The sequence below is a fragment of the Kitasatospora sp. NPDC056184 genome, assembly GCF_042268405.1.
Classification (GTDB): domain Bacteria; phylum Actinomycetota; class Actinomycetes; order Streptomycetales; family Streptomycetaceae; genus Kitasatospora.
In genome coordinates, this window is record NZ_JBHJUI010000009.1 from 47032 (window position 1) to 101759 (window position 54728).

Annotated in this window: 57 protein-coding genes (1 of these 57 running past the window's edge); 31 read left to right on the plus strand and 26 right to left on the minus strand. The window is 75.6% G+C overall.

Going from position 1 to position 54728, the window contains the following annotated elements:
* Window positions 1–118 precede the first annotated feature (118 nt).
* Entirely contained in the window at window positions 119–2206 is a 2088-nt protein-coding gene (locus tag ACFC0B_RS19215) for a serine/threonine protein kinase (protein WP_376087011.1), read from the minus strand.
* Window positions 2207–2458: 252 nt separating this feature from the next.
* Between ACFC0B_RS19215 and ACFC0B_RS19220 the strand changes: the two genes are divergently transcribed.
* The 4 genes from ACFC0B_RS19220 (at window position 2459) to ACFC0B_RS19235 (ending at window position 9754) form a co-directional block, all read left to right on the plus strand.
* Window positions 2459–3568 (plus strand): basic secretory protein-like protein, encoded by a 1110-nt coding sequence (locus ACFC0B_RS19220; protein WP_376087012.1) that lies wholly within the window; start codon window positions 2459–2461, stop codon window positions 3566–3568.
* A gap of 229 nt (window positions 3569–3797) precedes the next feature.
* Window positions 3798–4487, plus strand: a complete 690-nt coding sequence (locus tag ACFC0B_RS19225) for a hypothetical protein (RefSeq protein WP_376087013.1) — start codon at window positions 3798–3800, stop codon at window positions 4485–4487.
* A 1-nt stretch (window position 4488) separates the two neighbouring features.
* A complete protein-coding gene (locus ACFC0B_RS19230) occupies window positions 4489–6441 on the plus strand; it encodes a hypothetical protein (protein ID WP_376087014.1) in 1953 nt (650 codons plus the stop codon).
* Between the two features lie 58 nt (window positions 6442–6499).
* Window positions 6500–9754 carry an error-prone DNA polymerase gene (locus ACFC0B_RS19235; RefSeq protein ID WP_376087015.1) on the plus strand — a complete coding sequence of 1085 codons (3255 nt, stop codon included), beginning with the start codon at window positions 6500–6502 and terminating at the stop codon, window positions 9752–9754.
* A 99-nt stretch (window positions 9755–9853) separates the two neighbouring features.
* Here ACFC0B_RS19235 and ACFC0B_RS19240 read toward each other — a convergent pair whose 3' ends face one another.
* Window positions 9854–10342: a hypothetical protein gene (locus ACFC0B_RS19240; RefSeq protein ID WP_376087016.1), complete on the minus strand. Its 489-nt coding sequence runs from the start codon at window positions 10340–10342 to the stop codon at window positions 9854–9856.
* 89 nt (window positions 10343–10431) lie between these two features.
* Window positions 10432–11262, minus strand: a complete 831-nt coding sequence (locus ACFC0B_RS19245) for a TIGR03084 family metal-binding protein (RefSeq protein WP_376087017.1) — start codon at window positions 11260–11262, stop codon at window positions 10432–10434.
* Window positions 11263–11478: 216 nt separating this feature from the next.
* Here ACFC0B_RS19245 and ACFC0B_RS19250 point away from each other — a divergent pair, with 216 nt between their 5' ends.
* On the plus strand, window positions 11479–12270 hold the full coding sequence (locus ACFC0B_RS19250; RefSeq protein ID WP_376087018.1) for a LuxR C-terminal-related transcriptional regulator: 792 nt from the start codon (window positions 11479–11481) through the stop codon (window positions 12268–12270).
* Between the two features lie 18 nt (window positions 12271–12288).
* Here ACFC0B_RS19250 and ACFC0B_RS19255 read toward each other — a convergent pair whose 3' ends face one another.
* The 3 genes from ACFC0B_RS19255 to ACFC0B_RS19265 form a co-directional block, all read right to left on the minus strand.
* Window positions 12289–13821: an AMP-binding protein gene (locus ACFC0B_RS19255; RefSeq protein ID WP_376087019.1), complete on the minus strand. Its 1533-nt coding sequence runs from the start codon at window positions 13819–13821 to the stop codon at window positions 12289–12291.
* A gap of 77 nt (window positions 13822–13898) precedes the next feature.
* Entirely contained in the window at window positions 13899–14261 is a 363-nt protein-coding gene (locus ACFC0B_RS19260) for a MerR family transcriptional regulator (RefSeq protein ID WP_376087020.1), read from the minus strand.
* A gap of 33 nt (window positions 14262–14294) precedes the next feature.
* Window positions 14295–15062 carry an SDR family NAD(P)-dependent oxidoreductase gene (locus ACFC0B_RS19265; protein WP_376087021.1) on the minus strand — a complete coding sequence of 256 codons (768 nt, stop codon included), beginning with the start codon at window positions 15060–15062 and terminating at the stop codon, window positions 14295–14297.
* Between the two features lie 171 nt (window positions 15063–15233).
* Between ACFC0B_RS19265 and ACFC0B_RS19270 the strand changes: the two genes are divergently transcribed.
* Genes ACFC0B_RS19270 through ACFC0B_RS19280 form a run of 3 tightly spaced genes read left to right on the plus strand, consistent with a single transcriptional unit; the run spans window position 15234 to window position 16658 of the window.
* Window positions 15234–15692, plus strand: coding sequence for a group II truncated hemoglobin (locus ACFC0B_RS19270; protein WP_376087022.1), 459 nt, complete (start codon window positions 15234–15236; stop codon window positions 15690–15692).
* On the plus strand, window positions 15689–16225 hold the full coding sequence (locus ACFC0B_RS19275; protein ID WP_376087023.1) for a GNAT family N-acetyltransferase: 537 nt from the start codon (window positions 15689–15691) through the stop codon (window positions 16223–16225). Before ACFC0B_RS19270 ends, ACFC0B_RS19275 begins: the two co-directional genes overlap by 4 nt.
* 40 nt (window positions 16226–16265) lie before the next feature.
* Window positions 16266–16658, plus strand: a complete 393-nt coding sequence (locus tag ACFC0B_RS19280; protein WP_376087024.1) for a VOC family protein — start codon at window positions 16266–16268, stop codon at window positions 16656–16658.
* Between the two features lie 9 nt (window positions 16659–16667).
* Here ACFC0B_RS19280 and ACFC0B_RS19285 read toward each other — a convergent pair whose 3' ends face one another.
* Window positions 16668–17258, minus strand: coding sequence for a maleylpyruvate isomerase N-terminal domain-containing protein (locus ACFC0B_RS19285; protein WP_376087025.1), 591 nt, complete (start codon window positions 17256–17258; stop codon window positions 16668–16670).
* Window positions 17259–17385: 127 nt separating this feature from the next.
* Here ACFC0B_RS19285 and ACFC0B_RS19290 point away from each other — a divergent pair, with 127 nt between their 5' ends.
* The gene (locus ACFC0B_RS19290; RefSeq protein ID WP_376087026.1) at window positions 17386–18045 is read left to right on the plus strand and encodes an NAD(P)-dependent oxidoreductase; all 660 of its coding nucleotides are present in this window, start codon (window positions 17386–17388) and stop codon (window positions 18043–18045) included.
* Window positions 18046–18078: 33 nt separating this feature from the next.
* Here the strand turns inward: ACFC0B_RS19290 and ACFC0B_RS19295 are convergent, their stop codons facing one another.
* Window positions 18079–18861: a dioxygenase gene (locus ACFC0B_RS19295; RefSeq protein ID WP_376087027.1), complete on the minus strand. Its 783-nt coding sequence runs from the start codon at window positions 18859–18861 to the stop codon at window positions 18079–18081.
* Window positions 18862–19030: 169 nt separating this feature from the next.
* Between ACFC0B_RS19295 and ACFC0B_RS19300 the strand changes: the two genes are divergently transcribed.
* A complete protein-coding gene (locus tag ACFC0B_RS19300; protein WP_376087435.1) occupies window positions 19031–19498 on the plus strand; it encodes a MarR family winged helix-turn-helix transcriptional regulator in 468 nt (155 codons plus the stop codon).
* Window positions 19499–19534: 36 nt separating this feature from the next.
* Here the strand turns inward: ACFC0B_RS19300 and ACFC0B_RS19305 are convergent, their stop codons facing one another.
* Both ACFC0B_RS19305 and ACFC0B_RS19310 read right to left on the minus strand, forming a co-directional pair.
* Window positions 19535–20815: an RNA polymerase sigma factor gene (locus tag ACFC0B_RS19305; RefSeq protein ID WP_376087437.1), complete on the minus strand. Its 1281-nt coding sequence runs from the start codon at window positions 20813–20815 to the stop codon at window positions 19535–19537.
* 128 nt (window positions 20816–20943) lie between these two features.
* Entirely contained in the window at window positions 20944–21318 is a 375-nt protein-coding gene (locus ACFC0B_RS19310; RefSeq protein WP_376087028.1) for a YciI family protein, read from the minus strand.
* Window positions 21319–21476: 158 nt separating this feature from the next.
* On the opposite strand from ACFC0B_RS19310, the gene ACFC0B_RS19315 reads away from it, so the two are divergent.
* Together ACFC0B_RS19315 and ACFC0B_RS19320 are read left to right on the plus strand one after the other, a co-directional pair.
* Window positions 21477–21938, plus strand: a complete 462-nt coding sequence (locus ACFC0B_RS19315; RefSeq protein ID WP_376087029.1) for a hypothetical protein — start codon at window positions 21477–21479, stop codon at window positions 21936–21938.
* Window positions 21939–21955: 17 nt separating this feature from the next.
* On the plus strand, window positions 21956–22321 hold the full coding sequence (locus ACFC0B_RS19320; protein WP_376087030.1) for a nuclear transport factor 2 family protein: 366 nt from the start codon (window positions 21956–21958) through the stop codon (window positions 22319–22321).
* Between the two features lie 42 nt (window positions 22322–22363).
* Here the strand turns inward: ACFC0B_RS19320 and ACFC0B_RS19325 are convergent, their stop codons facing one another.
* Window positions 22364–23017 (minus strand): TetR/AcrR family transcriptional regulator, encoded by a 654-nt coding sequence (locus ACFC0B_RS19325; protein WP_376087031.1) that lies wholly within the window; start codon window positions 23015–23017, stop codon window positions 22364–22366.
* Window positions 23018–23064: 47 nt separating this feature from the next.
* Between ACFC0B_RS19325 and ACFC0B_RS19330 the strand changes: the two genes are divergently transcribed.
* Window positions 23065–23391, plus strand: coding sequence for a rhodanese-like domain-containing protein (locus tag ACFC0B_RS19330; protein ID WP_376087032.1), 327 nt, complete (start codon window positions 23065–23067; stop codon window positions 23389–23391).
* 54 nt (window positions 23392–23445) lie between these two features.
* On the opposite strand, the gene ACFC0B_RS19335 is transcribed toward ACFC0B_RS19330, so the two are convergent.
* Entirely contained in the window at window positions 23446–24573 is a 1128-nt protein-coding gene (locus tag ACFC0B_RS19335; protein WP_376087033.1) for a hypothetical protein, read from the minus strand.
* Between the two features lie 88 nt (window positions 24574–24661).
* Here ACFC0B_RS19335 and ACFC0B_RS19340 point away from each other — a divergent pair, with 88 nt between their 5' ends.
* Entirely contained in the window at window positions 24662–25174 is a 513-nt protein-coding gene (locus tag ACFC0B_RS19340; RefSeq protein ID WP_376087034.1) for a GNAT family N-acetyltransferase, read from the plus strand.
* A gap of 24 nt (window positions 25175–25198) precedes the next feature.
* Here ACFC0B_RS19340 and ACFC0B_RS19345 read toward each other — a convergent pair whose 3' ends face one another.
* The gene (locus ACFC0B_RS19345) at window positions 25199–26257 is read right to left on the minus strand and encodes a fatty acid desaturase family protein (protein WP_376087035.1); all 1059 of its coding nucleotides are present in this window, start codon (window positions 26255–26257) and stop codon (window positions 25199–25201) included.
* Between the two features lie 178 nt (window positions 26258–26435).
* On the opposite strand from ACFC0B_RS19345, the gene ACFC0B_RS19350 reads away from it, so the two are divergent.
* The 4 genes from ACFC0B_RS19350 to ACFC0B_RS19365 all read left to right on the plus strand — a co-directional run bounded on the left by ACFC0B_RS19350 (window position 26436) and on the right by ACFC0B_RS19365 (window position 30434).
* On the plus strand, window positions 26436–27911 hold the full coding sequence (locus ACFC0B_RS19350) for a DUF2079 domain-containing protein (protein WP_376087036.1): 1476 nt from the start codon (window positions 26436–26438) through the stop codon (window positions 27909–27911).
* A gap of 78 nt (window positions 27912–27989) precedes the next feature.
* Window positions 27990–28445, plus strand: coding sequence for a GntR family transcriptional regulator (locus ACFC0B_RS19355; protein ID WP_376087037.1), 456 nt, complete (start codon window positions 27990–27992; stop codon window positions 28443–28445).
* Window positions 28446–28461: 16 nt separating this feature from the next.
* Window positions 28462–29394: an ABC transporter ATP-binding protein gene (locus ACFC0B_RS19360; protein ID WP_376087038.1), complete on the plus strand. Its 933-nt coding sequence runs from the start codon at window positions 28462–28464 to the stop codon at window positions 29392–29394.
* Window positions 29391–30434 (plus strand): ABC transporter permease, encoded by a 1044-nt coding sequence (locus tag ACFC0B_RS19365; protein WP_376087039.1) that lies wholly within the window; start codon window positions 29391–29393, stop codon window positions 30432–30434. Before ACFC0B_RS19360 ends, ACFC0B_RS19365 begins: the two co-directional genes overlap by 4 nt.
* A gap of 149 nt (window positions 30435–30583) precedes the next feature.
* On the opposite strand, the gene ACFC0B_RS19370 is transcribed toward ACFC0B_RS19365, so the two are convergent.
* Window positions 30584–31612, minus strand: a complete 1029-nt coding sequence (locus tag ACFC0B_RS19370) for a LacI family DNA-binding transcriptional regulator (RefSeq protein ID WP_376087040.1) — start codon at window positions 31610–31612, stop codon at window positions 30584–30586.
* 99 nt (window positions 31613–31711) lie between these two features.
* Complete coding sequence (locus tag ACFC0B_RS19375) at window positions 31712–32488, minus strand: GNAT family N-acetyltransferase (protein ID WP_376087041.1); 777 nt, start codon at window positions 32486–32488, stop codon at window positions 31712–31714.
* Window positions 32489–32635: 147 nt separating this feature from the next.
* Between ACFC0B_RS19375 and ACFC0B_RS19380 the strand changes: the two genes are divergently transcribed.
* Both ACFC0B_RS19380 and ACFC0B_RS19385 read left to right on the plus strand, forming a co-directional pair.
* Window positions 32636–33796, plus strand: coding sequence for an epoxide hydrolase family protein (locus ACFC0B_RS19380; RefSeq protein ID WP_376087042.1), 1161 nt, complete (start codon window positions 32636–32638; stop codon window positions 33794–33796).
* 53 nt (window positions 33797–33849) lie between these two features.
* Complete coding sequence (locus tag ACFC0B_RS19385; RefSeq protein WP_376087043.1) at window positions 33850–34302, plus strand: hypothetical protein; 453 nt, start codon at window positions 33850–33852, stop codon at window positions 34300–34302.
* A gap of 39 nt (window positions 34303–34341) precedes the next feature.
* On the opposite strand, the gene ACFC0B_RS19390 is transcribed toward ACFC0B_RS19385, so the two are convergent.
* The 3 genes from ACFC0B_RS19390 to ACFC0B_RS19400 form a co-directional block, all read right to left on the minus strand.
* The gene (locus ACFC0B_RS19390; RefSeq protein WP_376087044.1) at window positions 34342–35466 is read right to left on the minus strand and encodes a WD40/YVTN/BNR-like repeat-containing protein; all 1125 of its coding nucleotides are present in this window, start codon (window positions 35464–35466) and stop codon (window positions 34342–34344) included.
* A gap of 128 nt (window positions 35467–35594) precedes the next feature.
* Entirely contained in the window at window positions 35595–37055 is a 1461-nt protein-coding gene (locus ACFC0B_RS19395) for a dihydrolipoyl dehydrogenase family protein (RefSeq protein WP_376087045.1), read from the minus strand.
* A 160-nt stretch (window positions 37056–37215) separates the two neighbouring features.
* A complete protein-coding gene (locus ACFC0B_RS19400) occupies window positions 37216–37959 on the minus strand; it encodes an alpha/beta fold hydrolase (RefSeq protein WP_376087046.1) in 744 nt (247 codons plus the stop codon).
* 199 nt (window positions 37960–38158) lie between these two features.
* Between ACFC0B_RS19400 and ACFC0B_RS19405 the strand changes: the two genes are divergently transcribed.
* The gene (locus ACFC0B_RS19405) at window positions 38159–39115 is read left to right on the plus strand and encodes a helix-turn-helix transcriptional regulator (protein WP_376087047.1); all 957 of its coding nucleotides are present in this window, start codon (window positions 38159–38161) and stop codon (window positions 39113–39115) included.
* A gap of 114 nt (window positions 39116–39229) precedes the next feature.
* Here ACFC0B_RS19405 and ACFC0B_RS19410 read toward each other — a convergent pair whose 3' ends face one another.
* The gene (locus ACFC0B_RS19410) at window positions 39230–39622 is read right to left on the minus strand and encodes a thioredoxin family protein (RefSeq protein ID WP_376087048.1); all 393 of its coding nucleotides are present in this window, start codon (window positions 39620–39622) and stop codon (window positions 39230–39232) included.
* 180 nt (window positions 39623–39802) lie between these two features.
* Between ACFC0B_RS19410 and ACFC0B_RS19415 the strand changes: the two genes are divergently transcribed.
* From ACFC0B_RS19415 to ACFC0B_RS19425, 3 genes are all read left to right on the plus strand, one after another.
* Window positions 39803–40408 (plus strand): hypothetical protein, encoded by a 606-nt coding sequence (locus tag ACFC0B_RS19415; protein ID WP_376087049.1) that lies wholly within the window; start codon window positions 39803–39805, stop codon window positions 40406–40408.
* Between the two features lie 130 nt (window positions 40409–40538).
* Window positions 40539–41027: a sigma-70 family RNA polymerase sigma factor gene (locus ACFC0B_RS19420; protein ID WP_376087439.1), complete on the plus strand. Its 489-nt coding sequence runs from the start codon at window positions 40539–40541 to the stop codon at window positions 41025–41027.
* Entirely contained in the window at window positions 41024–41731 is a 708-nt protein-coding gene (locus tag ACFC0B_RS19425) for an anti-sigma factor family protein (protein ID WP_376087050.1), read from the plus strand. Before ACFC0B_RS19420 ends, ACFC0B_RS19425 begins: the two co-directional genes overlap by 4 nt.
* Before the next feature lie 126 nt (window positions 41732–41857).
* Here ACFC0B_RS19425 and ACFC0B_RS19430 read toward each other — a convergent pair whose 3' ends face one another.
* Together ACFC0B_RS19430 and ACFC0B_RS19435 are read right to left on the minus strand one after the other, a co-directional pair.
* Window positions 41858–42388: a DUF1990 family protein gene (locus ACFC0B_RS19430; protein ID WP_376087051.1), complete on the minus strand. Its 531-nt coding sequence runs from the start codon at window positions 42386–42388 to the stop codon at window positions 41858–41860.
* Entirely contained in the window at window positions 42385–43260 is an 876-nt protein-coding gene (locus tag ACFC0B_RS19435) for a YndJ family protein (protein ID WP_376087052.1), read from the minus strand. Before ACFC0B_RS19435 ends, ACFC0B_RS19430 begins: the two co-directional genes overlap by 4 nt.
* A 187-nt stretch (window positions 43261–43447) precedes the next feature.
* Here ACFC0B_RS19435 and ACFC0B_RS19440 point away from each other — a divergent pair, with 187 nt between their 5' ends.
* Both ACFC0B_RS19440 and ACFC0B_RS19445 read left to right on the plus strand, forming a co-directional pair.
* Window positions 43448–43717 carry a DUF1876 domain-containing protein gene (locus tag ACFC0B_RS19440; protein WP_376087053.1) on the plus strand — a complete coding sequence of 90 codons (270 nt, stop codon included), beginning with the start codon at window positions 43448–43450 and terminating at the stop codon, window positions 43715–43717.
* Window positions 43714–43911, plus strand: coding sequence for a hypothetical protein (locus tag ACFC0B_RS19445; protein ID WP_376087054.1), 198 nt, complete (start codon window positions 43714–43716; stop codon window positions 43909–43911). Before ACFC0B_RS19440 ends, ACFC0B_RS19445 begins: the two co-directional genes overlap by 4 nt.
* A gap of 72 nt (window positions 43912–43983) precedes the next feature.
* Here the strand turns inward: ACFC0B_RS19445 and ACFC0B_RS19450 are convergent, their stop codons facing one another.
* From ACFC0B_RS19450 to ACFC0B_RS19470, 5 genes are all read right to left on the minus strand, one after another.
* Complete coding sequence (locus ACFC0B_RS19450) at window positions 43984–44424, minus strand: PPOX class F420-dependent oxidoreductase (RefSeq protein WP_376087055.1); 441 nt, start codon at window positions 44422–44424, stop codon at window positions 43984–43986.
* A 47-nt stretch (window positions 44425–44471) separates the two neighbouring features.
* A complete protein-coding gene (locus tag ACFC0B_RS19455; protein ID WP_376087056.1) occupies window positions 44472–46202 on the minus strand; it encodes a cytochrome bc complex cytochrome b subunit in 1731 nt (576 codons plus the stop codon).
* Window positions 46203–46376: 174 nt separating this feature from the next.
* Window positions 46377–47903 (minus strand): MFS transporter, encoded by a 1527-nt coding sequence (locus ACFC0B_RS19460; protein ID WP_376087057.1) that lies wholly within the window; start codon window positions 47901–47903, stop codon window positions 46377–46379.
* A gap of 154 nt (window positions 47904–48057) precedes the next feature.
* Complete coding sequence (locus ACFC0B_RS19465) at window positions 48058–48723, minus strand: TetR/AcrR family transcriptional regulator (RefSeq protein ID WP_376087058.1); 666 nt, start codon at window positions 48721–48723, stop codon at window positions 48058–48060.
* Between the two features lie 111 nt (window positions 48724–48834).
* Entirely contained in the window at window positions 48835–49431 is a 597-nt protein-coding gene (locus ACFC0B_RS19470; RefSeq protein WP_376087059.1) for a GNAT family N-acetyltransferase, read from the minus strand.
* A 158-nt stretch (window positions 49432–49589) separates the two neighbouring features.
* Between ACFC0B_RS19470 and ACFC0B_RS19475 the strand changes: the two genes are divergently transcribed.
* The 5 genes in view from ACFC0B_RS19475 to ACFC0B_RS19495 are tightly spaced (at most 38 nt apart) and all read left to right on the plus strand, a layout consistent with a single transcriptional unit that may run on beyond the window.
* Entirely contained in the window at window positions 49590–50888 is a 1299-nt protein-coding gene (locus ACFC0B_RS19475) for an ATP-grasp domain-containing protein (RefSeq protein WP_376087060.1), read from the plus strand.
* Window positions 50885–51754 (plus strand): Rossmann-like domain-containing protein, encoded by an 870-nt coding sequence (locus ACFC0B_RS19480; RefSeq protein ID WP_376087061.1) that lies wholly within the window; start codon window positions 50885–50887, stop codon window positions 51752–51754. The genes ACFC0B_RS19475 and ACFC0B_RS19480 overlap by 4 nt, the downstream gene beginning before the upstream one ends.
* A gap of 38 nt (window positions 51755–51792) precedes the next feature.
* The gene (locus ACFC0B_RS19485) at window positions 51793–52890 is read left to right on the plus strand and encodes a PLP-dependent cysteine synthase family protein (protein WP_376087441.1); all 1098 of its coding nucleotides are present in this window, start codon (window positions 51793–51795) and stop codon (window positions 52888–52890) included.
* Window positions 52887–53993, plus strand: a complete 1107-nt coding sequence (locus tag ACFC0B_RS19490; RefSeq protein ID WP_376087062.1) for a dipeptide epimerase — start codon at window positions 52887–52889, stop codon at window positions 53991–53993. The genes ACFC0B_RS19485 and ACFC0B_RS19490 overlap by 4 nt, the downstream gene beginning before the upstream one ends.
* On the plus strand, window positions 53990–54728 hold the 5' portion of the coding sequence (locus tag ACFC0B_RS19495) for an MFS transporter (RefSeq protein WP_376087063.1). 470 nt of this gene lie beyond the right edge of the window; 739 of the gene's 1209 nt are visible here — the first part of the coding sequence; its start codon is at window positions 53990–53992; the stop codon falls past the right edge of the window. Before ACFC0B_RS19490 ends, ACFC0B_RS19495 begins: the two co-directional genes overlap by 4 nt.

A 54728-nucleotide genomic window follows, 5' to 3' on the forward strand; every position in this document is an offset into this window, starting at 1 on the left:
TGCCCCCCCCCCCCGCCCGCCCCCCCCGGGCGCCCCCCGCCCCCGGGCCCCCCGCGGCCCCGCGCCCCCCCCGCCCGGCGGCCCCGCCGCCCCGCCCCCCCCCCCCCGGACCCGGGTGTCAGGCGGCGGAGACCGTCCACACCTGGTCGGCGGAGCCCGTGCAGGCGCGGACCGTGGCGGGCACGTCGGGCCCGGCGGCGGACAGGCAGCGCCGCGCGTCCCGGGCGACGGTCACCAGATAGCCCCCGGGCGTCGGGGTGAACGACCAGATCTGATGCGGAGGACTGGGCACCGGCGGGTACCACAGCCGCGTCTGCGAGCGGGTCCCCTCCAGGTCGAGGACCCGGCCGGACCGGCTGGCGGAGCTGGTGAGGGAGTACCCGCCGTCGGTGCGCGGGGTCAACTGCCAGACACCGCCCGGGCCGCCGTCGTCGGAGGTCACGACCACCGGGTTGCCGTCGAGGTCGAGCGAGGCCTGGTCGTACAGCACGGACCCGCCGTTGGACAGCCGGGCGAGCGGGGGCAGCGGGCCGCCCGGCTGGGCCGGCGGCGTGACGGGCGGCTTCGTCGGGACGGTGTAGGTCGGCGGGGGCGGCGGCGGTGAGGCGGTGTACGGCGGGGGCGTATAGGTGTAGTTCGGGTCCGGGGACACGGTCCGTCGCGGGGTGGAGGTGGCGGCGGGGGTGCCCGGCGGCGGTCCGGCCGTGTAGGCGGGGGCGCCCGGTGCCGACGGCTGCCCGGGCGCCGGCGAGGGGGCGCCCGCCGCGCCGCCCGGGGCGGCGGAGCCGACGGGTGCGTCCGGAGACCCGGGGGCGGGCGCGCCCGGGGCGTTCGCGGGGGTGTTCGGCGCGGCGCCGTTCCCGTTCGCGGGACCGCCCGGCCCGCCCACGCCGCCCGCGTCGGGCAGCGGCCCGTCCGGGAGGGCCGGCCCGGTCGGCGAGGGGGCCCCGGACGGGGACGGCGCGCCGGGGGAGGGGGACGGCGCGCCCGGGTCGGGGAGGAGCCCGGCGGGCGCCGTCAGCGGAAGGCCCGAGCGGTCGGAGGCGTTCGCCGCGTCGGCCGCCCGGATGTCGGCCGGACCCCCGCCCCGGTGCAGGACGGCGGCCGCGGTGGCGGTGACGGCGCAGCAGAGCGCGGCCGCGCCCGCCACGAGCAGGGTCCGCCGCCGGGTGCCGAACAGCGCGGCCCGCCATCTGGCCGCGCGGCTCGGCGGGGCGGCCGGCTCGGCCGCGGCCACCGGGGCCGCGACGGCCGGGCGCGCCGCCGACCCGGTGGCCCGGAGCGCGGCGAGCGCACCGGTCGACCGGACCACCGCCGCCCAGGACGGGCCGCCCGCCGGGCCGCCGGCCGGCTCACCGGCGAGGGCCGCCAGGACGGCCCCGGCCATGGTGGCGGCGTCCGGCCAGCGCAGGGCCGGGTCCTTCGCGAGGGCCCGCTCGACCAGGGCCCGGACCGGGGCCGGGACGTCGGCCGGCAGCGGCGGCACGGGGTCGGTCAGGTGCTTGAGGATCAGCTCCAGGGCGGTCTCGCCCTCGAACGGCAGCCGCCCGGTCAGGCACTCGTAGAGCACGACCCCGAGCGCGTACAGGTCCGCCGAGGCGGTGACCGTGCCGGTGGAGGCCTGCTCGGGCGCCTGGTAGGCGGCGGTGCCGAGCACCATCCCGGGCACGGTGAGCCGGGGGTCGCAGCCGGGCCGGGCGATGCCGAAGTCGGTGACCACCACGTGGCCGTCACGCATCATCAGGTTGGCGGGCTTGATGTCCCGGTGGACGATGCCGGCCTCGTGCGCGGCCTGGAGCGCCGCCAGGACCTCCAGCGCCAGGCCGAGGGTCTCCGGGGCGGTCAGCGGGCCCCGCCGTTCCATCACGGTGCTCAGCGGCTCGCCCTCGATCAGCTCCATGACCAGGTAGGCGACCGGGTGGGCGGCGGGGCCGGACGGCGCGCCCCAGGAGGGGACGTCGGCGGCGCGCCCGGGGCCGAAGTCGTACACGCCGACGATGCCGGGGTGCTGCACCCGGGCCATCACCCGGGCCTCGTCGTGGAACCGCTCGGCGAAGCCGGGTTCGTCCAGCAGCGCGGGTTTCAGGACCTTGACGGCCACGCGGCGGTCGAGCACCTGGTCCCGGGCGAGCCAGACATCGCCCATCGAGCCGCCGCCGATCCACTCCTCCAGCCGGTAGCGGTCACCGAGCGTGGTGCCACGCATGATTCTCCTCGACCTCGTTCCGTCGTCGCGACCGCCGCCGGGGCCCGGTCGGCCCTCGGTCGCACCGGGAGATCCTGCCGGGTGGACATAAACGCCGACTTGTCGTGGGCACTGAAACCCCCCGGCCCCGGACCTCCGGCGTTCCGTCAACGCGTCCGTGAACGGACCGTCGACACCCTGTGTGCGGCGGGCCGGTGACATGGCATCGGGCCGGGTCCACCGGGGAGCCGGCCACGAAGGGGGGAACCCGAGATGATCGACCGTCGTACGGCCGCCGCCGCGGTCCTGGTCGCCGCGACCGCGGTGTCCGGGACAGTCCTGGGGGCCGGGACCGCGAGCGCGACCGACCTGCCGCTCCCGGTCAGCGGCGCCGAGTACCGCGTCTCCAGCAAGGCGGGCGGCGCCCTCCAGTGGGACAGCCGGAACAACGGGTCCGACGTGGTGGTCCGCGACTGGAACGAGGCGTCCGCCCAGCAGCTGTGGACGATCAAGGACGAGGGCGCCGGCACCTGGTCGGTCAAGGTGCCCGGCACCAACAACGCGATCGACCGCGACACGGGCCGGAACACCGTCGGCGCCTGGAACTACGTGGCCGCGGACAACCAGCGGTGGAGCCTGCACAACACCTCGCTGGGCGACGGCAGGGGCTGGCTGCTGCGCAACGTCTCGGACCCGGCCCTCTGTCTCACCCGCGGTGCGGACCTGAACGCGAAGGTGGCCGCCTGCAACGCGGGCGACCCGGCGCAGAACTGGAACCTCGACCGGAACACCGGCACCACTCCGCCGAACCCCGGCCGCCCGGTCATCGACCTGGACTACGCGCAGGCCCCGGACCTCGGCCCGTGGCTGGAGCAGCAGAAGCAGACCGTCGCGAACTACTACCCGACGATCTCCAGCCTGGTCGTCAAGGGCGCGTGGACCCCCGCCCCCCGGTTCCGGATCGTCCTCGACCCGCAGATCGTCAACTACCCCGCCGAGGCGCGGTCCGGTGCCGTGCCCGAGATCCACGTCAACATCAACTACGCCCGGAACAACCGGGGCGACACCGGTTTCCTGCTGCACGAGGCCGCGCACGTGGCGTTCTTCGGCCACCCGGGCCGCCCGTGGTGGCTGGAGGAGGGGCTGGCGGACTGGGTGCGCTACTACAACTTCCAGCCCGGCACCGTCCACCCGCTCGCCCCGAACGACCGGTACGACAGCGGCTACAGCGCCACCGCCCGGCTGATCGACTACGTCACGAACGCCTACCGGCGGCCCGACCTGCCGTACCTGCTGAACACGAGGGACTACGGCACCGGCCAGATCTGGGTCCAGGTGACCGGCAAGACCGCCGACCAGCTCTGGAACGAGATGCCCAAGTAGGGCGCGGCGGCCGCCCCGCCACAGCCCGCCCGGGTGCCGGACGACGCCCCTCGGCGCCGCCCGGTCCACCCGGGCGCACCCCCGCCGAGGGGCGGGCACGGAGAGTGACGGGCCGGGGACGGACGATTCGGACTTGAATCTTTGCGAACAGATGTTCGATCCTGGGGGTGTGCCCGTTATCGAATCTGTTTTCGAATCCACCGTCGAGCGGAAGCCCGCGCTCCGACCGGTGGCGTCGACCGCCGCCCCCGGACGGGGGCTGCTGCCGGTGGTGCCCGCGCTGCGCGGGCTGCTGCCGGAGGGCGGGCTGCGGCGGGGCGCGGCGGTGTCGGTGGCGGGCGGGGACGCCGGGCTGCTGCTGGCGCTGGCCGCCGGGGTGCGGGAGACCGGCGGCGGCTGGGCCGCGGCGGTCGGGCTGCCGGACCTCGGGCTGGCCGCGGCCGCCGGGTACGGGCTCGACCTGCGGCGGCTGCTGGTGGCCGACGACCCCGGACCGCACTGGGCCGAGGTGGTGTCCGTACTGGCCGGCGCCGTCGAACTGATCATGCTGCGGCCGGACGGCCCGGTCCCGCCGAACCTGGCCGCCCGGCTGGCCGCCGTGCTGCGGCGCAGCGGCTGCGTGCTGCTGGTGGCCGGGCCGTGGCCGGGGGCCGGACTGCGGCTGGGCGTGCGCTCCGGGCGCTGGTTCGGGCTGGGCGACGGGCACGGGCAGCTCACCGGACGGCAGGTGGAGGTGGTGGCCGAGGGGCGCGGTTCGGCGGGGCTCGGGCGGACCGCCCGGCTCTGGCTGCCGGACGCGTACGGCGCGGTGCGGACCGTGGAGGAGGCGGTCGGCGCCGGGACGGCGGACGTGGACGTGGTGGGGGAGGACGCGGTGTCGGGGGCCGGGGCGGGCCTCGACCGCATGGCGGTGGTGTGAGATGACCGGCGGCGAGGTTGCCGGGTCCGCCGGGGCGGGTGGCGCGGTCACCCCCCGGGTGCTGGTGGTGTGGTGCCCGGACTGGCCGGTGGCGGCCGTCGAGCGTCCGGGGGAGGCCGACGCGCCGGTGGCGGTGGTCGAGGGCGGCCGGGTGCTGGCCTGCTCGGCGGCGGCCCGGGCGGCCGGGGTGCGGCAGGGGCAGCGGCTCAAGCTGGCCCAGAGGCTCTGCCCGGCGCTGGAGCTGCGCGACCGCGACCCGGAGGCGGAGGCCCGGCGGTTCGAACCGGTGGCCGCGGCCGTGGAGGCGTTCACCCCCCGGGTGGAGGTGCTGCGCCCGGGACTGTGCGCGATCCCGGTGAAGGGGCCGGCCCGCTACTTCGGCGGGGAGGAGGCCCTGGCGGCGAAGGTCCAGGGGGCGGTCACGGCCGCCCTGGCGGCGTCGGCCGCGGTCGCGGCTGCCCAGGCGCACCCGGCGGACGCGGAGCCGGTCCGGAGTCGCGCCACCGCCGGGGGCGGCGACGGGAACGGCGGCGGTGCCGGGGACGGTGACGGCCGCCTGGCCGAGGTCGTCCCGCTGCACCCCGCCGCTGCCGGGCATCCCGCCGCCGGGCATCCCGCCGACGCCGAGCACCCCGCCCCCCGGCGGCGGACCGCCGGGGTGGACGAGCTGCTCGCCGCCGCGCCCGCCGCCCGGGACGGCGCCCGGGGCGGCTTCGCCCGCCCGCCCGCCTACCCGCCGGCCCCCGCCCCCGGGGCCGCGCCGCCCGCCGCCGCGCCGCCGCCGCTCGGCCAGGTCGGCGTGGCCGACGGCCTGTTCGCCGCCGTGCTCGCCGCCCGCGCGGGGGTGCTGGTCCCCGCCGGGCGGACGGCGGAGTTCCTCGCGCCCTACCCGGTGGCCGCGCTCGGCGACGCGGAGCTGGCCGAACTGCTCGACCGGCTCGGCCTGCCCACGGTCGGGGCGTTCGCCGCGCTGCCCGCCGAGTCGGTGGCCGACCGCTTCGGCCCGACCGGCACGGTGGCGCACCGGCTGGCCCGCGGTCTGCAGCCGCGCCCGCTGGTGCCGCGCGCCGAGGGTCCTGACCTCTCCGTCGAGCAGCGCTTCGACCCGCCCGAGCCGCTCGCCGAACCGCTGGTGTTCGTCGCCCGCACCCTGGCCGAGCGGCTGCACCGGCGGCTCGCCGGGGCGGGACTGACCTGCCAGCGGGTCGCCGTCGAGGTGGAGTGCGCCGACGGCCGGACGGTCGCGCGGCTCTGGCGGCACGAGGGCCGGCTCTCGGCGACGGCGCTCGCCGAGCGCGTCCGCTGGCAGCTCCAGGCCTGGCAGAGCACCGGCACGTTCGACCGGAGCGGCGACCCCGGGGGCTCCCACACCCCCGAGCCGGGCGGGTTCACCGCGCTGCGCCTCGTCCCCGACGACCTCACCCCCGACCAGGGCCGCCAACTCGCCCTCTGGGGACAGGCGGTGGCGGACGACCGGGTGGAGCGCGCGGTGGCCCGGGTGCAGGCGGTGCTCGGCCACGCCGGGCTGCGCCGGATCGAGCCGGCCGGCGGCCGGGGGCCCGAGGACCAGGCGGTCCGGGTGCCGTGGGGCGAGCCCTACGACCCGGCGGCCCCCGCCGACGCGCCCTGGCCGGGTCGGGTCGGCGGGCTGCGGGACGTCTGGCCGGCCGTGGTGCACCGGGTCCCGGTGCCGGCGGCGGTGCTGGACGAGGACGGGCGGCCGGTGACGGTGGACGGCCGGGCGGGGGTGTCGGCCCGGCCGGCCACCGTGGCGGTGCGCGGGCGGGACCTGGCGGTGGACGGCTGGACCGGCCCCTGGCCGGCGGTCGAGTACTGGTGGGACCAGGAGCGCGCGCGCCGCCGGGCCCGGTTCCAGGTGACGGTGGCGGACGGGCGGGCGCTGCTGCTCACGGTGGAGGGGGGTGCCTGGTTCGTGGAGGCCGGGTACGACTGACGGCCGGGCCGTTCGAGGGGGGTAGGAAACCAGCGCGAGACCGAAGGCACCACCCCCGATGGGATTCACCAGTCATCCCTCCCTCCCCTGGAGCGAGCTGCACCGGCGGCTGTCCGGCGACGGCGGGGGCGGCGACGTCGTCGTCCCGCTGCACCCGCGCGCCGGCGACCGGCCGGACGGGCCCGCCGGGCGGCCCGCCGGGACGCGGCTCGCCGGACCGGCCTGGGCCGAACTGCACGTCCACTCCGCCTTCAGCTTCCTCGACGGCGCCAGCGACCCCGAGGCGCTGGTCGCCGAGGCCGCCCGGCTGGACGTCGAGGCCCTCGCGCTCACCGACCACGACGGCCTCTACGGCGCGGTCCGGTTCGCCGAGGCGGCCCGCGGCACGGGTGTGGCCACCGTCTTCGGCGCCGAACTGACCCTCCGTCAGGAGAGGGGCGGGGCCGAGCACCTGCTCGTGCTGGCCCGCGACCCGGAGGGCTACCGCCGCCTCTCCGCCGTCATCGGCGCGGCCCAGCTCGCGGGCGGGGCCAAGGGGAACCCGGTCTACGACTTCGCGGCCCTCGCCGAGGCGCACGGCGGCCACTGGGCGGTGCTCACCGGCTGCCGCCTGGGCCGCGTGCCCGCCGCCCTGGCCGCCGCCGCGGGCGGTCCTGACACCGGAGCCGAGCGGCAACTCCGCACCCTCGCCGAGGCGTTCGGCCGCGAGAACGTCCACGTCGAGCTGGTCCACCAGTGGCTCCCCGGTGACGACCTGCGCAACGACGCCCTCGCCGCGCTCGCCGCCCGGCTGCGCCTGACCACCGTCGCCTCCACCAACGCCCACCACGCGGGCCCCGCCGAGGGCCGGCTCGCCCAGAGCCTGGCCGCCCTGCACGAGCGCCGCACCCTCCCCGAGGCGGCGGGCTGGACGCAGGCCGCCGGCACCGCCCATCTGCGCTCCGGCCGCGAGATGGCGGCCCGGCTGGCCCGCTTCCCGGGCGTCCGCGAGGCCACCGCGGACCTCGCCCGCGCCTGCGCCTTCGACTTCGCCACCCTGGACCCGGAGTTGCCCGGCTACCCCGTCCCGCCCGGCCGCACCGAGATCGGCCACCTGCGCGCCCTGGTCGCCGAGGGCGGCCCGGCCCGGTTCGGGCCCGGGAACGGCCCGGCCCGCCGCCAGCTCGCCCGCGAGCTGGACGTCATCGAGGAACTCGACCTGGCCGGCTACTTCCTGATCGTCCACGACATCGTCGACTTCTGCCGCCGGGAGTCCATCTGGTGCCAGGGGCGCGGTTCGGCGGCCAACTCGGCGGTCTGCTTCGCGCTCGGGATCACCGCCGTCGACCCGGTGTACTACAAGCTGCTCTTCGAACGCTTTCTCTCCACCGCCCGCGACGGCCCGCCGGACATCGACCTGGACATCGAGAACCGCCGCCGCGAGGAGGTCATCCAGTACGTCTACCGCCGGTACGGGCGCGAGCACGCCGCCCAGGTCGCCAATGTGATCACCTACCGGCCCCGGCTGGCCCTGCGCGACGCCGCCCGGGTGCTCGGCTACCCGCAGGGCCAGGTGGACGCGTTCAGCCGGCAGGCCGACTTCCGCTCGCCGCCCGGCGCGGACGCCGTCATCCCCGCCGACGTGCTCGCGCTCGCCGGGCAGCTCCACGGCCTGCCGCGCCACCTGGGCATCCACTCGGGCGGCATGGTGCTCACCCGGGAGCCGATCGCCGAGATCTGCCCGACCGAGTGGGCGCGGATGCCGGGGCGCTCCGTGCTGCAGTGGGACAAGGAGTCGGTGGCCGGCGCCGGACTGGTCAAGATCGACCTGCTCGGCCTCGGCATGCTCGCCGCGCTGCACGACACCTGCGACCTGGTCGCCCGGCACCACGGCGAGCACTACGACCTGGCGACCATCCCGGACGACGACCCGGGGGTGTACGCGATGCTGCGGCGGGCCGACACCGTCGGCGTCTTCCAGGTCGAGTCGCGCGCCCAGATGGCCACCCTGCCCCGGCTCAAGCCGGACCACTTCTACGACCTGGTCGTGGAGGTCGCGCTGATCCGGCCCGGCCCGATCCAGGGCGGCTCCGTCCACCCCTACCTGCGCCGCCGTGCAGGGGTGGAACCGGCCGGCTGCCCGCACCCGCTGATGGAGAACGCGCTCGGCAAGACCCTCGGGGTGCCGCTGTTCCAGGAGCAGATGATGCAACTCGCCATCGACTGCGCCGGGTTCACCCCGGCCGAGGCGGACCGGCTGCGCCAGGCGATGGGCGCCAAGCGCTCGCACGAGCGGGTCGCCCGGCTGCGCGAGCGGCTGCTCGGCGGCATGGCCGAGCGCGGCATCCCCGAGGAGGTGGCGCAGGACGTCTACACCAAGATCGAGGCCTTCTCCCACTACGGCTTCCCGGAGAGCCACGCGATCAGCTTCGCCTACCTGGTGTACGCCAGCGCCTGGCTCAAGTACCACTACCCGGCGGCGTTCACCTGCGCCCTGCTGGCCAACCAGCCGATGGGCTTCTACGCGCCGCTCAGCCTGATCTCCGACGCCCGGCGGCACGGCGTGCGGGTGCGCGGGGTGGACGTCAACGCCAGCGGCCCCGGGCCCGCCCTGGAGCCGTACCGGGGGCCGACGCCCGAGCCGCCGCTCACCGCCGGGAAGCCGCAGCCCGCGATCCGGCTCGGCCTGGACACCGTGCGCGGCATCGGCGCCGCCCAGGCCGAGGCGATCGCGGCCGGGCAGCCGTACGCGGACCTGGAGGACTTCGCCCGCCGCACCGGCCTGCCCGCACCGGCCCTGGAGGCGCTGGCCGCGGCGGGCGCGTTCGGCTGCTTCGGACTGGGCCGGCGGCAGGCGCTCTGGGCGGCGGGCGCGTTCGCGGGCGTCTCGGCGGACCTCATCCCGGGCACCACGCCCGGTACCGAGGCGCCGGACCTGCCCGCGATGACCCCGGTGGAGGAGACCATCGCCGACCTCTGGGCCACCGGGGCGTCCGCGACCGGTCACCCGCTCCAGCACCTGCGCGCCCACCTGGAGCGCGGCGGGGCGCTCTCGGCCGCCGAGCTCCCGGACGTGCCGCCGGGGACGGCGGTGGTGGTCGGCGGTCTGGTCACCCACCGGCAGCGGCCGCCGACGGCGGGCGGGGTGCTCTTCCTCAGCCTGGAGGACGAGACCGGGCTGATCAACGTGATCTGCGGCCGGCCGGTCTGGGAGTCCCAGCGCCGCACCGCCCTCGACCGGGCCGGGCTGCTGGTCCACGGGCACATCGAACGGGACCGGGGCGCCACCAACCTGGTCGCCACCCGGCTGACCCCGCTGCGGATCGGGCTGTGACGGCGCGGGGCGGCGGGAGGTGGCGGGGCGTGGCGGGGCGCGACCGGCGCGGCGCAGTCGTGGGGGGTGCCTGCGCCGCGCCGGAGCATGTGCCGGCGGCTAGAAGGCCGGTTGGTCGTTCAGCTCGACGATCCGCAGGTCGCCCAGGCGGACGGTGTACCAGACGTCCTGGCTGCCGCCCCCGCCCCAGAGCTCGGTGAGCCGGACCGAGGCGAAGCCGTACTCCTCCTTCACCTGCTGGGCCGACCAGTCCGCCGGGACGTTCTGGGCCCGGAACACCGGATCGGCGTCGTGCTCCTGGGCCCAGGCGTCGAGGCGGAAGTCCAGGTGCGGGGCGAGGTAGCGCTCGCGGACGGCCCGCGGGCTCTCGCCGCTCTCGCCGAGCACCGCCCGCCGGTACTCCTCGAAGAACGTGACCACCTGGTGCGCGGCCGGCGTCCCCGCCCGGACCTGCGCCGGCGCGGAGACCCCGGCCGGGTCGACCGGCGGCGCGAGCGCGGCCCGGGCGGGGGCGGCGACGAGGCCGCCGAAGGCGAGCAGCGCGGCCGCCCCCGCGAGGGCGGTGCGCATCGAGTTCATTCGCGTCATGCCCGAAGTCCATCATTCGGCGACGAACTCTGTATATCGCCGAAACGTGTGGTTTGCGCTGCTACCGGGCGTATTTGACGAATCATCTGCTAAAGGGAGGAGCCGGCCTCCCGGCCCGCTCCGGGCGGGCCCGCGAAGGCCTGGGCGATCGGCAGCCAGGCCGTCGCCACCTCGCCGGTCGCGGTCAGCGCGAGGTCGTCCCGGTGCCGGCGCCGCGTGACCAGCAGGCAGAAGTCCAGGGCCGGGCCGGCCACCCGGTCCGCCGCGTCCGCGGGCCCCCACGTCCACGATCCGCCGTCCGGCGCGGCCAGTTCCACCCGCACCGGGGCCTGCGGGGCGGGCCGCCCGTGCACCGTGAACGCGAAGCCCATCGTCCGCACCCCCAGGTGCGCGACGTGCCGCAGGCGCGCCGTCGGCTCCCGGCGGACGCCGAGCGCGTCCGCCACGTCCTGCCCGTGCGCCCAGGTCTCCATCAGCCGCGCGGTGGCCATCGACGCGGCCTTCATCGGCGGCCCCAGCCAGGGCAGCCGGGCATCGGCCGGCACCGCCGCCAGGGCGGCGGCGAGCCGCTCCCGGCCGGACCGCCAGCGGGCCAGCAGCGCGGCCGGCGGCTCGGCCGCCCCGCGCGCCGCGCCGTCCTCCACCGGGTCCGCGCCGGCCGCCGACAGCGCGCCGAACACCCGGCCGGACTCGGCGACGAAGGCCTCGGGGTCGCGGGCGGCCAGCTCCGACCAGTCGTCCGTCCACGCCAGGTGGGCGATCTGGTGCGCCACCGTCCACCCCGGTGCGGGTGTCTCCAGCGCCCAGCCGCCCGGCTCCAGCCCGGCGACGAGCCGGTCCAGCACCGCGCTCTCGGCCCGCAGGTCGGCCAGCAGCGCCACCAGCACGGGCGAGCCCTCGGGAACGTTCGGATCGGCCATGGATATCCCCTTCGTTACGGTCGGAAACCTTGGAAACACCGGGAACCACGACGGGTCGCCATGGGCCGTGGTGGTGACCCGTCGGTAACCTCGCGCCCGCACCCTACGCCGCCGCGCCCGCCGCCACCCGGAACTCCGCGCAACTCCCCGCGACACGCCCGCGGAACCCGTTCGCGACCCCTCCCCAGCGCCGCGACCGCGTGTGACAATCGCGCGATGACGACCGCCCCGACCGCGCCGAAGAGCGGCGCCGAGGCCCCGGACGACCTCGCCGCCCGGGCCGCCGAGCTGGTCCGGGACGCCGTGCTCGGCGACCTCGCCCGCCGGGTGGTCGCCGACTGCGGCGCCGACGTCGGCCTGGTCGGGGTGCCCGAGCCGGGGGTGGCCGGGTCCGGCGGCGAGGGCATGGTGCTGCGGCACTGGGCCGGCACCCGGGCGGACCTGCTGCACGATCTCCCGGTGCCGGCCGGCACCGGCCTCGGCGGCCGGGCGCTGGCCGAACGGGCGCCCAGCTGGGTGCCCGACTACCGTGCCGACACCACCATCTCGCACCACTACGACGCCGCCGTCACCGCCGAGGACCTCTACGCGATGCTCACCGTGCCGCTGCTGCACGGCGGCACCGTGCACGGCGTGGTGTACGCCTCGCTGCGCGCGGTGGTCCCGTTCGGGGACGTCCGGATCGCCGCCGTGGCCCGGCTCGCCGAGGCCGCCACCCGGGCCCTCGCCGGGGCCGCCGCCTGGCGCGGGGCCGCGCCGCCGGCCGCGGCTCCGGCCGCCACCGCCGTGCGAAGACCCGCGCGCGCCCCCGCCGCCCCGCTCACCCGGCGCGAGCACGAGGTGCTCCGCTGGGCGGCGACCGGCCGGACCAGCCCGGAGATCGCCGCCCAGCTGGGCCTCACCTGCAACACGGTGACCGGCTACCTGAAGAGCGCCATGCACAAGCTCGGCGTCCGCAACCGCACCGAACTCGCCGTGACCGCCCGGGAGTCCGGCCTGCTCGGCTGAACCACCGGACCGGACGGGTCAGTTGACCTTCCGCTCCCGCCCCGACCAGTACGGCTCGCGGAGCCGGAACTTCTGCAGCTTCCCGGTGGTCGTGCGCGGCAGCGCGTCCCGGAACTCCACCGAGGTCGGCGACTTGTAGCCGGCCAGCCGCTGCTTGCAGTGCGCGATGAGGTCCGCCTCGGTGATCTCCGAGCCCGGCTTCGGCACCACCAGGGCCTTGACCGTCTCGCCCCACTTGGCGTCCGGGACGCCGATCACCGCGACCTCGGCCACCGCCGGGTGGTCGTACAGGCAGTCCTCCACCTCGATCGAGGAGACGTTCTCCCCGCCGCTGATGATGACGTCCTTCTTCCGGTCCGAGATGGTCAGGTAGCCGTCCTCCAGCACGCCGCCGTCGCCGGTGTGGAACCAGCCGTCCCGCAGCGCCTCCGCGGTGGCGTCCGGCTGCTGCCAGTAGCCGTCCAGCACGACGTTGGAGCGGACCAGCACCTCGCCCTGCTCGTCCACCCGCACCTGGTTGCCGATCGCCGGGGCGCCCGCCTGCACCAGCTTCTCCGCCCGCTGCTCGGCGGGCAGTTCGTCCCATTCGGCGCGGGTGCGGTTGACCGTCACCACCGGCGAGGTCTCGGTCAGGCCGTAGATCTGCAGGAACTCCCAGCCGAGCTCGGACTCCATCCGCTGCACCACCGAGGTCGGCGGCGGCGCGCCGGCCACCACCATCCGCACCCGGTCCCGGCCCGGAACCGGGCCGTCCCACTCGGCCGCCGCGTCCAGCACCATCTGCACCACCGCGGGCGCGCCGCACAGGAAGGTCACCCCGTGCCGCTCGACCCGGCGCAGGATCTCGGCGCCGTCCACCTTCCGCAGCACCACGTGCTGCGCGCCCAGCCCGGTGAGCGAGAACGGCAGGCCCCAGCCGTTGGCGTGGAACATCGGCAGGGTGTGCAGGTAGACGTCCCGGTCGCTCGCCCCGAAGTGCAGGGCCATCAGCGTCGCGTTCAGCCAGACGTTGCGGTGGGTGAGCTGAACGCCCTTGGGGCGGGCGGTGGTTCCGCTGGTGTAGTTGATGGTCGCGGTGTCGTTCTCGTCGATCGCGTACCGGCGCGGCGCGTTCCCGAAGTCGTACAGCAGCGCGTCGCTGTCCGCCCCGATCGCGAACTTGTGCTTGGCGACCACCCCGGCCAGCGGCTCGGCCAGCTCCGGGTCGACCAGCAGCACCGAGGCGCCGCTCTGCTCGACGATGTACGACACCTCCTCGGCCTTGAGCCGGAAGTTCACCGGCACCAGCACCCGGCCGTGCCCGCTCACGCCGAACAGCGAGGTCAGCAGCCGCGCCGAGTTGTGCGACACGATCGCGACCCGTTCACCGGGACCGACCCCGAGCCGGTCCAGCCCGGCCGCCTGCGCCCGCGCCAGCCGGGCGATCCGACGGTACGTCAGATCGGTCCAGGGTTCGGCCGGTTGCACCGGCTCGTCGACGATGCCGACCCGGTCGCCGTAGACCAGCTCGGCCCGGTCGAGGAAGTCCATCACGGAGAGTGGAATCTGCATGGGCCCCACTGTCCTCCGCCCGCCGTCCGCTGCACACCCCCGATCGGGGGTGTCACCCGGACGGGCCCGTGCCGGTGCTACGCCCGCGCGGCGACCGTCTGCGCGGCGGAGATCGCGGCGGCCAGCCGGTCCCGCGCCTCGGTCTGGGCGGCGATCCGGCGCTCCAGCACCGCCAGCCGCTCCCGGGCGATCCGCAGCGCGCCGGGCGACGGCGGCCCCAGCGTGTCGTGGTCCAGGCACCCCAGGAACGGCCGGACGTCCTCCAGGGTGAACCCGGCCTCCAGCAGCGCGCGGATGTTGCGCACCCGCACCACCGCCGCCTCGTCGTACACCCGGTACCCGTTGGGCGCGCGCCCGGAGCCGATCAGACCGGCCTGCTCGTAGTGCCGCAGGGCCCGGGCGGTCGTCCCCGTCGCCCGCGCCAGCTCGCCGATCCGCACCCGCGCCGCCCCCCTGCCCGCCTCCCGCGGCGCTCAGCCCACCACGGCGCCCCCGTCCACCGGCAAGACTACTCCGGTCACGAAGGAGGCCTGCGGCGAGGCGAGTTGGGTGATCGCCCAGGCCACCTCGGCGGCCTCGCCGATCCGGCCGAGCGGGGTGTGCGCCAGCTGCCACGCCCGCACAGCCGCCCGCCGCTCGGGACCGATCCCGGCGTGGTCGGCGATCGGCGTCTTGATCGCGCCCGGCGCCACCGCCACCACCCGGACGCCGTGCGGCGCCAGCTCCACCGCCCAGCTGCGGGTCAGCGAGTCCACCGCCGCCTTGCTCGCCGCGTAGGCCGAGTTGCCCGGCCAGCCGCGCTGCCCGACGGCGGTGCTCACATTGACGATCACGCCCCGGCTCGCCGTCAGCGCGGGCAACGCGGCCTGGGCCAGCAGGAGGGGCGCCGTCAGATTGGTGGCCAGCACCGCGCCGACGCCCTCCGGGGTGTAGCCGCCGAGGGTCGCGTGCGGCGCGATGCCCGCGTTGTTGACCAGCACGTCCAGCCGCCCGAACCGCTCCAGCGCCGCCCGGACGACCAGCTCGGGCCCGTCCGGCGCGGTGATGTCCGCGACCACCGGCACGATCCGTCCCGGCGCCCGCTCCGCCGTCCCCGCCAGCGGCTCCGCCCGGCGTCCGACGGCCACCACCCGCACCTCCGCCCCCTGCTCGGCGAAGGCCCACGCCGTCGCCCGCCCGATCCCGGTCCCCGCCCCGGTGACCACCACCACCCGGAGCTCCTGCGCCACTGTCTCGTTCATGACCGCAACCCTCCAACCCTGCCGCCAACGGCAAGGTCAAGCCCGGCCCGGAGCGGAGCGGCGTGCTCCGGTTGGTGAGCCGGCGGCGAACAGGGGGCCGGGAGGAGGCGCGGTCCGCGCTCCGCTGCTAGGAAGGGCGGCAGGAGATCCGCCCACGGGGGAGAGACACCGATGACCGACCACCGCTCCGGCAGCCTGTACGACGCGATCGGGGGCCTCGACGCCCTGCGGCGGCTGAGCGACACCTTCTACGAGGGCGTGCTCGCCGATCCGCTGCTCGCGCCGGTCTTCGCCCGGTTCACGCCCACCCACATCGAGCACGTCGCCGTCTGGCTGGCCGAGGTGTTCGACGGCCCGGACCGCTTCACCACCGACCTCGGTGGCCACCAGGCGCTGCTCCGCGCCCACCTCGGCCTCGCCATCACCGAGCAGCAGCGGCTGCGCTGGATGGAGCTGATGGCCGAGGCGGTGCGCAAGGAACTGCCCGAGGACGAGCTGCTGCGGACCCGCGTCCTGGAGTACTTCGACTGGGGCACCAGGATCGCCGAGGACGTCTCCGCCTCCCCGGCCGGCAGCGACCTCGGCGACCCGGGGCCCACCCCGCGCTGGGGCTGGGAGGGCCTGCGGTGACCACCACGCTCACCGCCGGTGCTCCGAGCGCCGGCGGACTGCTGCTGCGCCCCTTCCGGGCGGACGACGCACCCGCCCTGATCGACGTCCACCGCGACCCGGTGCTGCGCCGCTACGTCCGCAACCGGGTGACCGGCCCGGACGAGGCCGCCCGCTGGCTGGAGACCGAGGACCGGGGTCGGCGCGAGGGCAGCCGCTACTCCTTCGCCGTCCTGGAGGAGGGCGTGCTGGTCGGCCAGGTCGTGCTCAAGCGCGGCGCCCCGGGCAGCGCCGGCTCCGAGGTGGGCTACTGGACGGCCGCCGCCGCCCGCGGCCGGGGCGTGGCCCCCCGCGCGCTGGCGGCGCTCACCGCCTGGGCGTCGGAGACTTTCGCCGCCGACGGGCTGGTCCGGCTGGACCTCTTCCACGAGGGGGACAACCTGGCGTCCTGCCGGGTCGCCGAGAAGGCCGGCTACCCCTTCGAGGCCCTCGTCCCGGCGGCCCCGCCGCAGTACCCGCTCGACGGCCACTGGCACAGCCGGCCCGCCGGATAACGACTGGACCGCCCGCACGATCCGGGTCACAGTGGCCCCCATGGCTTCTCTTGTGCGACATGTGACGATCGACTGCTCCGACCCCTACACCCTGGCCCGGTTCTGGGCGCAGGTGCTGGACGGCACCCTGGCCGAGGACGACAACCCCGGCGATCCGGAGGCGGTGGTCGAATCGGCGGGGGCCTCGCTGCTCTTCATCCGGGTGCCCGAGGGCAAGACCGTCAAGAACCGCGTCCACCTGGACGTCCAGCCGCAGGACCGCACCCGGGACGAGGAGGTGGAGCGCCTCCTCGCCCTGGGCGCGACGCTGTCCGGGGACCACCGGACCCCGGACGGCAAGGGCTGGGCCACCCTGCTCGACATCGAGGGCAACGAGTTCTGCGTCGAGCGCAGCGCCGCCGAGCGGCGCGCCACCGAGGCCGCGACCGCCTGACCCCGCGCGCTACCCGACGGCCGCCCGCCAGCTCCACGAGCTCCGGCGCGGGCGGCCGTCGAGCTCCCCGCGCCCGGTGCACCAGAGCAGCACGTCCGCCGGATCGCCGGCGGGCGCGTCGGGGAAGAGCCGGGCCAGCGCGGCCGCGGCGAGCGGCGCCGGGGGCCGCCACTCCAGGCCGAGCCCCAGGGTGATGTCGTGGGTGTGCACCAGGGTCTCGGTGACGCCCATCGCCGCGAAGCCGGCCGGGTCGCACGGCCCGTGGTGGTACGCCCGCAGCTCGGGTGGGGCCGCGTCCAGGGCGGTGGCCAGCAGGTGCGCGCAGGCCGTGACGACGGTGAGCACCTCCGACGGTCCGGCCTCCGGGCGCACCGTCAGGTCCAGCGGCAGGTAGCGGTCCTCGGGCCGGGCGGCGAGCTGGCCGGCGTAGGCGAGCAGGTCGTGGGCGATGTGGGCGGCGGTCTCCCGGCAGCTCCACTCCAGCGGTCCGGCGGGCGCGTCCCAGCGGGCGCCGCCGGCCCCGGCCGCCGGACCCAGGACGGCCGTCAGCTCGCGGAGCGCGGCCCGGACGTCATCACCGTTCATCGGACGATCAGTCATCGGCCCACCGTCCCACCCGCCCCCGCGTGTCCGCCAGGGCCTCACCCGCCCCGGGTGCTACTGCTGGCTCCGGATTCCCGTCCGGCCCCCTCCCCACCCGGCTCCCGGAGAACAGGCAGGTACCCCCATGGCGAGCATCGCCGTGTTCGGCGCCAACGGCACCATCGGCAGCGCCGTCGTCGCGGAGGCCGCCGCGCGCGGCCACCGGGTGACGGCGGTGGTCCGCACCCCGTCCCGGTTCGACACCGCGCGCTACCGGGGCGAGGTGTCCGTCGAGGCCGGTGACGTGCTCGACCCGGCGGACGTGGCCCGGCTCGCGGACGGGCGGGACGCGCTGGTGAGCGCGGTCGGCGGTGGCGACGGCCCCGGCCACCTGGCGCTGATCGAACCGGCGGCGCGGGCGCTGGTCGAGGGGCTGCGCCGGCTCGGCGGCCGGGCGCCCCGGCTGGTCGCGGTCGGCGGCGCGGGCAGCCTGGAGACCGCGCCCGGCACCCGGGTCTGGGACGCCCCGGGGCTGCCGGAGGCGGTGCTGCAGATCATGCACGCCCACGGCGACGCCCTGGAGTACTACCGGACGGTCGCGGACGTGCGCTGGACGGTGCTCAGCCCGGCCGCCCGCATCGGGCCGGGGGAGCGCACCGGCCGCTACCGGACCGGGCTGGAGCAGCTGCTCACCGACGCCGAGGGGGAGAGCCGGATCTCGGTGCCGGACTACGCGGTGGCGCTGGTCGACGAGATCGAGCAGCCCGAGCACATCGGCGAGCGCTTCACCTGCTGCGCGCTCTGACCGGTCCGGCTGTCCGTCGCCCTCGGCGCGCCGTCAGCCGACCTGGATCGAGCGCTTCGCCAGGCCCATCCAGAACCCGTCGATCACCGTGCGCTGGCGGCCCAGCTCGCCCTCCGCCGCGCCGAGGGTGACGAACAGCGGCGCGAAGTGCTCGGTGCGCGGGTGGGCGAGCCGTCCGGCCGGGGCCTTCCGCTCGAAGTCGAGCAGCGCGTCGAGGTCCTGGGCCTCCAGGGCACGCCGGCCCCAGTCGTCGAACTCGGCCATCACCGAGGTGATGCGGCCGTCGTGGCTGAGCGCCCGCAGGTTGTGGGTGAAGAAGCCGCTGCCGACGATCAGCACGCCCTCGTCGCGCAGCGGGGCGAGCCGCCGGCCGATCTCCAGCAGCCGCTGCGGGTCCAGGGTCGGCATGGAGACCTGGAGGACGGGGATGTCCGCCTCCGGGAACATCTCCACCAGCGGGACGTACGCGCCGTGGTCCAGGCCGCGGTCGGGGATGTCCTGGACGGGCGTCCCGGGGGCGCGCAGCAGCTTGCGCACGCGCTCGGCGAGCTCCGGTGCGCCGGGGGCGGCGTACCGCACGTGGTAGTAGTGCTCGGGGAAGCCCCAGAAGTCGTAGACCAGCGGCACGGTGGTGACGGCGCCGAGCGCGAGCGGGGCCTCCTCCCAGTGCGCGGAGACCATCAGGATCGCCTTGGGGCGCGGCAGGTCGGCGGACCAGGCGGCCAGCTCGCCGGGCCAGAGCGGGTCGTCGGCGAGCGGGGGCGCGCCGTGCGACAGGTAGAGGGCGGGCATGCGCCCGGGTGCGGTGGTGCTCATGGCGGCTCTTCTCCTCTGGCCCCCGGCGGGTCGGTACGGGCCGGTAGTTCAAATTTGAACTTAACTCTATGTAGACCGTACACCTTCGTTCGAATTTGAACAATGGGAGTACCATCCCCCCATGCCCTCCACCTCGTCCGCACCCTCGGCGCCCCCCTCCGCCGCCTCCTTGCGCGAGCCCCAGTGGCTCGACGAGGAGGAGATGGCCGCCTGGCGGAGCTTCGTCACCGCGAGCAACCTCCTCAACCGCCGCCTGGAACGCCAGCTCAAGGAGGACTCGGGCCTCTCCCACACCCAGTACGAGATCCTCGTCCACCTCTCCGCCGCCCCGGCCGGCTCGCTGCGCATGACCGAGCTGGCCGACCGGCTGGTCACCTCCAAGAGCGGGCTGACCTACCAGGTCACCCAGCTGGAGAAGATGGGCCTGGTCAGCCGCCGCTCCTGCCCCAGCGATGTGCGCGGCGTCTTCGCCGAGCTCACCGATCAGGGCGACGAGATGCTGCGCGAGGCGGCCCCCGGCCATGTCGCGCTGGTCCGCGAACTGCTGATCGACGTGCTCACCCGGGAGCAGCTGACCGTGCTCGCCGACGGCCTCGGCCAGGTCAGCGCCCGGCTGCGCCTCGACGACGCCCTCTGAATCCCTGACCCCTCGACCCTCGAACGCTCCGCCCGCTCAGCCCTCGGCGCGCAACCCTCGACCCTCGATCCCCCGACCCCCGTCCGCTCGGGCTGCTGCCGCCTCGGCCGCCTCCGCCGCCTTGGCGAGCAGCAGCTCCCGCTCCCGGACATTGCGGGTGAGCCCCGCCGCCCGATCGAACTCCGCCCGCGCCTCGGCCCCCCGCCCCAGCCGGGCCAGCAGGTCGCCCCGGACGCTCGGCAGCAGGTGGTAGCCGCGCAGCGCCGGCTCGGCCGCCAGCGCGTCCACCACCTCCAGCGCCACCGCCGGCCCCTCGGCCATCGACAGCGCCACGGCCCGGTTCAGCTCCACCACCGGGGAGGGCGTGAGCGCCATCAGCCGGCCGTAGAGCGCGGCGATGGTCGCCCAGTCGGTGTCCTCGTACCGCGCCGCCCGCGCGTGGCAGGCGGCGATCGCGGCCTGCACCGCGTACGGCCCGGTGCCCGCCCGCCCCAGGGCGGCGAGCCCGCGCCGGATCAGCAGCCGGTCCCAGCGGGCCCGGTTCTGGTCGGCCAGCAGCACGGGCGCGCCGTCCGGACCGGTGCGGGCGGCCGTCCGGGAGGCCTGGAACTCCAGCAGCGCCGCCAGCCCGTGCGTCTCCGGCTCCGCGGGCATCAGCGCGGCCAGCACCCGGGCCAGCCGCAGCGCGTCCTCGCAGAGCGCGGGCCGCAGCAGGTCGTCCCCGGCGGTCGCCGCGTAGCCCTCGTTGAAGATCAGGTAGATGACCTCCAGCACGGAGGAGAGCCGGCCCGCCCGCTCCTCCCCGTACGGGACCTCGAACGGTATCCCGGCCTGCGCCAGCGTCCGCTTGGCGCGCACGATCCGCTGGGCCACGGTCGGCTCGGTGGAGAGGAAGGCCCGGGCGATCTCCGCCGTGGTCAGCCCGCCGAGCAGCCGCAGGGTGAGCGCGATCCGGGCCGGCGCCGGCAGCACCGGGTGGCAGACGGTGAAGACCAGCCGCAGCAGGTCGTCGTCGATGTCGTCCGGCCCGGACGGCTCGGGCGGCGGCACGTCCTCCAGCGCCCGCCCGACCTCGGCGAGCTTGCGCGCGTACGTCTCCCGGCGGCGGACCAGGTCGATCGCGCGGTGCTTGGCGGCGGCCGTGAGCCAGGCGCCCGGACGGTCCGGGACGCCCGACTCGGGCCACTGCTCCAGGGCGGCGACCAGCGCGTCCTGCGCCAGCTCCTCGGCGATGCCGACGTCCCGCACGATCCGGGTGACCCCCGCGATGATCCGCGCGGACTCGATCCGGAAGACGGTCTCGACGGTGCTGGCCACCTCCGCGGCCCCGGCCGTCCCCGTCGTCCGGGCCGTCCGGGCCGGCTCCGCCGGTCCCGCGTTGCGCTCCGTCACGATCACCCATCAGAGCAGTCGCCGCCCGCCGGGGCAAACCACCGCCCCGCCGGTCACGCCTCCGGCGGCGCGGCGTTCTCGTCGATCTGGCGCAGCTCGGCGCCGACGTGCCAGGAAGCCGGGTGCGTCTCCAGGAAGCGCCGGGTCCACTCGACGGCCTCGGCCTTGTCCTTGCACTGGAGGAGGGCGTAGCCGCCCACGACCTCCTTGGTCTCGGTGAACGGGCCGTCGGTGCAGGTCACCTTGCCGCCGTCCCAGAGCAGCCGGGTGCCCTCCTCGGTGGGCAGCAGTCCGGCGGTCTCCAGCATCACCCCGGCCTTGGTGATCTCCTCGAACAGGGCTCCCATCCGCTCCTCGAAGCCGGGGTCGGGCCGGAACTCGGAGGCCTGCTGCTCGTCGATGCGGATCAGTGACAGGAAGCGCGGCATGGCGGCTCACTCCTCGGACGTGTGCGGGCGGGGCCTCTCCCCGCCTCTCACCCCTGCGTCGAACGGGCGGCGGCCGTTTCGACAGCCGCCCGGAAATTCTTCCGGCCCTTCTCCGGACCGGCCACCGGGCCCGGTCGTTCCATGATCGAATGGCGGGCATGATCGGTGACCTGCTGCTCGCAATCCTGCCGGACGCCCTGGGCGATTCGCTGTCCTCCCGGCGGCGCGACCGCCGCGCCGCCGCCGAGCTGGAGCAGATGCACACGGCGTTCCACTTCGGCCGGCCGGTGCGGTTCGAGGCCCGGGTGATCGGCAAGCTGCCCTACTGCGACCCGGCCGGCGCCTTCCTGCACGCCACCCCCACCGGCCTCCGGCTGACCCGCACCTACGCGGAGGACGCGCCGGACCTGCCCGGCGGGCCGCTCCCGGTGGGCGCCCTGGAGACGGTGGCCGTCCGTCCGCGCCGTTCGGGCGACCCCCGGGGCATGCCGCGCTCCTGGCACTTCGTCGAGTGCCGCGACGGCGACGCCTCGGTGCTGATCGCCTGCGAGCCCGAGCACGTGCCGTTCGTCCTCGCCCCGCTCCGCTCCGCCGGTTCCCTCCCCGACTCCGCCGAGTAGCGGGGAGGATGGGGGGCATGACCATCGATCACGCTTTCGCGCAGCGGTTCGCCGAGGAGTGGGTGGCGGTGTGGAACGCCCGCGACCTGGAGGGCGTCCTCGCGCACTACACGGACGACGTCGTCTTCGTCTCGCCCCGGGTCGTCACGTTCCTGGGGGAGCCGTCGGGGGAGGTGCGCGGCAAGGAGGCGCTGCGCGCGTACTGGGGCAAGGCCCTGGCGCTGCTGCCCGAGTTGCACTTCACGCTGGTCTCGGTGCGGGTCTCGGTCGACACGATCGTGATCGACTACCGCAACGAGCGCGGGGTGGCCGTCGCGGAGGCGCTGACCTTCCGGGACGGCCTGGTCTGCCGCGGCTTCGGGGCGTACGGGCCGGAGAACTGACACCGGGCCCCGCACCCCCGCACCCCCGCACCCTCCGAACCCTCACACCGTCCGGGCGGCGAGCCGCAGGGCTCCCGCCCGGATCCGCTCCTCGCCCAACTCCGGGAGCAGGGCGGCCACGTGCTCGGCCGCCAGGACCGCCAGCAGCGCGTGGGCGTCGTGCTCCGGGTCCTCGCTCCGCCCGGCCGCGCCGAGCAGCAGCGCGACGTGCCGGTGCCAGAACCGGTAGGCGCCGATCCGGTAGCGCGAACCCCGGCCGGCCGTCTCGGACATCCGGACCAGGTCGAGGTGGTCCAGCAGGTAGTCCAGGTAGGCGCCGACGAACGCCGCCAGCCGCTCGCCGCTCGTCGGCCCGGCGCCCGCCTCCCCGGGGCCGAGCGGCGCCGGCCCCCGTAGGACGGCGTCCTGGAGCGCGCGTTCCCGCGCGTCCAGCAGGGCCGCGCCGAGCCCGGCCTTGTCGCCGAAGCGGCGGAACAGCGTGCCCTTGCCGACACCGGCCGCGGCGGCCACCTGGTCCATCGAGACCGCCTCGGCGCCGTGCTCGGCGAACAGCCGCGCCGCCGCCTCCAGCACGGCGGCCCGGTTGCGGGCGGCGTCGGCGCGCTCGACGGGCGGCGGGGTGCGCAGCAGCTCCAGGGGGACGGCCCCCTCGGGCATTGCATAAGCGGACTGCGGTCCGGTACTGTCCTGAGTCATAAGCGGACTATAGTCCGAATCGATGCGCAGCCCCAGGAGGCCGCAGCATGACCGTGCTCATCACCCGGGACGACCTGGCCTCGGCCATGGAGGCCGGTTCCGTCACCGTCGTCGACACCCTCGGCGGCGACTACTACGCCCAGCAGCACCTGCCCGGCGCGATCGAACTGGTCCGGGCCGACGTGGACCGGCTCGCGCCCGAGCTGCTGCCGGACCGCGACGCCGCGATCGTCACCTACTGCTCCAACGAGGCCTGCCCCAACAGCGGCCAGGTCGCCGACCGCCTGACCGCCCTCGGCTACACCAACGTCCGCAAGTACCGCGAGGGCATCCAGGACTGGTCCGAGGCCGGCCTCCCGGTCGAGACCGCCTGAGTCCCCGCGGGGGAGGGAGGGGCGCTGCGCGGGGAGCGCCCCTCCCGGCCGGGCCTACAGCCCCTGCCCCGCGCCGGTGTTCTTCGCCGGCCGCAGCTCGGCCGCCAGCGGCTCCGCCTTGGCCCGCTTCACCGCCAGCGCGCGGGCCAGGTCGAACGCCGCCGCCGGATCGTCCTGCTCGTTCCACGGCCGCGCGCCGCACCACGGCCCGATCGCCCGGAACTGCTCCAGGGCGATGTCGTACGCATCCACCTCACCGGCGAAGTGCGCCAGCAGGTGCCGCAGCTGCGGCAGCCGCTCGTCGTCCGGCCGGACCAGCCGCAGCTGGGCGGCGAGGTTCCGGAGGCGCCACTTGGTCCTGTTCTCGGTCAGCGTGCCGGCGGCGCCGCGGCGCCCCTCCAGCTCCGCGAGGGCGTGCAGGTAGATCCCGCCCAGCGGGCTGCCGGGCGGGGCCGCGTCCATGGCGCGCTCCGCGAAGGCCAGCATCTGCTGGTTCGAGCCGAACCACTTCTCGCACCAGTACTGCATGGCCTGCCAGTGGCCGTCGTAGTGGAACCAGGCGCGCTTCACCAGCTCGTCCCAGGCCTCCTGGAACTGCTCGGGGGTGAACTGCGCCCCGCGCGCCGCCGTCACGATCACCACCCACGGGCCCGGGTTCGCCGGGTCCAGCAGGGCCGCCCGGCGGGCAGCCTCGACCGCGGCCGGCAGCAGCTCGCGGAACGCCTCGATGGCGTCGTCGCCGACCTCGTCCCGGTAGCCGGAGCCGCGCACCTCCCACGCGCGGTGCACCATCAGCTTCGCCTCCAGGGTGGCGGCGTCGCAGTTGCCGGGTTCGGCGGAGCGCCAGGCGCCCAGCCAGCCGTCGCCGTCGGCCGCGATCGCCGCCAGCAGCCCCAGGCGGTCCCACCGCTCGTCCCAGTGGTCGCCGGCCTCGGCGACGTACGCGGCCGCCGGGCGCCAGTCCCCGGACCAGGCCGCGTCGGCGATCGCCTGCGAGCGCTTCCGCCGCTCCAGCGGGGAGGGCGGACCGGCCCGGGTCGGGTCCAGCCGCTCGCGCGGGGGCATGCCGTACGCCGCCGGGTCGAAGTCGGCCCGGGCCCACTTCAGGTGGCGCTTGCGGCGGACGACCCGGTAGACGAGGTAGCCCACCAGGAAGAGGAGGAAGATCAGCAGACGTATCACGACGGGGAATCATCCCCGGTGGGAGGTGGTGCGGGCAAAGCCGAAAACGGCTCGCCGAACGCGGCGTTCCATGGAAGCATCCGCTGGTATGGGGACGATTCTGCACGGCGCGCACGTCACGCTCCGGCCGGCCGCCACCGAGGACGTCCCGGCCCTGGTGGCGATCCGCCGCACCCCCGAGGTCTTCGCCCGCTGGCGCGGTGGTGACGACCTCACGGAGGCCGTCACCACCGATCTCGCCGAATCCGGCACCGAGACCTTCGTCATCGAGGCCGAGGGCCGGATCGTCGGCGCCGTCCAGTGGTACGCCAACGACGACGACGAGTACCGCCACGCCGGCCTGGACATCTACCTCGACCCGGCCCGCCACGGCCGCGGCTACGGCACCGACGCCGTCCGCACCCTGGCCCGCCATCTGATCGACCACCACCGCTTCCACCGGCTGGTCATCGACCCGGCGGCCGACAACGCCCCGGCGATCCGCTGCTACGAGAAGGTCGGCTTCCGTCCGGTGGGCGTGATGCGCCAGTACGAGCGCGGCTCCGACGGCAGCTGGCACGACAATCTCCTGATGGACCTGCTCGCCGCCGAACTCCTCTGACGCCGAGGGCGCCGGTGCGTCCGCTCAGTGGTCCGCGCGCAGCGGCTCACCGGTGTGGTGGAGGTGGGCGAAGATCTCGCGGTAGGAGCGGAGCAGCCCGGTCTGGTAGTACGGGATGCCCTTCTCCGCGCAGAACCGCCGGGTGATCCGGGCCGCCCGGGGGAGCGCCGGGGTCGGCATGCTGGGGAAGAGGTGGTGCTCGACCTGGTAGTTGAGGCCGCCCATCAGCGTGTCGAGGACGGGGTTGCCGCGGACGTTGCGCGAGGTCAGCACCTGGCGGCGGAGGAAGTCCAGCCGCATCTCCGGCGTCACCATCAGCATGCCCTTGTGGTTCGGCGCGAAGACAGCGCCCAGGTAGACGCCGAACAGGGCCTGGTGCACGGCGAGGAAGGCGAGCGCCTTGCCGGCCGGCAGTGCGGTGAACACGGCCCCGAAGTAGGCCGCGAAGTGCAGGACGAGCAGGGCCCCCTCCAGCCGGGGGCGCTTCAGGTAGGGGCTGCGGAGCGCGCGGAAGCTGTTGAAGCTGAGGTTGAGGCCTTCGAGGAAGAGCAGCGGGACGAACAGGTACGCCAGCCGGCGGCCGATGAACCGGGCCGCCCCGCGCGACTGCCGGGCCTGGTCCTGCGACCAGACCACGATGTCGGGGGAGACGTCCGGGTCCCGGCCCTCGTGGTTGGGGTTGGCGTGGTGGCGGGTGTGCTTGTTCATCCACCAGCCGTAGCTCATGCCCATCAGCAGGTTGGCGACGATCCGCCCGCCGACCTCGCTGTTGCGCCGCCCGCCGAACACCTGGCGGTGCGCCAGGTCGTGGGCGAGGAGTCCGAGCTGGCCGAAGACGAGGGACATCGCGACGGCCAGCGCGAGCTGCCACCAGGTGTCGCCCAGGGCGTACAGGGCGTACCAGCCGCCCGCGAACGCGGCCAGCGTGACGCCGAAGCGGGCCGCGTAGTAGCCGTAGCGGCGGTCGAGCAGCCCCTCCTCGGCTATTCGGCGGGTGAGCTGGGCGAAGTCGCTGCCGTCCGGGTCGCGGCGCGGCGGTGCGGCCGGAACCGGAGGCGGAAGGGTGGTGGGCTCTGGGCTCATGGGAGGAAGTCTGTCGGTCCGGACGCCGCCACGGTACCCGAGAAACCCCCTTCCCGAGGGGGGAGTTAACCCCCCTGTCCGATATGGGGTACCCCCTGCCCGAAAGGGCGGGGGTTGACGGTCGCTCGCGGGTTCCACCACCCTTCCACTAATTCAATAGTGGAAGGGTGGTTTGCGCATGTGGGTGCTCAGCAGGGTGCTCCGCTCCCTCCGGCGGCCCCGGGTGCTGTCCTGGGGGCCGGCCGGGCTGTTCGCCGTGCTCTACTCCTGCGTCGCCGTCAACCGGCACCGGCGCGTCCTGACCCAGGCCTATGACCTGGGCATCTTCGAGCAGGCGGTGCGCGGGTACGCGCACGGGCGGGCGCCGGTCGCCCTGCTCAAGGGCCCCGGCTACCACCTGCTCGGGGACCACTTCCACCCGCTGCTGGCCGCCCTCGCCCCGTTCTACCGGGCGTTCCCGAGCGCCGTGACGCTGCTCCTCGCCCAGGCGGTGCTGATGGCGCTGGCCGTGGTGCCGCTCAGCCGGTGGGCCTACGAGGTCGGCGGCCCGCGACTCGCGGGCACCGCGGGCTGCCTGATCGGGCTGTCCTGGGGGATCGTCGAGGCAGTGTCCGACGACTTCCACGAGATCGCGTTCGCCGTGCCGCTGCTGGCGTTCGCGGCCACCGCGCTGGGGCGCGGGCGGCCGGTCGCGGCGGTGCTCTGGGCGCTACCGCTGGTGCTGGTGAAGGAGGATCTCGGGCTGACGGTGGCCGCCGTCGGGGTGCTGGTCCTCGTGCGGGCCCCGCGCGGGAGCGGGATCCGGGCGCTGGGCTTCGGGGCGGCGGTGTTCGGGGTCGCCGCGACGGCGCTGACCGTGCTGGTGGTCCTGCCGTCGTTCAACCCCGGGGGCGCGTTCGACTACTGGGGGCAGATGGGCGCCGGGGAGGCCGCCGGCGCGCCCTGGGCGACGGCGGTCCGGGTGGTCTGGCCGCCGCTGAAGTGGCTGCTGCTCGGACTGTCGGCCGCGACCGCCGGGTTCCTGGGGCTGCGGTCGCCGCTGGCGCTGCTCTGCGTACCGACCCTGGGCTGGCGGCTGCTCGCCGACAATCCGCACTACTGGGGGGTGGGCTACCACTACAGCGCGGTGCTGATGCCGCTGCTGGTGGCGGCCCTGGTGGACGCCCTGGACCGGACCGGCGCGTTCGCCCGCGGGGGCGGAGCCGGGACCGGCCCGGCCGGACCCGACCGCGCCGCCGTCCGCCGGGCCCGGCGCGCGCTGGCGGTCGCCGGCCTGGTCGCCGTCGTGACGATCCCGCTCTACCCGCTGCGCGAGATCGCCGCCCCCGGGGCCTGGAGCACCTCGCCCCGCCTCGCCGCGACCAGGGGGATGCTCGCCCGGATACCCGACGGCGCCACCGTCGCCGCGTCCAACCGCCTCGCCGCGCAGCTGGCCGGGCGGACCACGGTCGGCCTGGTCTGCCGCGAGCCGGCCCCGCCCCTGGCCGACGCGCTGCAGGACGGGCCGCAGTGGGTGGTCGTCGACCTGGCCGATCCGAGCGTGCGCGCGCCCTGCGCGATCGAGGACACCGTCCGGATGCTCGGCCGCTACGAGCGGCTCGGCTACCGGCGGGTCGTGGACGACGGGGACCTGCGGCTGCTGCGCCGTCCCTGACCCCCCTGGTCCGACTTGACCGCGGTGGCGGGGTCCGCCACGATTCCACTAATGAACTAGTGAAAAGGTGAACAGGGTGTGATCGAGTACCGCATCGAGCGGCGCAGCGGCGTCTCCACCTACCAGCAGATCGTGCAGCAGACCAAGCAGGCGCTGCGGCTCGGTGTGCTCCAGCCGGGGGACAAGCTGCCGACCGCGCGAGAGGTGGTCGAGCAGACCGCGATCAACCCGAACACCGTGCTGAAGGCCTACCGCGAACTGGAGCGCGAGGGGCTGGTCGAGCCCCGCCCGGGGCTCGGCACCTTCGTCCGCCGGTCCCTCGCCCGGCCGGAGGCCGCCGCGGACGGTCCGCTGCGGGCCGGGCTGGTGGGGTGGGTCGACGAGGCCCGGGCGGCCGGACTGGAGCGGGAGGACATCGCCGCGCTGGTGGCCTCCGTGCTGGAGCAGCGCTTCGAGACCGGCGTCACCTCCACCGGCACCCCGGCGGCGCCGCGCACGTCAACCGGGCCGGAGGATCCGGCCGCATCGAACTAGGGAGGGCGGGGGGACCATGACGGACGTGGCATCCGTACCGGTGCAGGGGGCGCCGGCCGAGGAGCGGCCGGCCGTCGAGGCCGTGGGACTGGGCAAGCGGTACCGGGGCGGCCTGTGGGCGCTGCGCGACTGCCACTTCACCGTCCCGGCCGGCCGGATCTGCGGCGTGGTCGGGGCCAACGGGGCGGGCAAGAGCACCCTGCTCACCCTGGCCGCCCGGCTGATCGAGCCGACCGAGGGCGAGTTGCGGGTGTTCGGCGAGGTGTCGGGCACCCCGCGAGCGCGCGCCCGGGTCGCCTACGTCACGCAGGAGAAGCCGCTCTACCCGTCCTTCACGGTGGCGGAGACGCTGCGCATCGGGCGCGAGCTCAACCCCGGATGGGACGAGGAGGCCGCCCGGCGCGTCGTCGACCTGGGGGAGCTGCACCCCCGCTCGCGCATCGGTGCGCTCTCCGGCGGCCAGCGGACCCGGATCGCGCTCGCCCTCGCCCTCGGCAAGCGCGCCGAACTGCTCCTGCTCGACGAGCCGATGGCCGACCTCGACCCGCTGGCCCGCCACGAGCTGATGGGCCTGCTGATGGCCGAGGCCGCCGAACGCGGCACCACCATCCTGGTCTCCTCGCACATCCTGCCCGAACTCGACGGCGTCATCGACCACTTGCTGCTGGTCCAGGCGGGCCGGATCCGGCTGGCCGGGGACCTGGAGGAGATCCTCGACGGCCACCAGCTGCTCACCGGCGTCGCGGGCGGGGCCGAACTGCCCGCCGGCATCGCGGTGGAGCGGCGGGTCCGGGGCCGCCAGGTCACCGCGCTGCTGCACACCGGCGAGCCGGTCGACGGGCCGTGGGAGTCGGTCCGGCCGAGCCTGGAGGAGCTGCTGCTGGCCTACCTCCGCACCCCGGTCCCCCCGGCGCACCTCGCCGCCCCCGATCGCGAGGCCGCCGCATGAGCACCAGCATCCTGACCGGCCCGCCCGCCCCGGTGCCCGCGGACCGCGCGGGCGAACGGCCCGCCCCGGCCGGCTCCCCGCCCGGCACGGGCCGGGTGCTCTGGCTGACCTGGCGGCAGAGCCGGACGGCCGTCCTGTTGATGGCCCTCCTCATGGTTGTGGCCGCACTTCTCCTGGTCGCCCTGCACGTCCTCCTCCAGGACCGGATCGAGCTCATGCACCAGACCGACTGCTACCACCCGAAGTCGTGGGACGAGCTCGGGTGCCGGATCCAGGCCGGCCGGGTCGAGATGCTGAGCAGGATCTTCACGGACGTCGTCCAGCCGGCCGTCACCGCCGTTCCGGTCCTGCTCGGCATGTTCCTCGGCGGGCCGCTGCTCGCCCAGGAGTACGAGCGCGGCACCCTGCGGCTGGTCCTGGCGCAGTCCGTCACCCCGCGCCGCTGGCTGGCGGCCCGGCTCGCCGTCCCCGGCGCGGTCGTGCTGCTGCTGTCCGCCGTGCTGTCCGGGCTGACCAGCTGGGTGTGGTGGACGGACGTCGTGCACAATCCCGTCGCCTTCGACCCGCCGTTCCAGGCGTTCACCTACCCCGTGCTCGGGGTGGCCCCCGTCGTCTGGTCGCTGTTCGGCCTGGCGCTGGGGGTGCTGGTCGGCCAGCTGCTGCGGCGCACCGTCGCCGCCGTACTGGTGAGCGGTGCGGTGGTGGCCGGCGCCCACGCGGTGGTGGCCGCGCTGCGGCCGTACTTCTGGCCGCGGGTCTCCATGGAGCAGCCGTACAACAACCTCATGAGCGGCTTCGTCCAGCCCACCAACGCCTGGCTGGTGGATCGCGGGGTGGTGCTCGCGGACGGCACCAGGCTGACGGACGCCGAATGCGTGAACGCGTCCGAGGCCTGCGGGGTGGCGCGGACCTCCTGGGGGACGTTCCACCCGGTGTCGGACCTCGTCCCGGTCCAGCTCGTCGAGGCCGGTCTGCTGCTGGTGCTCACCGCCCTCGTCGTGGCCGTCGTCTTCCGCCGGCTCACCCGGGCCGGCAACTGACCCGAGCGGCGGCGCCGCCCGCGCCCCGCTCCAGCGCCCGGTGCAGCCGGGGGCGGTGCAGCCGGGTGGCGAGCGCGGCGACGGTCGGCAGCAGGGCGAAGAGCGCGGATCCGGCGGGCGCGGCCAGGGGGCGTCCTCCGCCCGGTGCGTCAGTTCCCGGTGCAGCCGCAGGAGCGGCGGACCACCATCCGGGCCGGGAACGTCCGGGCCCCGGCGGCCGGTGCGGAGCCCCCGTCCGCGCCGGCGCTCAGCACCAGGTCGACGGCGGCGCGCGCCATCTCCGCCTGGGCGGTGGCCACACTGGTCAGCGGCGGTCCGGCGATCACCGCCTCGGCGATGTCGTCGAACCCGGCCACCGCGAGGTCCTCCGGCACCCGGATGCCCAGGTCGTCGGCGGCCCGCAGCAGGCCGATCGCCTGGTCGTCGGTGGCGCAGAAGACGGCGGACGGCCGGTCGGCGCGCGCCAGCAGCGCGAGCGCCTCCCGGTGCGCCCGCACGCGGTCGAACGGTGCCCGGGTCAGCCGGCCCTCGGTGGACAGGCCCGCCTCGGCGAGCGCGGCGGCCCAGCCGGCGGTGCGGACGGTCACCGGGTCGCTCGGGCTGAGCGCGAAGGTGCCGCCGAAGCAGTGCACCTCGGCGTGCCCGTGGCCGAGCAGGTGGCGGACGACCTCGCGGGCGCCGCCCTCGTCGTCCGCGACCACCGCGATCCCGCGCTCGGTCTCGGCGCGGTGGTGCAGCAGGACGACCGGCGTCCCCTCGGTGGCGTCCACGCCGGTGACACCGGGGGCGGACGGGTCCTGGGTCACCAGGACCAGGCCGTCCACCTGCATGCCGAGGAAGGCGCGGATGTAGTGGGCCTCGCGCTCGTTCGCGTAGTCGGAGTTGCCGATCAGCAGCAGCCGGCCGCGCTCGGCGGCAGCGCGCTCCACGGTGTGCGCGAGCTCGGCGAAGAAGGGCTGGCGGGCGTCCGGCACGACCATGCCGATGAGGTCGGTGCGCCGCCGGGCCATCGCCTGGGCGACCCGGTTCGGCCGGTACCCCAGCTCCTCGACGGCGGCGAGCACCCGGGCCCGCGTCGCGGCGGCCACCGGCCGCGGCCCGTCGTTGATCACATAGCTCACGACCGCAGTCGACGTCCCCGCCGCCCTCGCCACGTCGTCCCGCGTCACCCTTGCCATGCCCGCGAGCCTACACACCGCCACCGACCGCCCTCACGGCCATTTCACCGGCTGGACGGGCGCGGCGGCGGTGCCCGGCGGTGGCCCGCCGGTGGTGGCTCAGGGGACGACGACCGTCAGCGACGTGCCGGCCACGGTGAAACCCATCTCCTCGTACAGCCGCCGGGCCGTGTTGCCCTCGGTCACCGCCAGCCCGATCTCCGTCCTGCCCGCGAGGGCGACGGCACCGACGACGCGGCGCAGCAGGTCACGGCCGAGACCGGGGTAGCCGAGTGCCGGGTCGCGGAACACGCTCGCGATCCAGGGCTGCCCGTTCCAGTCGGTCAGGACGGCTCCGGCCGCCACCCGGTCGGCCTCGTCCACCACCAGGGCGCTGGACGGCAGCAGCGGCCCTATGACCTCCCCGGCGAGCAGTTCGGCCAACCGCCGCACCGCGGGCCGGCCGTCCTCGTGCTCCTCCGGGCGGTGGTCGGGGTGGCCGGGGCCGAAGGCGGCCAGCGAGGCCGGGACCAGCGCCGCGGCCGGGCGGTCGCACGGAACCGCGCGGAACCCGTCCCGCAGCGGGGTCCCCGCCCAGGCCTCCCAACCCCCGGCCGGCGGCGCGCCGGTGAGCTCGCGCCGCATGCTGTGGCCGTGGCGCAGCACCGACGCCCCCTGCCGCACCAGCTCCTGGCCGAGTCCGACCGGTCCGGAGACCACCCAGCCCGCCATCTCCGCCCGCACGTACGCGACCTGGGCGGCCAGGTCGGCACGGGGGTCGACCACCTCCAGCAGGTCGGCCCAGGGGCGCCCCTCCCGCTCCCCGCGCTCGTACCGCACGAGGGCCGCGCCGTCGGCCCCGTAGCCGTACTGCCAGTCAGGTTCCTTCTCCGCCACGCCGTCCGTCCGATCCTCGCGCGTCGGCGCGCCCCTCGGGCGCGCCCGGTTCCCCGCCATGCTCGGTGAACGATCCGTCCGGATCAACCGTTTCCGGCCCGCAGAGTAGGACGTCCGCCGACCTACTCGACGCCTACCGTCCACCGCGTGATCACCGACATCATCGACGAGGACGCCGTCCGACCGTTCCGGCTCGCCGTTCCGCAGGGCGAACTGGACGAGCTGCGCCTGCGGATCGCCCGTACCCGCTGGCCGGACGAACTGCCGGGCGCCGGCTGGTCGTACGGGGTCGCCGGGCCGTACCTGCGCGAGCTGGCCGGGTACTGGGCGGACGGCTACGACTGGCGGGCCCACGAGGCGGCACTGAACGCCTTCCCCCAGTTCACCACCGTGATCGACGGGCAGAACGTGCACTTCCTGCACGTCCGTTCGCCCGAGCCGGAGGCCGTCCCACTGATCCTGACCCACGGCTGGCCGAGCACCGTCCACGACTTCACGGGCATCCTCGGCCCGCTCACCGACCCCCGGGCGCACGGCGGCGACCCGGCCGACGCCTTCCACGTCGTCGCGCCCTCGCTGCCCGGCTTCGCCCATTCCGGGCCGACCACCGGACCGGGCTGGGGCACCCGCCGGATCGCCGCCGCCTGGGCCGGGCTGATGCGCCGGCTCGGCTACCGGCGGTACGGCGCGCAGGGCGGCGACTTCGGCGCCATCGTCTCGCCCGAACTCGGCCGGGTGGCGCCCGAGGAGGTGATCGGCGTCCACCTCAACGCGCCGCCGAACGCCTCGGCCCCGCTCGGCGCCGAGGAGTCCGCGCTGCTGTCCCCCGACGAGCGGGCCCGGGCCGCGGCCAACGCCCGGTGGTGGCAGGCGCACTCCGGCTACGCGACGCAGATGGCCACCCGCCCGCAGACCGTGGCCTACGCGCTCAACGACTCGCCGGTCGGCCAGCTCGCCTGGAACCTCGAATTCTTCGTCGACCACGATCCGGTGGCGACCGGCCAGACCCTGCCCTCCCGGGACGCCGTGCTGACCGACGTGACCGCCTTCTGGCTCACCGGCACCGCCGGCTCCGCCGCCCGCCTCTACCGGGAGATCGCGGCCGACGGCTGGGGCCGCCCGGCGCCCTCGGGCGTCCCGACCGGGGTGGCGCTGTTCCACGGCGACCGGGCGATCCGCACCCTGGCCGGGCTGTCCAACACCGTGACCCGCTGGACCGCGTACGACACCGGCGGCCACTTCGCCTCGCTCCAGGCGCCGGAACAACTGGTGGCGGACGTCCGGGCGTTCTTCCGCACCCTGCGCTGAGCCGCCGGTGGAGGGGAGCCCCGGCTGTCGGTGCAGGGGCCTACCGTTCGGGCATGAGCGTTCCCGAGGTCGTCCCGATCGCCTACGAGCCCGACTACCGCACCGACACCATCGGCCGCTTCCGCGGCGGCCAGTTCCTGGCCTCCGTCACCTTCGCCGTCCCGGAGGGCGCGGCGGACCCGCGAGTGCCGTCCTGCTTCGCGGTCCTGCACCGCTTCGACGAGGGCGGGCGCCACCTCGACTCCCGGGTCGAGGCGGTGCCCGGCGCCTTCGGCGGTGAGGTCGCCAAGGCCGCCGGCCGGTTGCTGGAGCGGTGGCTGGACGCCCTGCCGGAGCGGGAGTTCGGGGACGTCGCGATCGCGCCCTTCGCCGTGCACGTCGACGGCGTGCTCTTCGGCCTGGTCCTCGAACGGCACCACGAGGGCGCGGCGGAGGACGACTGGGCCGAGCTCTACCCCGACCGCCTCGGCTTCCACGCCCCGTGGGACGGCACGTACGACACCTGAGCCCGCCGCCCCGCTCACGGCCGCGTGCCGGTCCGCGGGTCAGTCCGCGATCACGGCCGCCCGTACGCAGAGGACGTCCGGCAGGTGGGAGACCAGCAGCGCCCAGTGCCCGCCCTCGTCGTGGCTCGCGTAGACGTCACCGGTCCGGTTGCCGAAGTAGATGCCGGCCGGTTCGGCGTCGTCGGTGCGCAGCGCGTCACGCAGCACGATGCCGTAGTGGTCCTCGCCCGGCAGGCCGTCGGCGAGCGTCTGCCAGCTGTCCCCGGCGTCGTTCGTGCGGAACACCCGGCAGCGGCGGCCGGGCGGGATCCGGTCGTCGGCGCCGCCGAGCGGGAACACGTACGCGGTGTCGGCGCGGTGCGGGTGGGCGGCGACCGCGAAGCCGAAGTCGGCCGGCAGCCCGTCGGCGATCGAGCGCCAGCTCGCGCCGCCGTTGTCGCTGCGGTAGACGCCGCCGTGGTTCTGCAGGTAGAGCCGGTCCGGGTTGACGGCGTCCCGGGCGATCTTGTGCACGCACTGGCCGAACTCGGGGTACTGGTTCTCCTCCGGCAGGAACTCGGCCCGCAGGCCGGAGTTGGAGGGCTCCCAGCTGCCGCCGCCGTCCTTGCTGCGGTAGACGCCGCCGCTGGAGACGGCGATCAGCAGCCGCTGCGGGTCGCGCGGGTCGGTGAGGACGGTGTGCAGGCCCTGGCCGCCGTAGCCGGCGCCCCACTCGCCGCGCTGCGGGTGGTTCCAGAGCGACTCGACCAGGGTGAAGCTCTCGCCGCCGTCCGCCGAGCGGAACAGCGCGGCGGGTTCGGTACCCGCGTAGACCACGCCGGGCTCCTCGGGGCCGGCCGGCTGGAGCTGCCAGACCCGGGTGAGCGAGGCGCCGGTGTGCTCGGGGAAGCGGATCGCGGGGGTGGACGGCTCGAACCAGTTGGCGCCGAGGTCGTCCGAGCGCCAGACCGACGGGCCCCAGTGGCTGCTGTCGGCGCCCACCAGCAGCCGGACGCCGCCGTCCTGCCGGGGCCCGCCGCTCCCGCGGTCCCGGCGGTCGATCGCGACGGAGTAGATCGCGTTCATCCGGAAGTGCGGCCCGCTGAACTCCCAGTCCAACCGGTCGCGGCTGCGTCCGAGGAAGAGGCCCTTCTCGGTTCCGACGGCCAACAGCACTTCGCTCATTGCCACACACCACCCGCTCGGCGAACACGGCCCCGCCCGGACACCCCTCCTCGGGCCAGTGTCCCGCCGTCGCCCGCCCGCCACATCTCGCCGCGCCGGGCCGGGCTGCGGGCGGTGGCGGGCGGCGGTCAGCCCCGGCAGCCCTCCAGCAGCCGCAGCCAGACCTCGCTGATCGTCGGGTAGGCGGGCACCGCGTGCCAGAGCCGGTCGATCGGGACCTCGCCGACCACCGCGACGGTCGCCGAGTGCACCAGCTCGGAGACGCCCGGGCCGACGAACGTCACGCCGACCAGCACCTCCCGGTCCAGGTCGAAGACCGCCCGGGCCCGGCCCCGGTAGTCGTCGCCGTAGAGCGAGGCGCCGGCGACCGCGCCGAGGTCGTGGTCGATGGCCTTGACCCGCAGACCGGCCCGCTCGGCGGCGTCCAAGGTCAGGCCGACGGCCGCGACCTCCGGGTGCGTGAAGACCACCTGCGGCGCGCCCGCACTGTCGGCGGACGCGGCGTGCGCGCCCCAGCGCGCGGTGTCCAGCGGGCGCCCCTGGGCGCGCGCGACGATGGCCGCGCCGGTGATCCGCGCCTGGTACTTGCCCTGATGGGTGAGCAGCGCCCGGTGGTTGACGTCCCCGGCCGCGTACAGCCAGCCGCCGTCGACCCCGAGCACGGTGCAGCTGTCGTCCACGTCGAGCCAGCCGCCGGGGTGCAGGCCGACCTGCTCCAGGCCGACGTCCGCGGTGCGCGGGGCACGCCCGGTGGCGTACAGCACCTCGTCCACGGTCAGCCGCTCGCCGTCGCCCAGCACCAGCGTGACCTCGGAGGGCCCGCCGTCCGCCGCCCGCCGCTCCAGCGCGGCGACCTCCGTCCCGAAGCGCACGTCCACCCCGGCCGCCCGCAGCCCGTCCGCGACCAGCTCGCCGGCGAACGGCTCCATCCGGGGCAGCAGTCCGCCGCCGCGGACCAGCAGCACCACCTCCGAGCCGAGCGCCCGCCAGGCGGTGGCCATCTCGACGCCGACCACACCGCCGCCGACCACCGCCAGCCGGCCGGGGACGGCGGGCGAGCCGGTCGCCTCCCGGTTGGTCCACGGGCGCGCCTCGGCCAGCCCGGGGACGCCCACCGGCAGCACCGGCCGGCTGCCGGTGCAGATCACCACGGCGTGCCGGGCCACCAGCAGCCGCTCGCCGCCGTCCTCCCCCTCGACCGTCACCTGCCGCTCGCCGGCCAGCCGGCCGTGGCCGCGGACCAGGTCGATGCCGGTGTCGCGGAGCCACTTCACCTGGCCGTCGTCCTGCCAGTGCGAGGCGAACGCGTCGCGCCGGGCGAGCACCGCGGCCGCGTCCAGGGCGCCGCCGGCCGCCTCCCGGGAGCCGGCCACCGCGCGGGCGTCGGCCAGCGCGGCCACCGGGCGCAGCAGCGCCTTGCTCGGCATGCAGGCCCAGTACGAGCACTCGCCGCCGACCAGTTCGCTCTCCACGACCACGGTGCGCAGCCCGGCGGCGGCCGTCCGGTCGGCCACGTTCTCTCCGGTCGGACCGGCGCCGACCACGATGACGTCGTACTCCTCGGGGGCGGTGGGCTGGGGAGAGGTCATCCGTGTTCCTCCGTGCTCGCGCGGGTGTGTCGTGGTGCCGTGCCCATCCTGCGCCGACCCGCCCGCCCGGCGCAGCCGAACACGCGGGCGAAGCGCCGGTCCGGGCGACCGTACCGGCGCCCCGCCCGCCGTCCGGGCGACCGCCCCGGCCCCGGGTCCGCTACTCGGCCTCGGCCAACTCGACCAGCGCCGCCGCCGTTTCGGCCGGCCGGGAGAACATCGGCCAGTGTCCCGTCAGCACCTCGCGCAGCTCCCACTCCGGCCCGCCGAGCGCCGCGAAGTACGGGTGCCCGGCGGCGATCATCTCGCGGACCTGCGCCAGCGGGATCGAGCAGGAGAGCAGGCCCTTGGGCAGCTTCGCCGCCCCGCCGGTCAGCTGCACCGGGTCGGTGAGGGTCCGGCCCGGCTGGTCGGTCGCCCGTGCGCGGAACCGCTCCAGCCCGGCCTCGTCGATCCCCGCCGCGTCGGCGCCGCCCGAGGCCAGCAGCTCCCAGGAGGGCAGCGGCAGCCGCCAGCCGTCGACCAGCGAGGCCTCCAGCGCGGCGCGGTAGGCGGGGTCCCAGAGGTCGGCGATCGCGGCGCCGCCGGGCATCGGACCGGAGTCGACCCAGACCACCCGGCGGATCCGCTCGGGCACCCGGTCGGCCGCACCGCTCACGGCGATGGTGCCGCCGCTGTGCGCGACCAGGACCACGTCCCGGAGGTCCTCGCGGACCAGCAGGTCGGTCAGATCGTCGATGTGGGTCTGCGCGCCGGTCTCGGGCGAGGCCTCGCCGGTCCGTTCGGCGAGCCCGGGCAGGGTCACCGCGTGCACGGTGTGGCCCGCGGCGCGCAGTGGTTCGGCCACCGCGTCCCAGGCCCAGCCGCCGAGCCAGAAACCGGGAACGAGTACGAAGGTGCTCATGGGGAACGGTCCTCTTCTGGAGTCTTGTGTCCTGGGGTACGGGCCGCGCGGCCGCCGACGTGGGCACCGGGGAAAGCCGCCCGGACGCCCTTCGTCGACTCCGACCCTAGAATCGAATGCGGACAGAACTCGACCGGATTAATCGGCTCCTTGACCCGATCGGCCGAACCGCCGTCGACCCGAGGAGAGCGCAGGCCCCGTGGAACACCCGGTCAGCCGCGCCCTCGCCCTCCTCGAACTGCTTCAGGCCCGCCCCGGCCTCACCGGCGCCGAACTCGCCGCGCGGCTGGAGGTCGACGTCCGCACCGTGCGCCGGTACGCGGCCCGGCTCGCCGAACTCGGCATCCCCGTCCGGGCCGAGCGGGGCCGCTACGGCGGCTACCGGCTGATGCCGGGCTTCCGGCTGCCGCCGCTGATGCTCACCGGGGACGAGGCCGCCTCCGTCGTCCTCGGACTGCTGGCCGGGCGGCGGTCCGGGCTGTCGGTGGGGGAGCAGGCCGGCGAGTCGGCGCTCGCCAAGATCCAGCGGGTGCTGCCGCCGCAGCTGCGCGACCAGGTCGCGGCCGTCGAACAGACCCTCGGACTGACCGCCGCGCCCGCCACCGGCCCCAGCCCGGCCGCCGCCGCGCTCTTCACGCTCGCCGAGGCGGCCCGCCGCCGGCACCGCGTCCGGCTCGACTACCGGGACCGCGCGGGCGCGCCCAGCGAGCGCGACTTCGACCCGTACGGGCTGGTCTTCCACTCGGGCCGCTGGTACACGACGGGGCTGGACCACCGCAGCGGCGAGCAGCGGACCTTCCGGCTGGACCGGATCCGCGGGGCCGAGCCGGTCGGCACCGGGTTCGAACCGCCCGCCGACGTCGACCCGGTGCAGCGGGTGCTGGAGTCGCTCGCCTCGGTGCCGTGGACGCACGAGGTCGAGGTGGTCCTCACCACCACCCTCGCCGAGGCCCGCCACCGCATCCCGCCCGCCGCGGGAACGCTCACCGCGACCGACGACGGGCGCGTCCTGTTCCGCGCGCGGGCCGAACGGCTCGACGGCATGGCCGTGATGCTGGCCGGCCTCGGCTGGCCCTTCACGGTGCGCGGTCCCGCCGCCCTGCGGGACGAGGTGCGGGCGCTCGCCGCCCGGCTCACCGCCTGGAGCGAGGACTGAGCGGACCGGTCGGGCACCGAGGGGGCCGGCCCCGGACGCACGGCGGCGAGCCCCGGGGGCGGATACACCGCCCAGGGGCTCGCCGTGCCGAACCGACCGTGTGACGGCCGGGCGTCAGCCCTGCTTCGGACCGCCGTCCTGCTCGGCCGCCACCTTCCGCTTCACCTCGTCCATGTCCAGCTTGCGGGCCTGGCCGATCAGGTCCTCGAACACCGGCTCGGGCAGCGCACCCGCCTGCGAGAAGACGAGCACACCCTCGCGGATGATTGCCAGCGTGGGGATCGACTGGATCCCGAAGGCCGCCGCCAGCTCCTGCTGCGCCTCGGTGTCCACCTTGGCGAAGACCAGGTCGGGGTGGCGCTCGGCGGCCTTCTCGAAGACCGGCGCGAACTGGCGGCACGGGCCGCACCAGCTCGCCCAGAAGTCGATGAAGACGAAATCCTTGCCGTCCCCGCCGGGGACGATGTCGTCGAAGTTCTCCTTGGTCAGCTCGACCGTGCTGCTCATGTCGCGGGTCCTGCCCTTCCGGTGGTGGCGGTCAAGGCCATGTGCCCCCGACAACGGCTGCTGCCCGCGCGCTATTCCGCGGACCCCACCGCGCCGTCCGTTGAGCGGACGGCGGCCCCCGTCCGTACCGGAGGGTGTCCGGCACCGATGTGCACCCGCACCGACCGGGGAGCGGTCACCATGCCCACCACCCGCCGCACCGACGGCTCGACCGACGATCACACCAGCGGACCGGGCCGGCGCACCGGCCGCCGTCCGGGACGGCTCGCCGTGCTCGCCGCGGCAGGGCTGGCCGCGGCCGCCCTGGTGGCGGGCTGCGGCTCGTCCGGGTCCAGCGGCTCCGCGCCCGCCCAACCGCCCGCGTCCAGCGCCCCGGCCTCGCCGGGCATGACCGCGGCCACCCTGCGGACCGCCACCGACCCGCACCTCGGCACCATCGTCACCGACAGCGCCGGCTTCACCCTCTACCGCTTCGACCACGACAGCGCCACCCCGCCCACCGCCACCTGCGACGGCAGCTGCGCGACCCTCTGGCCGCCCGTCCCGGCCACCGGCACGACGGTCTCCGTCAGCGGCCTCGACGCCAAGCTGGTCGGCACCGTCACCCGCGCCGACGGCAGCAAGCAGCTCACCCTCGCCGGCTGGCCGCTCTACCGCTACGCGCCCGACCAGAAGCCCGGCGACACCAAGGGCCAGGGCGTTCAGGGCATCTGGTTCGCGGTGACCCCCACCGGTGACCGGGCCGGCACGGGCGGTTCCGGTGGCTCCGGCGGCAGCGGCTACTGAACGGGCCGGCCGTCCGGCGGCGACCCTCGACCCGGAGGCACGCGTGCGCGAGGATGTGAGGGTGACCGAGGAGCCTCCCGGTGACGGCCGCCCGGCCGTCCGGGGCGCGCCGGCACCGGACGAGGAGCTGATGCGCGCGCTCTACCGCGAGCACGCCGGGCCGCTGTTCGGCTTCGTCCTCCACCTCGTCGCCGGCGACCGCCAGCGCGCCGAGGACGTCGTGCAGGAGACGCTGCTGCGCGCCTGGCGCAACCTGCACCGACTGGACCCGGCGGCCGGATCGCTGCGGCCCTGGCTCGCCACCGTCGCCCGCCGGATCGTCATCGACGAGCACCGCGCCGAACTCGCCCGCCCGCGCGAAGTGGACGCCGGACCCCTGGAGCTGCTGCCCGCCGAGGACGAACTCGACCGCGCGCTGCGGATGATGACGGTCGCGGACGCGCTCGGCGAGCTCTCGGCCGCGCACCGCGAGGTCATCGTCGAGACGTACTTCAAGGGCCGCACCGCCAACGAGGCGGCCGCCGAACTCGGCATCCCCGCGGGCACCGTGCGCTCGCGGGCCTACTACGCGCTGCGCGCGCTCAGGCTCGCGCTGGAGGAACGGGGAGTGACATCGTGACACCGTCCGAACCCGATCCCGCGCGGGCCGTGCACCTCGACGTCGGCGCCTACGTCCTCGGCGTCCTGGACCCGGCCGAACGCGCCGCCTTCGACGCCCACCTGGCCGCCGGCTGCCCGCGGTGCGCCGACCGGCTGGCCGAACTCCGCCCGGTCGGAACGCTGCTCGGCGAGTACGCGGCCGCCGCCGACCCGGCCGATCCCACCCCCCGGCCGGACCCGGCGCTGCTCGACCGGCTGGTCGGGCAGGTCCGGGCGAGCCGCCGGCGCGGGCGCGTCCGGCGGCTGGTCCTGGTCGCCGCGGCGGCCGCGCTGACCCTCGCCGGCCCCGCGGTGACCGCTGCCGTGATCACCGCCGACTCCACGCCCGGCGTGGTCGCCACCGCGGCGGCCCACCGGTTCGCCGCGACCGACCCGGCGACCGGCACCCACGCCGTGGTCGGCGTGGACCCCGCGCCCTGGGGCAGCCGGGTCACCCTCGAACTGTCCGGCGTCCAGGGCCCGCTGACCTGCGACCTGGTCGCGGTCTCCACCGCCGGCGGCCACCAGACCGTGACCACCTGGAACGTCCCCGCCACCGGCTACGCCCCCACCACCCCCCTCCGCACCACCGGCGGCACCGCCTTCCCGCCCACCACCATCGACCACTTCGAGATCCGCACCCTGGACACCGGCACCCTCCTCCTCACCGTCCCCACCACCTGACCCCGCCCGGACGAGCGGTCGACCGGCACGGCTTCCCGCCCCGTCCCCGGTGCCGCGTGCCGGGGAGGTGGAGCAGGAAGTCGGCCCGTCCGACGTCCCACTCCGCTACCGCGGCGTCCCACTCCGCTACCGCGACGCGTGGGCGGCCACCCGGGTGAGGGCGCGGGCGCAGCGGCGGGCGAAGAGGTGTTGGGCGAGGGGGAGCAGGGGGCCGGCGAGGCGGGCGTACCAGCGCTGCGGGCGGCTGAACGCGTTGACGGTGAACCAGACCCCGCCGTCCGCCGCCAGTTCCACCACGAAGGTCTCCTCGCCCACGGCGAGGTGGCCCCGCCGGGTGCCGTAGGTGAAGCCGTGGCGGTCCTGCCCGTCCTCGGCGGCGGTGCTCCAGACCACCCGGCACGGCGCGCCGGCCCGCAGCGGGCCGAGGCCGACGGCGCAGTGGACGGGGACGCCGGGTGCGGCGCGGTCCGCGCCGGCGGTGATCCGGACGCCGGCCGCCCGGTGCATCCGCCAGTCCAGGACGGCGGCTCCGGCGGCGTCCAGCGCGGCGCGGCCGCGGCCGACGAGGACGCGGTGGCGGAGGTGGTCGTAGCCGGCCGGGAGCGGGGCGGTGAGGTCGGTACTCGCGCCGATCTCGGGGTAGTTGAGGTCGTTCACCGGGCGTTCTCCTGCGGGCTCGGGGCGAGTCGGCGCCAGGCGAGCAGCGAGCACAGCGCGAAGCCGAGCGCGTTGCCGACGCCGTGGGTGGCGGCCATCCAGCCGAGGGTGGGGTGGGGGAGTCCGGAGGCCTCGCCGAGCGCCCACCAGAGGGCGAGCAGCATGGTGACGGCGAGGACGGCCGCCGAGACGCCGAGCAGCACCCGCGTGTCCGGCCACCGGCGGCCGCCCCCGCCGTCGCCCCCGGTCCCGCCGCGGACCCGCAGGTCGCGCCAGGTGAGCAGGCCGACCAGCCACATGCCCGCGGTGAGCACGGCGGCCCCGGCGAGTTCCGCCCAGTCGCCGACGAAGTAGCCGCCCAGCACCAGCAGGGTCCCGGTCGGCACGCTGAGCGCGGCCCACCGCCCGGCCGGGCGGTCCGGGACGGCGCGGCACACCAGCCCGGCGACCAGGGCGGCGGTGAAGCCGGCGTAGTGGAAGTGGGGGACGGTCAGGGCCAGGATGTCGAGGTCGAATCCGAACAGCTCGTGCCCGGAGCGCTCCGCGACCAGGGCGAGTCCGGCCACCGCCGGCGCCGCCAGCGCGGTGAGCACGGCGACCTCGGGCGGCGCGAGGGAGCGGGTGCGGGCGAGTCGCAGCGGGGCGTGCGCGGCGAGGGCGAGCGTGCCGAGCGCGTAGCACGCGGCGCTGCCGGTGGCGAGCGGTCCGCGCGGCAGCCACAGCGAGAGCGCGCCGGGGACGGCGGCCAGCGGCCAGAGGCGGCGCAGCCGGGCGAGGCCGGGCTCGTCGATCAGGGCGAGGCCGAGCGGGATCACCGCACCCATGCCGAGCAGGACCAGCAGGTCGACCAGCTCTTCGGTGCCCCGGCCCACGGCGATCGACCCCAGCTTCCTTGAACGCGTTCAAATGCCTCTTCCGCGTCGACTCTACGCATGGGATTGAACGCGTTCAAGTTCCTCCCGGACCGCCGCCCCGGTCGCCTGCCCTGGTGTTCACCGGGGGCACGGCGCACTCTGGAGGGGTAACCGGACGAGGAGCGACCGCCGGAGGTGATCCGCCATGCAGACTCTTGTCGGTTGGCACATCGAGATGGAATTCCGCGAGGAGGGGCCGCGGACGGCCGCCGCCGCCCTGCTGAGGCTCGGGGACGGGACGGAGCTGCGCGCGCACGGCTACACCAGCCGCCACCCCTCCGATCCCGAGCAGCTGAGGGTCGGCGAGGAGATCGCGGCCGCCCGGGCGCTCAACGACCTCGCTTCGCAGCTGCTCACCAAGGCCCACGGCGAGATCCAGCAGGTCAGCCCGATCCCGACCCACCCGCTGTCGTGACGCAGCCGGAGGGCGCCGCGGGCCAGGCCGCCCACCGGCCGCGCATTCCGCTGATCTGTCCGCGCTGCGGACGGGAGCAGCGGGTGGTGCCGGGCGGTCCGGGCCGCGCGGTCAAGGTGGTGCACGCCGGCACCGGCCGGGAGGCCTGCGAGCCGGGGGACCTGGCCCGCGCGCCGGACGACGGCGCGGCCTGAGGCCGCGCCCCTGGCCCCCCCTGCCCCCGGCCCCCCGGCCCCCGGCGCCGGTGCGCCCCGGGCGAGCCCGCCTCAGTTCGGGCAGTACGTGGTCGGCACCTGCCACTCCGGCCCGATCAACCGCTGCTCCAGCTCGTTGAGCGTGATCCGGATGCCGACGGTCCCGGCCAGCCCGAGCCGCATCCGGCTGCGGGCCAGCGCCAGGAACGCCGTCAGCCCGTACTTGTTGATCAGCGACGCGCGGTAGCGGGCGGTGTCGTCCGCGTCGCAGACGGCGGCGCGGGCCGGGAGCTGACGTCCCGTCGGGCGGCCGTGCGCGTCGCACGGGCCGACCAGGACCTTGGGGTGGCGGCGGATCCGCTCGGCCTCGCCGGAGTGGGCCGGCGTCCAGATGCCGAGCGCCGTGCCGTCGGCGATCACCCAGCTCTGCGAGCGGATCCGGCGGCCGTCCTCGCCGAACGTGGTGAGCAGGAGGTATCTGCTGTCGGCCAGCTGGTCGGTACGGTCGTGCACGGTGTCCTCCCTCTCCGTTGCGGCGGGTGGTCGCGGGCGGCGCGGCCTCAGTGGCCGTGTCCGCCGCTGCTCCCGTGGTGCTCGGCGACGGTGTGCGGTCCGGCGTGGTGCGGTCCGGCGGTGTGCGGTCCTGTGTGGTGCCGTCCGGCGGCGTGCGGTCCGACGGGCGGGTGGTGCGCGACGGCCCGGTGGTACTCCTCGGCGGTGGGCCCGGGGATCCGGGCGCCCTCGCCGTGGAGCCCACGGGACAGCCTCGCACGGGCGCGGTCGAGGACCCCGACCGGGCGGGCCACTCCATTGTCGTCCACGGGGGCGGGCAGTTCGAGGGCTCGCGGCTGCTCGTGCGCGGTGAGCCGGTGCAGTTCGGCGGGCGTGAGCGGGGCGTGCACCTCGATGAACTCGCCGTGCGGCAGGCGCTCGACGACGCCGGTCTCGCGGCCGTGCAGCACCTTCTCCCGGTCCCTGTGCTGCAGGCCCAGGCACCAGCGCTTGGTGACGACGAAGACGGCCACCGGGACGACGAGGAATCCCACCCGGACGGCGTAGGTGATGGAGTTGAGCGACAGGTGCAGATGGGTGGCGATGAGGTCGTTGCCGCCGCCGGCCAGCGTCACCAGGTAGAGCGAGATCCAGGCCGCGCCGAACGCCGTGCGGACCGGGGCGTTGCGCGGGCGGTCGAGCAGGTGGTGCTCGCGCCGGTCGTCGGTCGCCCAGCCCTCCACGAACGGGTAGACGGCGATCGCGCCGAGGACGAGCGGGAAGAGCGTGAACGGGATCAGCACACCGAGGTTGAGGGTGTGGCCCCACAGGCCGACCTCCCAGCCCGGCATCACCCGGACGAGCCCTTCCGCGAAGCCCATGTACCAGTCCGGCTGGGCGTCCGTGGACACCTGGTCGGGCCGGTACGGGCCGTACGCCCAGATCGGGTTGATCGTGGCGACCGCCGAGACCAGTGCCAGCACGCCGAACACCAGGAAGAAGAAGCCGCCGGCCTTGGCCAGGTAGACCGGCATCAGCGGCATGCCGACGACGTTCCGCTCGGTCCTGCCGGGCCCCGCCCACTGGGTGTGCTTGTGGTGGAAGACCAGGATCAGGTGGGCCACCAGCAGGCCCAGCATGATCCCGGGGATCAGCAGCACGTGGATCGTGAAGAACCGCGGCACGATGTCGGTGCCCGGGAACTCGCCCCCGAACAGGAACATCTGGACGTAGGTGCCCACCAGCGGGACGGCGAGGATCGCGCCCTCGACGAAGCGGATGCCGGTGCCCGACAGCAGGTCGTCCGGCAGCGAGTAGCCGAAGAAGCCGTCCAGCATGCCGAGGAAGAGCAGCAGGAAGCCGAACATCCAGTTGATCTCGCGCGGCTTGCGGAAGGCGCCGGTGAAGAAGACCCGCATCATGTGGACGAACATCGCCGCGATGAAGACCAGGGCGGCCCAGTGGTGGATCTGCCGGATCAGCAGTCCGCCGCGGACCTCGAAGCTGATGTCGACCGTCGAGGCGTACGCCTCGGACATCGGCACGCCCTTGAGCGGGACGTAGGAGCCGTCGTAGACGATCTCGCCCATGCTCGGCTTGAAGAACAGCGTCAGCCAGACGCCGGTCAGGATGATGATCGCGAAGCTGTACAGGCAGATCTCGCCCAGCATGAAGGACCAGTGGTCCGGGAAGATCTTGCGCAGGTTGGCCCTGGCCAGGGTGTAGATCCCCAGTCGGCCGTCCGTCCAGTCGGCGGCGCGCTGTCCGCGTCCGCCGCCGGTTCCCTGATTGCGGGTCATGTCCACGCACCTCGGTCGGAGTGAAGCGGGGAGCTATCCCCGTTTCGAAGTCCGACCAGAATAAGCGGGGATCATTCCCCACTTCCATCGGGGTGCCCGGAAACGGCGAACGGCCCGCCCGGTGTCGTCATGACACCGGACGGGCCGCAGCGCACCGTCGCGAACCCCGCGGGGTCAGTGCACCAGCACCGGCACCTCGTTGGCCTCCGCCGCGTCGGCGTCCGCACCCTTGCCGCCGGAGCCGGGGCGGCCGGCGTTGATCAGGGTGAACGCCAGCACGGCCGCCAGCACCAGGATGCCGAAGGACCACCAGATCGCGGTCGAGAAGCCGTGCACCATGCCGCCGAACTGCACCGCCCGGGCGGCGGCCGGGGTGGTCGCCTCGGCCGCGTGGGCCGCCAGCCAGGTGGCGGTGGCGCTGGCCGCGATGGTGTTCAGCAGCGCGGTGCCGATGGCGCCGCCGACCTGCTGCGAGGTGTTGACCATGGCGGACGCCACGCCCGCGTCGCGCGGCTGGACGCCGTGCGTGGCCAGGCTCATCGCCGGCATGAACGCGGTGCCCATGCCGAGGCCCATCAGGACCAGACCGGGCAGGATCAGCGCCGGGTAGGAGCTGTCCAGGTCGATCTGGGTCAGGACGAGCATGCCGAGCGAGGCGACCAGGAAGCCGGGCGCCATCAGGAACCGCGCCGGGACGCGGGTCATCAGGCGGGCGCCGATCTGGGTCGAACCGGTGATCATGCCCGCCACCATGGGCAGGAAGGCCACGCCGGTCAGGACCGGGCTGTAGTCGAGCACGATCTGCAGGTAGTAGGTCAGGAACAGGAACAGGCCGAACATGCCGATCACGGCCAGGCCCAGCGACAGGTAGACCCCGCCGCGGTTGCGGTCCAGCACGACGCGCAGCGGCAGCAGCGGCGCCTTGACCTTCTGCTCGACCACGACGAACGCGGCCAGCAGCACGGCGGCGGCGATGAACAGACCGATCGTCACGCCCGAGCTCCAGCCGTCCGACTCGGCCCGGGTGAAGCCGTAGACCAGCGCGACCAGACCGGTGGTGACCAGCAGCACGCCGGGCACGTCGAGACGGTTGCGGTTGCGGCCCACGGCCGGCTCGCGGATCACCATGACCGCGCCGACGGCGGCGACCACGGCGAACGGGATGTTGACGAAGAAGGTCCAGCGCCAGTTCATGTACTCGGTCAGCAGACCGCCGAGGATCAGACCGATCGCGCCGCCACCGCCGGCGATCGCGCCGTAGATGCCGAACGCCTTGGCGCGCTCCTTGGCCTCGGTGAACATCACGGCCAGCAGCGAGAGCGCGGCCGGGGCCAGCAGGGCGCCGAACACGCCCTGGAGGGCGCGGGCGCCGAGCAGCATCGCGGTGTTGGCGGCGGCGCCGCCCAGCGCGGAGGCCAGCGCGAAGCCGGTGAGGCCGACCACGAAGGCCCGCTTGCGCCCCCACAGGTCGGCCACCCGGCCACCGAACAGCAGCAGACCGCCGAAGGCCAGCGCGTACGCGGTGATCACCCACTGGCGGTTGCCGTCGGTGATGCCGAGGTCCTTCTGGGCGGACGGCAGCGCGATGTTCACGATGGTGGCGTCGAGGACGACCATCAGCTGCGCGAGGCCGATGAATATGAGGGCCTTCCAGCGCCTCGGATCGGGCTGGACGGCGGGCGGGGCGTCGGTTTGTGGCATGGAGGTACTCACTTCGGGGTGCGGGGTGTGCGGAAGGTGCGGAGCAGGGTCGCGGACAGGAGCGGCGGGCGCGCACGGGCGGGCGCGCCGCGTCCCCGCGGTGGAGGTCCCGGGTGTCGGGTGTCAGGTGGCGCCGGTCACCCGGCGCGGTGGGTCAGTGGTCGCCGTGGAAGTCCTCGAAGGTCGCGGCCCGGCCGGGCAGGACGGAAGGGGCGGGCGCCCGCATACCGTCCAGGAGCAGTTGCAGGTGCCGGTGGACGAACCCGTCCAGGACGCGGCACGAGGTGCCCGGCAGCGGGCGGGTGAGCTGGCTCAGGGCGATGAACAGGTCGCCGTGGTCGACGTCCGGACGGGCCTCGCCCGCCGCCTTCGCCCGCTCCAGCAGTCCGCCGGCGACGGTCGTCAGGCGCTCGCGCGCCGCCGTCATATCCGGGTCGTGCGGATCGACGTGGTTGGTCAGCATCGAGCAGAGCGCGCCGACCTTCTCGTCGACCGTCTCGTGGGCGAACCGCTCCAGGGCCTCGAACGGGCCGGGGACCTCAGCGGCCGCCCGTTCGGCGATCGCCACGATGCGGTTCTTCACGAGCAGCGCCACCTCGCGGATCAGTGCCGTTCTGGTGGGGAAGTTCCGGTAGAGCGTAGCGTTTCCGACGCCCGCCCGCTTCGCAATATCGTCCAGCGCCGCGTCCGCGCCGTGCTCGACGAAGGCGTCGCGGGCCGCCAGGACGATCCGCTCGCGGTTGCGGCTGGCGTCCGCGCGCAGCCTGGGCGCGCGGGCCGGCCCCGCGGTGCGGGTCGGGCGGGGGGCGACGGTGGTCACGGGTGCGTTCCTCCCGGGTACGGGTTCCGGGGAGTCACTCCCCGCTTAGTCCTACGGAAGGCTAAACGGGGAATCACTCCCCGGAAATTTCGCACCCGGATGTGACCTGCGTCACATTGTTTCGAGGCCTCCGCCGCGCCCCGCCGCACCGGCCGTGGCCGCCGGCCGGTGCAGCGGGATCTCGAAGTGGACGGTGGCCACCCCCGGTCCGTGCTCGCCGGTCGGGCGGGCGTCGTGGACCTCCTCGGCGAGGCTGCGCCAGAACGGCTCGGCCCCGGGGATCTCGGTGTTGGTGTGCAGGTAGAGCCGCCGGTAGCCGCCCTCCTCGGCGGCGAACGCGCGGGCGCGGCGGACGAGCTCGCGGGCCAGTCCGTGCCGCCGGTGCTCGGCCCGGACGTAGACCCGGACCAGCTGCGCGGTGGTTCCGGACGGGTAGCGCCGGGCGATCTCGCGCGGGTGCGGCGGATGGGCGGGGCCGGTGGAGTGCAGCGCGGTGGTGGCCACCACCTCCTCGCCGAGCACGGCGACCAGCAGGGCGTGCCGGGGGTGGTCCAGGTAGTGCCCCTGGAGGTCGACCACGTCGGCGTGCCATGCGGGCACGTAGCCGTAGCCGAACTCGCGGTAGAAGGTGTCGAGGATCAGTCGGCGCGCACCGGGCACGTCCTGCGGGAGCGCATGGCGTACCAGGTAAGGAAAGTGACGATCCATCAGACAGCTCCGGCGGGACTGGGCGCGGTGGTCGAGGGCAAGAGTACATGAAAACCACTTTCATCTGACACGTCGACGGAAACCCCGGTCCGGCGTGTTGAAAATGAAAACGAATCCCGTTACGGTCCTGGCTGTCGAGTCCGTCGAAAGGGAGAGCCGTGGCGCATCTGCTGGTGATCGAGAGCTGGGTCGGCTCCATGAGCAGACTGCTGCCACGGGCGTTGGGGGAGGGCGGCCACCGCTTCACCTTCCTCACCCGCGACCTGCACCACTACCTGCGGTCCGCCGCCCCCGCCGACGGCCCGCACCCGCTGCTCGCCGCCGAGAACGTCCTCACCGCCGACACCAACGACCCGGACGCGCTGCTCCCGTACGCCGAGCGGCTGCACGCGCTGCTCGGCTTCGACGGCGTGCTCTCCTCCTGCGACTACTACCTCCCGCAGGTCGCCCGGGTGGCCCGCCGGCTCGGCCTGCCCGGACCGGCGCCCGACGCCGTCGCCGCCGCCTGCCGCAAGGACCTCACCCGGGCCCGGCTCGCCGCGGCCGGTGTCCCCGGGCCCGCGTACGCGCTCTGCGCCGACCGCGAGCAGGCCCGTGCCGCGGCCCGGGCGATCGGCTACCCGCTGGTCGTCAAGCCGGTCGACCTGTGCGCCGGGATGTTCGTCCGCCAGGTCCGCGACGAGGTCGAACTCCTCGCGGCGATCCGGGCGCTGGACGCCTTCCCGGTCAACGCGCGCGGCCAGCGGCGGGAGCCGGCGGTCCTGCTGGAGGAGCTGCTCACCGGCCCCGAGGTCAGCGTCGAGACGGTCTCCGCGGACGGCGTCGCGCACGTCGTCGGCATCACCGACAAGAGCGTCGGCGGCGCGCCCGCCTTCGTCGAGACCGGCCACATGTTCCCGGCCGCCCTCGACCCGGCCGAGGCCGCCGCCGCCGTCCGCACCGCCCTCGACGCGCTGGCCGCGCTCGGCCTCGACCAGGTCGTCGCGCACACCGAGATCAAGCTCACCCCCGCCGGGCCCCGGGTGGTCGAGGTCAACCCGCGCCCGGCCGGGAACCGGATCACCGAGCTGGTCCGCCGCGTCACCGGGGTCGACCTGGCCGCCGCCGCGGTCGACGTCGCGCTCGGCCGCCGGCCCGACCTGGCCGTCCACCCGACCGGGGTCGCCAGCGCCGCCATCGCCTTCCTGGTGCCCGATGGCGGGCAGTCCGGCCCGCTGGACGGCTTCGACGGGGAGGACGCGGTACGGCGCGACCCGGCGGTGGTCGAACTCGACCTCGCCGGGCCCGGCCGCGAGGTGCGGCCCGCGACCAGCAACAACGAGTACCTCGGGCACGTCATGACCGCCGACACCGGCGGGGCGGGGGCGCGCCGCACGGCCGAGCGGCTGCTCGCCGGGCTCACCCCGCGCCTCGCGCCCGCCGGCCGCCCGGCCGAACCCGCGGCGGTGTCCGCATGAGCGCCACCACCGCGATCGGCCCGCTCGTGCTCCCCGCCCCGAGCGCCGGGATCACCGCCCTCCCCGTGCTCGACCTGATCACCGGGCGGGCCCGTACGGGGGCGTACGGGCCCGACCCGGCCACCTTGCGGATCGCGCTCGCCTTCAGCACCGTCCAGGCCGTCCGGCACCCCGGCCGCACCCGCGGCTACCGCAACGAGGTGCTCAGCCTCCGGCTCGGCGCCGCCGTCGGCTCCTGCGCCGTCGAACCGGGCGAGCTGCCCGCCGACACCGTCACCGACTGCGTCGGCGCGCCCGTCGGTGAGCTGCTCGACCACCCGGTCACCGCCGTCCGGGTCGCCGCGCTCGACGCCTACCTGGGCCACTGCCGCCCGCACGCGCCGGCGTACGGCGCCCGGCGGTTCGGTCTGCCCGCCGGATCCTCGCTGGTGAAGTCACGGGTCCGGGCGGCCGCCGTGGTGGGGTTGCTGCCGCTCGCCGCCGTCCGCCGGGTCCTGGTCGTGGGCGTCGTCAACTCGCTGCTGGAACAGCTCCGTTCGCACGGGGTCGAGTACCGGGCGTGCGACCTCAAGGGCGGCACCACCGAATGGGACGAGCCGGTGCACACCGACGCCCTCGCCCACCTCGACGACTGCGACGCGATCCTCGCCTCCGGCATGACCCTCGGCAACGGCTCCCTGGACCCGCTGCTCGACCACGCCCGCGCCACCGGGAAGCCCCTGGTGCTGTTCGCCCAGACCGGCAGCTCCGTCCTCCCCCAACTGCTCGGCGACGGGGTCACCGCCGTCAGCGCCGAGCCCTTCCCCTTCTTCTGGCTCGACGGCGGCCCCACCGTCATCCACCTGTACGGGGGTGCGGGCCGGTGACCGCCCTGCTCGACTCCGGCGCGGCCCCGGCCCGTCCGATGCCGGGCAATCCGGCCCTGCTGCCACTGCTCGGCGGCACCCCGCTGGTCCGGATCGCCACCCCGCTGCCGCAGCCGCACCCCGGCTTCTGGGCCAAGCTGGAGGGGCTGAGCGCCGGCGGCATGAAGGCCCGCTCGGCCGTCGCCATGCTCCGCGGCGCCCGGGCGCGCGGCGAACTGCGGCCCGGCGCCACGGTGGTGGAGTCCACCTCGGGCACCATGGGCATCGGCCTGGCCTTCGCCGGACAGGCCCTCGGCCACCCCGTCGTCCTGGTCGGCGACAGCGAACTCGAACCGTCCGTACGGCAGTTGCTGCGCGCCTACGGCGCCCGGCTGGAGCTGGTCGAGCAGCCCGCCCGGCACGGCGGCTGGCAGGCGGCCCGGATCGCCCGGCTGCGCGCCGTGCTCGACCGGCTGCCCGACGCCTACTGGCCCGACCAGTACAACAACCCCGACAACGCCCACGGCTACCGGGCGATGGCCCAGGAGATCACCGCCGACCTCGACCACCTGGACGTCCTGGTCTGCAGCGTCGGCACCGGCGGCCACAGCGCCGGACTCGCCGAGGCGCTGCGCCGCCGCTGGCCCCGGCTGCGGGTGATCGGCGTCGACTCGGTCGGCTCCACCATCTTCGGCCAGCCCGCCCGGCCCCGGCTGATGCGCGGCCTCGGCAGCTCCATCCACCCGCGCAACGTCGCCCACCACGCCTTCGACGAGGTGCACTGGGTCGGCCCGGCCGAGGCGGTCGACGCCTGCCGTCGGCTGGCCCGGGGCGCCTTCGTCAGCGGCGGCTGGTCCACCGGCGCGGTCGCCCTGGTGGCCGCCTGGGCCGCCCGCGTCGACCCGGGCGCCGCCGTCGCCACCGTCTTCCCCGACGGCCCGCACCGCTACCTCGGCACCGTGTACGACGACGCCTTCTGCCGGCGGCACGGCCTGGACGCCGGACGGGCCGCGCCGCGCCCGATCGAGATCCCGCACCCGGAGGCCGTCGAGGTCACCGGCTGGGCCCGCTGCCGCACCGGCCGGACCGCATCCGCGGAGCCGGCCGCCGTCCCGGTGGGCGCCGCCGCCCCCGCCCGCACCGAGGAGGAGCGATGAAGCTCGACGTCCGCACCGTCCGGCTCCGGCTCGCCGCGCCGCTGCGCATCTCCCGCTCGGTCACCACCGAGCGGGACGCCGTCCAACTCTCGCTCGGCCACGGCGGGTTGACCGGCCACGGCGAGGCGGTCAGCAGCGTCTACCTGGACCTGCCCACCGAACGGATCCGGCGCGGGCTCGACGCGCTGCGCCCCGCGCTGGAGCGCGGCCAGGACCCGGAGCAGGCGCTCGCCGACCTCCAGGGCGGCGCGGCCCCGTACGCGGCGCTGCCGGCCGGGGTGCTGGCCGCCGTCGAGGCCGCCCTGCTCGACCTGGTCGGCAAGCGCGCCGGCGAGCCCGTCCACCGGCTGCTCGGCCGCGCCGAACCGGTCGCCGCCGCCACCGCCCGGACCATCGGCATCGACCCGCCCGCCCGCGCCGCCGTCCAGGCCGCCCGGCTCGCCGACGCCGGGTTCACCGTGCTCAAGGTCAAGGCCGGTGCCGCCGACCCCGGCCTCGACCTGGCCCGCGTCCAGGCCGTCCGCGAGGCCGCCCCGGACGCCCGGCTGCTGCTCGACCCCAACGGCGCCTGGACCCCCGCCCAGGCCCTCCAACTGCTGCCCGCCTTCGCCGCCACCGGCGTCGAGGCCGTCGAGCAGCCGATCCCCCCGGGCCGCCCCGACACGCTCGCCGCCGTCGCCGAACGCTCGCCCGTGCCGGTGATCGCCGACGAGGACGCCGTCGGCTACGAGGACGCCTGCCGGCTCGCCGGCCGGGTGCAGGGCGTCAACCTCAAGCTCGCCAAGTGCGGCGGCGTCCACCAGGTGCTGCGCATCGCCGAGGCCCTGCGCGGCAGCGGCACCGAGCTGATGCTCGGCTGCCTGGCGGCCAGCTCGCTCGGCATCGCGCCCGCCGTCCACCTCGCCGACCGGGCCCGCTGGCTCGACCTCGACGGCCACCTGCTGCTCGCCCACGACCCCTGGCAGGGCATCGGCGGCGCCGACGGCACCGTCCGCACCCCGGACCGGGCCGGCCTCGGCGTGCTGCCCGCGCCGGCCGCCGGACCGCTCCCCGGGCAGGGCGCCGAGCCGCTCGCGGGCCCCCGGCCGGTGGCCGGCCGGTGAGGATACTGCGCGCCGTACGGTCCTTCCCGCTGCCCGTACGGCTCCTGCTGGTCAACCAGTTCGGCGTCAACACCGGCTTCTACCTGCTCATCCCGTACCTGGCCGGCCACCTCGGCCACGACCTCGGCCTGTCCGCGCTCGCCGTCGGCACCGTGCTCGGCCTGCGCAACCTCAGCCAGCAGGGCCTGTTCATCCTCGGCGGCTCGGCCGCCGACCGGCTGGGCCCGCGCCGCGTCATCATCGCCGGGTGCGCGCTGCGCAGCGTCGGCTTCGGACTGTTCGCGCTCGGCGACACCCTCGGCCCGCTGCTCGCCGCCTCCGTGCTCAGCGGGCTGGCCGGCGCGCTGTTCAACCCGGCCGTGCGCAGCTACGTCGCGCACGCGGCCGCCGACCGCAAGGCCGAGGCGTTCGCGCTGTTCTCGGTGTTCGCCGCCACCGGCGCGCTGGCCGGACCGCTGATCGGCACCGTCCTGCTGCTGGTCGACTTCCGGGCCGCCGCGCTCACCGCCGCCGGCGTCTTCGCCGTGCTCACCGTCGCCCAGGCCTGCGCGCTGCCCGAACCCGCCGCCCGGCCCGCACCGCCGCGCGGCGTGCTCGCCGACTGGCGCGAGGCCGCCGCCGACCGGCGGTTCCTGGCCTTCTCGCTCGGCATGGTCGGCCTGTTCGGCATGGAGAGCCAGCTCTACCTGCTGTTGCCCGACGCCGCCCGCCGCGCCACCGGCTGGGAGGGCGCCG

Coding starts and splice junctions, on each gene's coding strand:
- ACFC0B_RS19320 (WP_376087030.1), top strand. CDS start 21,956: ATGACCATCGATCACGCTTTCGCGCAGCGGTTCGCCGAGGAGTGGGTG.
- ACFC0B_RS19215 (WP_376087011.1), bottom strand. CDS start 2,206: ATGCGTGGCACCACGCTCGGTGACCGCTACCGGCTGGAGGAGTGGATC.
- ACFC0B_RS19350 (WP_376087036.1), top strand. CDS start 26,436: ATGTGGGTGCTCAGCAGGGTGCTCCGCTCCCTCCGGCGGCCCCGGGTG.
- ACFC0B_RS19490 (WP_376087062.1), top strand. CDS start 52,887: ATGAAGCTCGACGTCCGCACCGTCCGGCTCCGGCTCGCCGCGCCGCTG.
- ACFC0B_RS19455 (WP_376087056.1), bottom strand. CDS start 46,202: ATGACCCGCAATCAGGGAACCGGCGGCGGACGCGGACAGCGCGCCGCC.
- ACFC0B_RS19420 (WP_376087439.1), top strand. CDS start 40,539: ATGCGCGCGCTCTACCGCGAGCACGCCGGGCCGCTGTTCGGCTTCGTC.
- ACFC0B_RS19410 (WP_376087048.1), bottom strand. CDS start 39,622: ATGAGCAGCACGGTCGAGCTGACCAAGGAGAACTTCGACGACATCGTC.
- ACFC0B_RS19470 (WP_376087059.1), bottom strand. CDS start 49,431: ATGGATCGTCACTTTCCTTACCTGGTACGCCATGCGCTCCCGCAGGAC.
- ACFC0B_RS19340 (WP_376087034.1), top strand. CDS start 24,662: ATGGGGACGATTCTGCACGGCGCGCACGTCACGCTCCGGCCGGCCGCC.
- ACFC0B_RS19325 (WP_376087031.1), bottom strand. CDS start 23,017: ATGACTCAGGACAGTACCGGACCGCAGTCCGCTTATGCAATGCCCGAG.
- ACFC0B_RS19400 (WP_376087046.1), bottom strand. CDS start 37,959: ATGAGCACCTTCGTACTCGTTCCCGGTTTCTGGCTCGGCGGCTGGGCC.
- ACFC0B_RS19235 (WP_376087015.1), top strand. CDS start 6,500: ATGGGATTCACCAGTCATCCCTCCCTCCCCTGGAGCGAGCTGCACCGG.
- ACFC0B_RS19385 (WP_376087043.1), top strand. CDS start 33,850: ATGAGCGTTCCCGAGGTCGTCCCGATCGCCTACGAGCCCGACTACCGC.
- ACFC0B_RS19285 (WP_376087025.1), bottom strand. CDS start 17,258: ATGACTGATCGTCCGATGAACGGTGATGACGTCCGGGCCGCGCTCCGC.
- ACFC0B_RS19440 (WP_376087053.1), top strand. CDS start 43,448: ATGCAGACTCTTGTCGGTTGGCACATCGAGATGGAATTCCGCGAGGAG.
- ACFC0B_RS19270 (WP_376087022.1), top strand. CDS start 15,234: ATGACCGACCACCGCTCCGGCAGCCTGTACGACGCGATCGGGGGCCTC.
- ACFC0B_RS19370 (WP_376087040.1), bottom strand. CDS start 31,612: ATGGCAAGGGTGACGCGGGACGACGTGGCGAGGGCGGCGGGGACGTCG.
- ACFC0B_RS19245 (WP_376087017.1), bottom strand. CDS start 11,262: ATGGCCGATCCGAACGTTCCCGAGGGCTCGCCCGTGCTGGTGGCGCTG.
- ACFC0B_RS19220 (WP_376087012.1), top strand. CDS start 2,459: ATGATCGACCGTCGTACGGCCGCCGCCGCGGTCCTGGTCGCCGCGACC.
- ACFC0B_RS19330 (WP_376087032.1), top strand. CDS start 23,065: ATGACCGTGCTCATCACCCGGGACGACCTGGCCTCGGCCATGGAGGCC.
- ACFC0B_RS19255 (WP_376087019.1), bottom strand. CDS start 13,821: ATGCAGATTCCACTCTCCGTGATGGACTTCCTCGACCGGGCCGAGCTG.
- ACFC0B_RS19250 (WP_376087018.1), top strand. CDS start 11,479: ATGACGACCGCCCCGACCGCGCCGAAGAGCGGCGCCGAGGCCCCGGAC.
- ACFC0B_RS19230 (WP_376087014.1), top strand. CDS start 4,489: ATGACCGGCGGCGAGGTTGCCGGGTCCGCCGGGGCGGGTGGCGCGGTC.
- ACFC0B_RS19460 (WP_376087057.1), bottom strand. CDS start 47,903: ATGCCACAAACCGACGCCCCGCCCGCCGTCCAGCCCGATCCGAGGCGC.
- ACFC0B_RS19315 (WP_376087029.1), top strand. CDS start 21,477: ATGATCGGTGACCTGCTGCTCGCAATCCTGCCGGACGCCCTGGGCGAT.
- ACFC0B_RS19265 (WP_376087021.1), bottom strand. CDS start 15,062: ATGAACGAGACAGTGGCGCAGGAGCTCCGGGTGGTGGTGGTCACCGGG.
- ACFC0B_RS19345 (WP_376087035.1), bottom strand. CDS start 26,257: ATGAGCCCAGAGCCCACCACCCTTCCGCCTCCGGTTCCGGCCGCACCG.
- ACFC0B_RS19395 (WP_376087045.1), bottom strand. CDS start 37,055: ATGACCTCTCCCCAGCCCACCGCCCCCGAGGAGTACGACGTCATCGTG.
- ACFC0B_RS19290 (WP_376087026.1), top strand. CDS start 17,386: ATGGCGAGCATCGCCGTGTTCGGCGCCAACGGCACCATCGGCAGCGCC.
- ACFC0B_RS19310 (WP_376087028.1), bottom strand. CDS start 21,318: ATGCCGCGCTTCCTGTCACTGATCCGCATCGACGAGCAGCAGGCCTCC.
- ACFC0B_RS19365 (WP_376087039.1), top strand. CDS start 29,391: ATGAGCACCAGCATCCTGACCGGCCCGCCCGCCCCGGTGCCCGCGGAC.
- ACFC0B_RS19390 (WP_376087044.1), bottom strand. CDS start 35,466: ATGAGCGAAGTGCTGTTGGCCGTCGGAACCGAGAAGGGCCTCTTCCTC.
- ACFC0B_RS19360 (WP_376087038.1), top strand. CDS start 28,462: ATGACGGACGTGGCATCCGTACCGGTGCAGGGGGCGCCGGCCGAGGAG.
- ACFC0B_RS19240 (WP_376087016.1), bottom strand. CDS start 10,342: ATGACGCGAATGAACTCGATGCGCACCGCCCTCGCGGGGGCGGCCGCG.
- ACFC0B_RS19485 (WP_376087441.1), top strand. CDS start 51,793: ATGCCGGGCAATCCGGCCCTGCTGCCACTGCTCGGCGGCACCCCGCTG.
- ACFC0B_RS19415 (WP_376087049.1), top strand. CDS start 39,803: ATGCCCACCACCCGCCGCACCGACGGCTCGACCGACGATCACACCAGC.
- ACFC0B_RS19295 (WP_376087027.1), bottom strand. CDS start 18,861: ATGAGCACCACCGCACCCGGGCGCATGCCCGCCCTCTACCTGTCGCAC.
- ACFC0B_RS19480 (WP_376087061.1), top strand. CDS start 50,885: ATGAGCGCCACCACCGCGATCGGCCCGCTCGTGCTCCCCGCCCCGAGC.
- ACFC0B_RS19280 (WP_376087024.1), top strand. CDS start 16,266: ATGGCTTCTCTTGTGCGACATGTGACGATCGACTGCTCCGACCCCTAC.